Source organism: Pseudomonas sp. JL3 (genome assembly GCF_031570575.1).
Classification (GTDB): Bacteria; Pseudomonadota; Gammaproteobacteria; order Pseudomonadales; family Pseudomonadaceae; genus Aquipseudomonas; species Aquipseudomonas cucumis.
In genome coordinates this window covers 1-56,741 of sequence record NZ_JAKWJK010000016.1, presented here as the reverse complement: position 1 = coordinate 56,741, position 56,741 = coordinate 1, and the positions used below count along the sequence as shown (strand labels likewise).

Sequence of the window (56,741 nt, the reverse complement as noted above, 5' to 3'; positions counted from 1 at the left end):
GAAGATGAAGAACGAGCGTTTTGCCCAGCTGATCTTCGGCGTGCTGATCGTCGAAGACATTCTCGGCATCGGCATCATCGCGTTGCTGTCCAGCATCGCGGTCAGTGGCACTGTCAGTTCCGGTGAAGTGTTTTCCACGGTCGGCAAGCTGTCACTGTTCATGATTGTCGCACTGGTTATAGGCATTCTGCTGGTGCCGCGACTGCTGGCCTACGTGGCGAAATTCGAAAGCAATGAGATGCTGCTGATCACCGTGCTGGGCCTGTGCTTCGGTTTCTGCCTGCTGGTGGTCAAACTTGAATACAGCATGGTCCTCGGCGCGTTCCTGATCGGCGCGATCATGGCCGAATCGCGGCAACTGCTGAAGATCGAGCAGTTGATCGAGCCCGTGCGCGACCTGTTCAGTGCGATTTTCTTCGTCGCCATAGGCCTGATGCTCGACCCGATGATCCTGCTGCAATACGCCTGGCCGATCGCGGTGATCACCGTGGCCGTGGTGTTGGGCAAGATGCTGTCATGCGGCCTCGGTGCTTTTATCGCCGGCAATGACGGACGCACCTCACTGCGCGTGGGGATGGGGCTTTCACAGATTGGCGAATTCTCTTTCATCATCGCGGCGTTGGGCATGACGTTGCAGGTTACCAGCAACTTTCTCTACCCGGTGGCGGTGGCCGTCTCGGTGATCACCACGCTGTTGACGCCGTATCTGATTCGCGCGGCTGATCCGCTGTCGATCAAGCTTGCCGCGGTGATGCCGCAGCGTCTCGCCCGTGTGCTGGGGATGTATGGCGAATGGCTGCGCAGCATTCAGCCTCAGGGCGAGGGCGCGCTGTTGGCGTCGATGATTCGGCGGATTCTGTTGCAGGTAGGGGTGAATCTGGCGTTGGTGATTGCGATCTTTTTCTCGGGCGCGTTCTTTGCCGAGCGCATGTCCGTTTACCTGCAAGACTGGATCAGCGACCCGAGCTGGCAGAAAGCATTGATCTGGGGCGGGGCGTTACTGTTGTCACTGCCGTTCCTGATCGCCGCTTATCGCAAGCTCAAGGCGCTGTCGATGTTGCTGGCAGAGATGGGTGTGAAGCCGGAAATGGCCGGCCGCCACACACAGCGAGTGCGTCGGGTGATCGCCGAAGTGATCCCGATCCTCTCGCTGTTGGTGATTTTCCTGCTGCTGGCAGCCTTGTCGGCCAGTATTCTGCCGACCAACAAGTTGCTGGTGCTGATCGTCATAGTCGCGGCCGCGGTGGCGGCGCTGCTCTGGCGCTGGTTCATTCGCGTGCATACGCGGATGCAGGTGGCCTTGCTGGAAACGCTGGACAATCACAAGGACTCATCCGGGCATTGACCACGCGGTGCATCAGGGTGGATCAGCTTTCCAGCCAGACGTCCCGCGCCCAGTGCCAGACTGATTCCCAGGTTTCTTCGGCGAGTAACTCTTCCTCGGCCAGCCAAAGCACCACTGTGCCGTCTTCTTCGACCAGGTAGTAATTGTCACCGTCCTGGCAGATCGGAATCATGCTGCGATCCACGCCTGCATCCCAGGCGTTGGCGGCAACGTCTGGCAGGTAGGTGTGGGACTGCGGGTCGGTGACGGTCACCGGCTCCAGGCTGCCGTAAACCACGTCGCTGACGGTCAGCAAAAACTCTCTGAAGACGAACGGGATGTCGATGAACAGTTGCTCTTCGATTTCCACAATCTGATCTTCGTCTGGCAATTCCAAGGGGACCGGTACCGGTTCGTTGGCTTCACGCAGTTGTTCGATGATTTCTTCCACGTCCGGGATCCTCTTGCTTGATGGCGCGGTTTAGTTGGGGCGGTTTATACAGTAGCTTGCTATAGATGCAACCGCGAAATAGAAAACCCCGGCCGAGGCCGGGGTTTCATTACAACAGGTGAAACGCGGGAAGTGATCAGCCGTTCTGGCGGATACCGGCCACCAGCCAAGGCTGGTTTTCGCCCTGTGGACGTTCCATGTTCCAGCTTTCGCTGAACACTTCGCCCTGGTCGAAACGCGAGGACTTCGACACGCCGCTGAAGGTCAGGGTGGCGATGGTCTTGTCCGCACGGTCATCAACGCCGTCCAGTTGTACCTGGAGGTTATCGATGTAGGTCGACTGGAAGCCGTCGCCCAGGTCGGCACGTTCGCGCTTGAGGAACTCCAGCAGTTGCGGAGTCACGAACTCGGCGATCTTGTCCATTTCGTTGGCGTCCCAATGCTGCTGCAGGGACTGGAAGTGGTTGCGGGCCGCTTCAATGAAGTTGTTTTCATTGAACCAGGCTGGAGCATTGATCACCGGACGAGCGGCAGCAGGTGCGGCCGAGCCGCCGAAGATCGAACCCATGGCTGCTGGTTTCTGTTCGAACACTTCACGCTGCATCGGCGCGCCGGCTGGAGCCATGTGCTCCTGCTGCTTGCGACGACGGGCGGCGATGAAACGGAAGACCAGGAAGGCGATGACCGCCATGATCAGGATGTCGAAGATCTGCATGCCCTGGAAGCCGTCGCCCATGAACATGGAGGCCAACAGGCCACCAGCCGCGATACCGGCCAGGGGGCCGAGCCAGCGCGAAGCACCGCTGGCCTTGGTAGCGGCGCCAGCAGCACCGGCCGCGCCCGCAGTGGCAGCAGCGCCGCCTGCAGCAGAAGAAGGAGCCATTTGGCTGGTCTGGTGAGTCGGCGCAGCGCCGGAGCTCTTGCCGCCACCAAAGCGCTTGGCGGCATTGGCGTCGAGGCTCATCGTCAGGCCAATGCACAACGCCATGGCGATGCTAAGAAAACGTTTCATAAAGGGAATTCCCATTTGTGGAAGGCACGCGCGCCATGTTGCACAGCTGAAGTGTTACTGGCTAGCGGCAGAGTGTTTCGGGCTTTTGCCTGACAGGTTGTGTTCAGCTTCAGTCAGCGCAATAAGGCCTGTTAACTTTGGTCTGTAGGACGAGTGGATAAGTTCTGTAGGAAGGGTGTGCGGTCGGATAGATCGTTCCCACGCAGAGCGTGGGAACGATCTATCCGTACTAAATGGCTTCCAGCTTCGCGTAACCCAGCATCAGCCACTTGCTGCCTTCGCTGAAGTTCACCTGCACCCGAGCCTGAGCCCCGGCACCTTCGAAGTTGAGGATCACGCCGTCGCCGAACACCGAATGCCGTACGGCCTGGCCCAGGCTGAAGCCGGTGTCCGGGATCTCGCTGCCGCCAAACAGGCTGCTGGAGCTTTGCTGCTGACCCCCACCGAACGGCCGGCTGACGCTGTTGGACAGCCGCACTTCCTGGATCAGGCCTTTCGGCACTTCACGTACGAAACGCGACACCTTGTTGTAGGTCTCGCTGCCGTACAGGCGTCGGGTTTCAGCATAAGTCAGTACCAGATTTTGCATCGCCCGGGTGATTCCGACGTAGGCCAGGCGGCGTTCCTCTTCAAGACGGCCGGGTTCTTCCAGGCTCATCTTGTGCGGAAACAGGCCTTCTTCCATGCCCACCAGGAACACGTAAGGGAATTCCAGGCCCTTGGCACTGTGCAGGGTCATCAACTGAATGCTGTCTTCGTGTTCGTCGGCCTGGGTATCTCCGGCCTCCAGCGAGGCGTGACCGAGGAACGCCGCCAATGGCGACTGTTCTTCATCCTCTTCCGGGTTTTCGAAGTTACGCGCGGCGCTGACCAGTTCCTCAAGGTTTTCTACCCGGGCCTGGCCTTTCTCGCCTTTTTCCGCCTGGTGGTAGGCGATTAACCCCGACTGCTCGATGACGGTCTGAGTCATCAGGTGCAGCGGCATTTCCAGGCACTTGGCGGCGAGATTCTCGATCAGCTCGATAAACGCGCCAAGAGCACCGGCAGCGCGACCGGTCAGGCCTTTGTTGGCCACCAGCTGACGCATGGCTTCCCACATTGACACATGGCTGTGGCGCGCATGATCGCGGATCGCTTCGACGGTTTTTTCGCCAATGCCACGGGCCGGAACGTTGATCACCCGCTCCAGGGCCGCATCGTTGCCACGGCCTTCCAGCAAACGCAGGTACGCCATGGCGTTCTTGATTTCTGCCCGTTCGAAGAAGCGCTGACCGCCATAAATGCGGTATGGAATGCGCTCGCGCAACAAGGCTTCTTCCAAAACGCGCGATTGGGCGTTGGAGCGGTACAAAATCGCGATATCGCTGCGGGCCAAGCCGGTTTTCAGCGCACTTTCGATGGTTTCAACCACGTAGCGTGCTTCGTCATGCTCGTTGAAGGCGGCGTACAGATTGATTGCTTCGCCTTCGCCACCATCGGTCCACAGCTCTTTGCCCATGCGCCCGGTATTGTTGGCGATCAGGGCGTTGGCGGCTTTGAGGATCCCGGCTGTGGAGCGGTAGTTTTGCTCCAGACGAATAATCTGGGCATCCGGGAAGTCGTCGGAATACTGATAAATGTTCTCGATTTTCGCGCCACGCCAGCCATAGATCGACTGATCGTCGTCGCCGACCACCATCAGGCTGTCGCCACCCTTGGCCAGCAGACGCAACCAGGCGTACTGCACGGCGTTGGTGTCCTGGAACTCGTCCACCAGAATGTGCCGGAAGCGCTTCTGATAATGGGCGAGCAGGCCCGGGTGATCGCGCCACAGATCGAGGGCGCGCAGCAGCAGTTCGGAGAAGTCGATGACGCCGGCGCGCAGGCAAGCAGCTTCATAGGCTTCATAAATGCTGCGCATGGTCGCCAGGAACAGATCGCCGCTGGCTTGAATATGTTGCGGACGCAGACCTTCGTCTTTCTGCCCGTTGATGAACCACTGGGCCTGTCGGACCGGCCAGCGTTGCTCGTCCAGGCCCAGCTCGCGGATCACCCGCTTGACCAGTCGTTGCTGGTCGTCGCTGTCGAGAATCTGGAAGGTCTGGCTCAGGCCGGCTTCCTGCCAGTGCGCCCGCAGCAAGCGGTGCGCCAGGCCGTGGAAGGTGCCGACCCACATGCCGGCCGGGTTGATACCCATCAGCTGCTCGATGCGGTGACGCATCTCGGCAGCGGCCTTGTTGGTGAAGGTCACCGACAGAATGGAGTGGGGCGAGGCGTTCTCGACCTGGATCAACCAGGCGATACGGTGCACCAGCACTCGGGTTTTACCGGAGCCAGCACCGGCCAGGACCAACTGACGACCCACGGAGGCAGCTACGGCCTGACGTTGGGCATCGTTGAGGGAGTTCAGCAGAAGGGAGAGATCATCGCGCATCGGGGCATTCTAGGGTGCGCCGTCACACCGGGCAAACCGAGCTTTGCATTAGCCGATGAAAGAAGCACCGATGACGACCGGTCGGTCACCAGCTGCAAGCATTGGCGGAGCTCGTCTGGCGGCTTTTTTACCAAGGCGGGCGGCTCAAACTTTCGTCTATTTTATGACCGTGGACTGTTTGGTCCGGGCATTTGCTTGTGTATGCTCCGTCCACAATTCGGGCTCGCATGCTCACTATAAGAACAAGAACATTGCCTATGACCCTCAGCTCCGACCTGTCGGGCCCCTCTGTGGAGCCCCGGGTTATCCGCAAACAGTACGCCATGGAGATGGCGGTCGAACGCACGCGCCTGCTATACCAGGGCTCGCTGTTGCCTACGCTGTTCATGCTGATCAACGGCCTGGTGTGCGCCGGCTTGCTTTGGAGCCCACAGCGTTACTTCGTGGTCAGCGTCTGGCTGATCTGGTTATTGTCGCTGGTGGCGTTGCGAGTAATTCAGGTCGCGGCCTTCGATTCGGCGATTCCCAACCGTCAGGCTCATCCGGTCTGGCGTCGCATGTTCATGCTTGGCTCTGCCATGACTGGCCTGACCCTCGCCGGTGCCGGCATCGCGTTGGTGCCCGCTGACAATTTCATGCAACAAGCCTGGGTGTTCGGCCTGATCGGCGCCGCGGCCCTCTCGGCCAGCGTCGCTTATGCCGTCAGCCTTCCGGCTTTTCTGTCCTTTACCTTGCCCTGTCTATTGCCGGCCATCGGCTATCTGTTCTGGGGCGGCGATGAGCAAGAACAGGGCTGGGGCTGGTTTGGCCTGATTTTGCTGGGTTCGTTGAGCGTGGTCGCCTGGCAGGTCAATCGGCTGATTAACCAAGGGCTGCTGCGACGCTTTCAAAATCAGGCCCTGATCGAGCATTTGCAGCAGGCGCAAAGTCGCAGCGATCAGCTCAACCACGAACTGGCCAAGGAAATCGACCAGCGTCGCCGCGCTGAAGACGAATTACGTGAAACTCAGGTCGATCTCGAAAACCGGGTCGCACAACGCAGTCTGGAACTGGACGCCGCCAATCAGGCCTTGAGCAAGAGCGAAGCGCGGCTGGCGCTGGCGTTGAAGGCGAGCGAACTCGGGCTGTGGGACTGGAACCTGCAGACAGACGAAGTCCATCACACCCAACTCCAGGAGCTGTTTGGCCTGGAGCCGGAATTCGTGACAGCGATGCTCCGCCACCTCAAGCCCAGGCTGCACCCCGACGACTTGCCATCGCTGAAGCGGGCGCTGGTCGAGCACTTGAAGGGCCGCAGCGAGGATTATCAGATCGAGTATCGGGTACGGCATGGCGATGGCCATTGGGTCTGGATCGAGGACCGTGGTCGAGCGGTGGAGCGCGCCGAGAACGGCCGGGTGATCCGCATGGTCGGCACTCGCCGCGATATCAGCGCCAGCAAGGGCCTGGAAGAACAGCGCCAACTGGCGGCGACAGTGTTCGAGGCGGCCAGCGAAGGCATTGTGATTTTCGACCCGAATTACGCGCTGATTGCCGTCAATCAGGCCTTCAGCCAAGTGACCGGCTACGACATCGACGACATGCTCGGGCGCAACGTGGTCGATTTGCCCTGCAGCCGCGATGCCCGTCGGCATTACGCCGCGATTCATCAGGCGCTGGAGCAGCATGGCACCTGGCAAGGCGAGTTGGTCGAAACGCGCAAGAATGGCGAGTTGTATCCGCAATGGCTGCAATTGAATGCTGTGCGCGATGCGCGGGGAAATGTGAGTCATATTGTCGGCTTCTTCGCCGATCTATCCGCTCGGCGTGAATCCGAAGAGCGCATGCGCTACCTCACCCATTACGACGAACTCACCGGATTAGCCAACCGTTCGTTGTTCCGCGAACGGCTTCGCGAGGCTCATCAGCGGGTGCGTCAGGGCGGTCGGCGCAGCCTGGCGTTGCTGCACATCAATCTGGACCGTTTCAAGCTGCTCAACGACAGCCTCGGCCACGAAATTGCCGATCAACTGTTACAGAAAATGGCCCGGCGGTTGGTCAATGCGCTGCCGGAAGCGGACACCATCGCCCGACTGTCCGGCGATGAATTTGCGGTGCTGTTCGACGCCTACGGCAACCTGTCGAGCCTGGCGCGCGTGGCGACTCGATTGGCGGCCAAGTTGCGTTTGCCCGTCACCGTCGAGGGTCATGAATTGGTGGTGAGCGCGTCCATGGGCATCAGCCTGTTGCCAGACACCGCGCGGGAGATTACCGCGCTGGTCAGCCAGTCGAACATGGCCATGCAGCATGCCAAGCACTTGGGCGGCAACAACTTCCAGTTTTACACCGACAGCCTGCAAGCCAGCACACTCGAGCGTTTGCAGCTCGAGAACCAGTTGCGCAAAGCCATCGAAGAAAAGCAGTTGAAAGTGTTTTATCAACCGAAACTCTGCCTCGCCACCGGCCGGCTGAATGCCGCCGAGGCGTTGGTACGCTGGAATCACCCGACCCTGGGCCAGGTACCGCCGGGGGATTTCATCGGTCTGGCCGAGGAAACCGGGCTGATCGGCGCTATTGGTGAATTCGTTTTGCGTCAGGCCTGCTGGCAAGCCTGCGAGTGGCAGCGCCAAGGGCTGGAGCCGATTCGGGTGTCGGTCAACCTGTCGGTGCATCAATTGCGGCAGGGGAAACTGGTCAGCCTGGTGCGCCAGGTGCTGGAGGAGACTGGTCTGGCGCCGCATTACCTCGAACTGGAACTCACCGAAAGCCAGTTGCTGGATAGCGTTGAGCACATCATCGCGACCTTCCAGCAATTGCGCGATCTCGGGGTGAAGTTGGCGATCGACGATTTCGGCACTGGCTATTCGTCTCTTAGCTACCTCAAGCGCATCCCCGTGGACTACGTGAAAATCGATCAGGCATTTATCCGCGGTCTGGGGGAGAGCAGTGAGGATGCGGCGATCACCCGGGCGATCATTGCCATGGCCCACGGCCTGTCACTGAAAGTGGTGGCTGAAGGCGTCGAGGGACCGGAACAGCTGGAATTTCTGAAAGCCGAGCGCTGCGATGAAGTGCAGGGCTATTGGGTCAGCCGTCCGGTCGAAGCCGCCGACCTGGCCGAGCTTTTACGTCGCGACGCCAACCCTTTTTAGCCGCAGCCTTCGCCGGCTGCTACAAGGACCGAGAGGGCTACATGGAGCGCATGTCGCATGAAACGGGGATATTGAGTTACGCATTGAGCAGGCAAAAAGCCGATTCATGTAGTATAACTACAAGCTTGCTACATCCCCGGCACCTGCCAATAACAAAGAGTCCGCCCCTTTGAATCTGCTGCAACACATCGCCCAGTCACGCCACCTGTTACGCAAGTCGGAGCTCAAGGTCGCCGACCACGTGCTGCTTGATCCTGCGGCGGTGATGCACAGTTCCATGGCCGACCTGGCCCACAGCGTAGGTATCAGCGAGCCGACCATCGTGCGGTTTTGCCGCGCCATCGGTTGCTCCGGGTTTCAGGATTTGAAGCTGAAACTGGCGCAGAGCCTGGCGGCCGGCGCGAGCTTCGGGCAATTCGCGATCCATGAAGACGATTCGGTCGCCGATTACAGCCTGAAAATCTTCGATACCACCCTGCACACCCTGATGGAAGTTCGCGAGAAACTCGATCCGGTGGAATTGCAGAGGGCTGTGTCGCTGATGTCTCAGGCCCAGCGCGTCGAGTTCTATGGCTTCGGTGCTTCGGGCGCTGTAGCGGCGGATGCCCAGCACAAATTTTTCCGTTTGCTGCTGACTGCAGCGGCGTATTCCGATCCGCACATGCAGGCCATGTCGGCGGTTACTTTGAAGCCGAGCGATGTGGCGATCTGCATTTCCCAGTCGGGGCGTTCCAAGGACCTGTTGATCACCGCCAACCTGGTGCGCGAAAGCGGCGCTTCGTTGATCACCCTGTGCCCGAGCCAGACCCCTTTGGCCGAGTTGTCGACCGTCAACCTGGCGATCGATGTGCACGAAGACACCGAAATCTATACGCCATTGACGTCGCGTATCGCGCACCTGGTGGTGATCGATGTGCTGGCGATGGGCGTGGCCATGGCCCGCGGTCCGAGCCTGGTCAACCACCTGAAAAGCGTCAAACGCAGCCTTCGCAGCTTGCGGCTGTCACCCAAGTCCGTGAAAGCGCTGGACGATTAAGATCAAAGGATCGCAGCCTTCGGCAGCTCATACAGGGGAATGCGTTTACCCGGAGCTGCCGAAGGTTGCGATCTTTTGCTTTTCAAATTTCACACCGCTGTAACCCTCCCGCCGCCAAACCGTCATCCTTCGCACCTATCTTGTAACTCCCGTACTCGCCTTGGGAGACTCGAAATGGCTCAGCCCTACGAAGAACGCAACAGCGCCGTCAAAACCCGTCGTCAGCAAGAAGATCAGCGCCGCATGGAATTTCGCCGCGCCATCGAAGATCGCTGCGAACGCCGTCAGCTTCTGGCCGAAATCGGCGAGTTTCCTGACGACCTCGAACTCAACTACTGGCAGGCGGCACCGGTAGCTTCCCGTCGAAACGCTCAACCAACGCGCTGATCTGCGCCCGTTCGCTGCGGATAAACGCAAGGAATGCGTGGGCCACCGGCGACAGCCGTTTAGCCTTGGCCTGCACCAGGCACCAGCTGCGATATAGCGGCAGTTCTTCGACCGGTAACTCGATCAATCCGCCGGTCGCCAACTCAAGGTTCAGGGCGTGGCGCGTCAACAGCGCCAGGCCCAGACCCGCCAATACGCATTCGCGCTGAGCTTCCGCCGAAGCGACCTCTTGGGTCTGGGTGAAGTGCACGCGCTTCTCTTTGAAATACTCCTCGCAGGCCAGTCGCGTGCCGGAACCGGGTTCGCGCAACAGCAGCGTGTAGGGCTCAAGATCCTGCAAACGCAACGGTCCCATATGGCACAGCGGATGATCCGGCGGCGCTACAGCGACAATCGGGTTATTGAGGAACGGCAGGAATTCCAGCCCCATGTCCTGTGGGACCATCGACATGATCACCAGATCATCACGGTTGTCCGACAGGCGCCGGATGACCTGGCCACGGTTGACCACCGTCAGGTGCAGGTTCACTTCGGGATGCTGGCGTTTGAACGCGGCAAACAGGTGCGGTACGAAATACTTGGCGCTGGATTCCACCGCCAGTTTCAGCTGGCCCTGCAATGAGCCCTGCATGTCTGACAGCTGCATATCGAGGTTCTCCAGGCGCCCGAAAATGTCCCGGCTAGCGCGCTGCAGTGCTTCGGCCGCTTCGGTCATGTAGAGTTTTTTGCCTACATAATCGAATAAAGGTTGGCCGATCAGCTCTTCGAGTTGACGAATCTGTAGGCTCACGGCAGGTTGTGTGAGAGACATTTCATCGGCGGCGCGGCTGTAAGACCTTAAGTCGCACACTTCATTGAAGATCTGCAATTGACGCAATGTCATACGCATCAATGACTTACGCATTTTTTAGAGATCCTGAGCGGAGGCTGATGCCTCAACTATAAGTCTTTGCTTATGTGTAACCCAATTATTATTCATTTTTGTTAATCCCTTGCGAAGGCTAGTGTGGAGCTGCGACTGAATTGAAACATTTGGTCACGCGTCGACCTGGTCTGACAGGTCGTGGGTACCACCGGCTCAAGGGAACCTCCAAGTGATAAGAAAGATCCTGATTGCCAACCGTGGTGAGATTGCCGTACGAATCGTGCGTGCCTGCGCCGAGATGGGCATTCGCTCGGTCGCGATCTATTCCGACGCCGATCGCCATGCCTTGCATGTGAAGCGTGCGGACGAGGCCCACAGCATTGGTGCCGAACCACTGGCCGGCTACCTGAACCCGCGCAAGCTGGTGAACCTGGCGGTGGAAACCGGTTGCGATGCGTTGCACCCTGGCTACGGCTTCCTTTCGGAAAATGCCGAGCTGGCAGACATCTGCGCCGAACGCGGTATCAAATTCATTGGTCCATCGGCTGAAGTGATTCGCCGGATGGGCGACAAGACCGAAGCTCGCCGCAGCATGATCAAGGCCGGCGTACCGGTCACCCCGGGCACTGAAGGCAACGTGTCGGGCATCGAAGAGGCCCTGGCCGAAGGCGACCGCATCGGTTACCCGGTAATGCTCAAGGCCACCTCCGGTGGTGGCGGCCGCGGCATTCGTCGTTGCAACAGTCGCGAAGAACTCGAACAAGCCTTTCCACGGGTTATTTCCGAAGCTACCAAGGCGTTCGGTTCGGCGGAAGTGTTCCTGGAAAAATGCATCGTCAATCCGAAACACATCGAAGCGCAGATCCTCGGCGACAGCTTCGGCAACGTGGTGCACCTGTTCGAGCGTGACTGTTCGATCCAGCGTCGCAACCAGAAGCTGATCGAGATCGCTCCGAGCCCGCAACTGACCCCGGAGCAGCGCGCCTACATCGGCGACCTGTCGGTGCGTGCGGCCAAGGCCGTGGGTTACGAGAACGCCGGCACCGTGGAGTTCCTGCTCGCCGAAGGCGAGGTGTACTTCATGGAGATGAACACCCGGGTGCAGGTGGAACACACCATCACCGAAGAAATTACCGGCATCGACATCGTTCGCGAGCAGATTCGCATTGCGTCCGGTTTGCCGCTCTCGGTGAAACAGGAAGATATCCAGCACCGCGGTTTCGCGTTGCAGTTCCGCATCAACGCCGAGGACCCGAAAAACAACTTCCTGCCGAGCTTCGGCAAGATCACCCGTTACTACGCGCCCGGCGGTCCCGGCGTGCGCACCGACACAGCGATCTATACCGGCTACACCATTCCGCCGTTCTACGATTCCATGTGTCTGAAACTGGTGGTTTGGGCGCTGACCTGGGAAGAGGCGATGGACCGTGGCTTGCGAGCTCTGGACGACATGCGTCTGCAAGGGGTCAAGACCACCGCCGCGTACTACCAGGAAATCCTGCGTAACCCGGAATTCCGTAGCGGCCAGTTCAACACCAGCTTCGTTGAAAGCCACCCTGAACTGACCAACTACTCGATCAAGCGCAAACCCGAAGAGCTGGCCCTGGCCATCGCCGCCGCCATCGCCGCCCACGCAGGCCTGTGAGGAATATTCCAATGTCCAAGAAAATCCACGTTACCGACACAATCCTGCGCGACGCCCACCAATCGCTGCTCGCCACCCGCATGCGCACCGAAGACATGCTGCCGATCTGCGACAAGCTCGACAAAGTCGGCTACTGGTCGCTGGAGTGCTGGGGCGGCGCGACGTTCGACGCCTGCGTCCGCTTCCTGAAAGAAGACCCGTGGGAGCGTCTGCGTCAACTGCGCGCGGCCTTGCCTAACACGCGTCTGCAAATGCTCCTGCGTGGCCAGAACCTGCTCGGTTACCGCCATTACAGCGACGACGTGGTCAAAGCCTTCGTCGCCAAGGCCGCGGTTAACGGCATCGACGTGTTCCGCATCTTCGACGCGATGAACGACGTGCGTAACCTGCGAGTTGCCATCGAAGCGGTGAAAGCTGCCGGCAAACACGCTCAAGGCACCATCGCTTACACCACCAGCCCCGTGCACACCATTGACGCGTTCGTGGCGCAAGCCAGGCAAATGGAAGCCATGGGATGTGATTCCGTGGCAATCAAAGACATGGCCGGCCTGTTGACCCCGTACGCCACTGGCGAACTGGTCAAGGCGTTGAAAGCCGAGCAATCGCTGCCCGTGTTCATTCACTCGCACGACACCGCTGGCATGGCCACCATGTGCCAACTCAAGGCTATCGAAAACGGCGCCGATCACATCGACACCGCGATCTCCAGCTTCGCTTCCGGCACAAGCCACCCAGGCACCGAATCGATGGTCGCTGCTCTTAAAGGCAGCGAATACGACACCGGCCTGAACCTGGAACTGCTGCAGGAAATCGGCTTGTACTTCTACGCCGTGCGCAAGAAGTACCACCAGTTCGAGAGTGAGTTCACTGCCGTCGACACCCGCGTGCAAGTCAACCAGGTACCGGGCGGGATGATTTCCAACCTGGCCAACCAGTTGAAAGAGCAGGGCGCCCTGAACCGCATGAGCGAAGTACTGGCGGAGATCCCGCGCGTTCGTGAAGACCTCGGCTTCCCGCCGCTGGTGACCCCGACCTCGCAAATCGTCGGCACCCAGGCGTTCTTCAACGTGCTGGCCGGCGAGCGCTACAAGACCATCACCAACGAAGTGAAGCTCTACCTGCAAGGCGGCTACGGCAAAGCGCCGGGCACCGTGAATGAAAAGCTGCGTCGCCAGGCGATCGGCAGCGAAGAAGTGATCGACGTGCGTCCGGCCGATCTGCTCAAGCCGGAAATGACCAAGTTGCGTGCCGAAATCGGCGCCGTGGCCAAGTCTGAAGAAGACGTGCTGACCTACGCCATGTTCCCGGACATCGGCCGCAAGTTCCTTGAGGAACGCGCAGCCGGCACCCTCACGCCAGAAGTGCTGTTGCCGATACCGGAAGCGGGCGGCGTAGCGTCGGTCGGCGGCGAGGGCGTGCCGACCGAGTTCGTCATCGACGTTCACGGCGAAACCTACCGCGTCGACATCACCGGCGTCGGCGTCAAGGCGGAAGGCAAGCGCCATTTCTACCTGTCCATCGACGGCATGCCGGAAGAAGTGGTGTTCGAACCGCTCAACGAATTCGTTAGCGGCGGCAGCAGCAAGCGCAAGCAAGCCACTGCACCGGGCCACGTCAGCACCACCATGCCGGGCAACATCGTCGATGTGCTGGTCAAGGAAGGCGACACCGTGAAAGCCGGCCAGGCCGTGCTGATCACCGAAGCGATGAAGATGGAAACCGAAGTCCAATCGGCCATCGCCGGCAAAGTCACCGCTATCCACGTGGCCAAAGGCGACCGGGTAAACCCGGGCGAAATTCTGATCGAGATCGAAGGCTGAGTTAACAGCCTCGATATACCGCTTTAAACCTCGGGGGGGCATGTGCTCCCCTTTTTTTTTTTGCCCAATATTCCACCAGGCAAATGTGGGAGCCTGCTCGCGATAGCGGAGTATCAGCCAGCAATGCTACCGGCAGCCAATTGTTCAATGGCGACGGCGGCATTGGCCTTGTTGCTAGCCAGTAGCGCGCCGATGGCGGCGTTGGCGATCACGGTTTTAGGGGGGTCTACACTGCGGGCCAGGGCCTGCGCGCTGGCAGAGGTGGCAACCGTCTCAAGCGGCACATCGTTGCGGGTCAGCGCCACTTGAGTGTCACTGTAGGAAGCCTCTGGCGTCATGAATGCCAGATTGTTGGTGACTTGTCCGAACCCACCTTCAACACTTTTCTTACAGTGACTCAAGACAGGGGGGCTAGCGCACCGGCAAAAACGCATCTGCCGCAGATCAAAGGATCGCAGCACTCGGCAGCTCTTACCGGCTCACATAAGCCTTTCCATAATGCCGCTCCATCCGCGCCTGAATCAGTTCCAGCCCAATCGACATCACCCAATAAATCACCGCCGCCGTCGTGAGCATTTCGATATAGCGATAGCTCGAGCGCCCATACGATTGCGCCAGGAACATCACTTCCCAAACCCCCATCACCGAAATCAGTGACGAGTCCTTGAGCATGGAGATGAACTGGTTGGTGGTGGGCGGGATGATGGTGCGCATGGCCTGGGGCAGGGTGACGCGCCAGAAAATCACGGTTTCGCGCATGCCCAGGGCCAGTGACGCTTCGCGTTGGCCGTGGGGAACGCCGAGGATGCCGGCGCGAAAGATTTCGCTCAGGTAGGCGCCGTAGTTCAGCGACAAAGCGATGATGCCAGCGGCGATGGCGCCCGGCACGATGCCCAATTGCGGCAAGCCGAGGTAGATCAGCAGGATCTGGATCAGCAGCGGTGTGCCGCGAAAGAACGAGGCATAGAAGCTCGCGATACCGAACGCCACCGCGCTTTTCGACAACCGAGCCAGGGCAGTGATGAAGCCCAGCAATGATGACGCCACAATCGAGCACAGGCACAAAAACAGCGTCAGTGCCGCGCCTTGCAGAAAGCCGTTGGGCGCCAGGTGCAGGCCGATCAGGTTCGGCAGTTTGTCGAGGATGATCGAGAACTTCAGGTCGAAGCTCAGGAAGAAACTCGCAAACAACCCGAACATCGCTGCCCAGGTCAGGTACAGCCGCGTGCGGAAACCGAAAATCCGTTGCAACAACGACTCAGCCACCGGTTGCGGCGGCTGAGGTGGTTTGGGGAAAGAAGTCATTTGCTGATGTCGGCGCCGATCCATTTTTGCGACAGCTTGCTCAAGGTGCCGTCCTGTTTCAACTGGGCAAACACATCACGTACTTTGGCGTCCCACTGGGCGTCGCCTTTTTCGATGGCCACCGAGTTCGGCTCCGAGTACAGCGGATCACCGGCGAGCTTGAAGCGCTTGTCTTCGTTCAGGCGTGGTTGCGCGGTCACCAGGTTGGTGAGAATCGCGTCCAGACGCACGCCAGCGCCCAGGCCCAAATCCTGGAAGGCCACGTTGTCGGTGTCGTACGGAGCGATCTGCACATTCTCGAACGGGTACTGCAGTTGGGTGTCTTCGGCGCCTTCGATCACCAGGTTTTTGTTCAGGTAGCTTTCATAGCTGGAGGCGCTGGTGAGGCCGACTTTTTTGCCGCTCAGGTCCTTGGCGCCGTGGATGCTGTCATCCTTGGCGTTGACCACGATCACCGCAGGGGAGGCGTAGTACTCGACCGGGAAGTCGAAGACTTCGGCGCGGGCCTTGCTCGGGGTCATGGAGCAGATGCAGATGTCGTAACGCCCGCTCCAGCGGCCGGCGGCGATCACATCCCAGGACGGCGTTTCAAGGCGCAGCTTGACGCCCAGTTTGTCCGCCACGGCCTTGGCCACGTCGACGTCGAAACCGTCGAGCTGGTTTTGATCGTTGAGGAACGAGAAGGGCGGATAGCTTTCCATCAACACGCCCACCAGTTCTTTCTTTTTCTCGATGCGATCCAGGGTGGCGCCCGCAAAGGCTTGAGTGGAGGCAGCCAGAATCGTCAGGCCAAGGGCCAGCAGTGGTTGAAATTTCACAGTTGATCCCTGAAAAAAAAGAGGTTGTTATTAACCGGGTGGTGCGTATTAAATAGTTATAAGAACGACTCTGATAGTGAGTTATTTTCATAAGCTTATGAGTGAAAAGCATATGGGCGCAGGGACGGTAATTCTGGATGGTGGCATGGGTCGTGAGCTGCAACGCCGAGGGGCGCCGTTCAGGCAGCCCGAGTGGTCGGCGCTGGCCTTGAGCGAAGCGCCGCAAGCGGTAGAGGCGGTGCATGCGGCTTATATCGAAAGCGGTGCCAACGTGATCACCAGCAACAGTTACGCGGTGGTGCCGTTCCATATTGGTGAAGAGCGTTTTGCCGCTGAGGGCCAGGCGCTCGCGGCATTGGCCGGTGAACTGGCCCGGCGTGCAGTCGATGCGGCGGGCAAACCAGTGCGGGTGGCCGGTTCATTGCCGCCGCTGTTCGGCTCCTATCGCCCGGACCTGTTCGATGCAGCGCGGGTGACTGAATTGCTGACGCCTCTGGTCAATGGCCTGGCGCCTCATGTCGACCTGTGGCTGGCCGAAACCCAGAGCTCGATTATCGAGGCACGGGCGATCCATGCCGGACTGCCGAAGGACGGCAAGCCGTTCTGGCTGTCATTTACCTTGAAGGATGAAGACACCGACGAAGTGCCGCGTCTGCGTTCCGGTGAGCCCGTGGCTGAGGCTGCCGCGGTGGCGGCTGAGCTGGGCGTCGAGACCTTGCTGTTCAACTGCAGCCAGCCCGAAGTGATCGGCGCTGCGATTGATGCGGCGCGGGAAACCTTCGAACGTTTGGGTGTGAAGATTCACATTGGCGCCTACGCCAATGCCTTCCCGCCGCAGCCGAAAGAAGCCACGGCCAATGACGGTCTGGACCCGTTGCGCGACGATCTGGACCCCCCGGGATATCTGCAATGGGCGGCCGATTGGCAGAAGCGCGGGGCCAGCCATTTGGGCGGTTGCTGCGGGATTGGGCCGGAGCATATTGCAGTGCTCGCCCAGAAACTGGTTTGAAAGATCGTTCCCACGCGCAGCAAAGGAATGCATCCCGCGACGCTCTGCGTCGCCCTCCGGATCGAACGCAGAGCATCCGTGGCTGCATTCCCACGCAGGAGCGTGGGAACGATCATCTGGTGCGGCACTCCACCAGGGTTTTCACTTGCCCCGATGCCGTCTGGTTCTCATCGGAGAGCCACCGCTCGAACCCCGCGCCAATCGCCGGCCATTCCGAATCCAGAATCGAATACCACGCCGTGTCTCGGTTCTGACCCTTGACCACCATGTGCTGGCGGAAAACCCCTTCAAAACTGAACCCCAACCGCTCCGCTGCATACTTGGAACGGGCATTGCCGTTGTTGCACTTCCATTCCAGACGCCGGTAACCCAAGGCAAAGGATTCCCTGGCCAGCAGGTAAACCGCCTCGGTGCTTTTTGGTGAACGTTGCATCGGTGCGCCGAAGGTCACATGGCCGATCTCGATGCGACCCTGAGAAGGCACAATCGACATCAGGCTGAGGATACCCTGCACGTCGCCGCTGGCGCGGTCGATCACCGTGAAGAAATACGGGTCGCTGTTGGCCGCGTGGTTGTTCAGCCAATCGTTGAAAGCGCTGCGCTCCGGGAAAGGCCCATAAGGCAAATAGTCCCAGAGCTTCGGATCCGAGCCCGGACCTTCGAGGGCTTTCCACAAGCCGTCGGCGTGACGCGCCGGGTCAAGTTTTTCCAGGCGGATGAAACGCCCTTCGATCAGTTGAACCGAGGGCGGCGGAACGCCTTTCCAGTCCGCGAGTGAAGTCGACATGCTGCTCTCCTTGAACCTTATAGGACGTGGCGAAACTGGATGAAACCGGGGCGCTCGGCGATGCGCTCATAGAGCTGGATCGCGGTGGCGTTGGTTTCGTGGGTCAGCCAATGGACCTTGCAGCAGCCATCGGCCTTGGCCGTGGTATAGACGAATTCGATCAGTTGCCGACCGACACCGGTGCCGCGGGTTTCCGGCGTCACCAGCAAGTCTTGCAGGTAGCAGGAGTTTTCGATGCTCCAGTTTGAGCGGTGGTAGATGAAATGCACCATGCCCACCACTTTGCCATCGGCCCAGGCCAGCGCCGCGTGGGTCGGTTCGCTTGGGTCGAGAAAGCGCTGCCAGGTGCTCCGGGTGACTGCATCGGGCAATTCGGTGTTGTAGAAGCGCAAGTAGGCTTGCCACAACGGCAGCCAGGCCGCGTGATCGTCGGCGGTGACCTGGCGAATGTCGATCTGACTCATGTGGGTTCCTTAACGCATCAAGTGGGCGAGGGCCTGGTCGTGCACATCAGGGCTGGCGGACAGCCCCTCGCGCACACCGGCGATGTCTGCAGCATTGCGGTTCTGGCTGAGCTTGCGTTTGCCCTCCAGACGCTGGATCGGCAAGGCAAAACCGACGATGGCCTTGAGCATGCCATCAATGTAGTCGGCTGGAGCGTCGGCGACCTTCCATGGGTTGGCGCGGCCTGACTCATGACGGTCAGTCAGGCCGCTGACCAGAGTGCGCAGGCGGTCAGCGTCGCTGAAAACTTCGGCGGTGCCGTAGGCGTGGACAGCGATGTAGTTCCAGGTCGGTACGACTTTGCCATGCTCGGCTTTGCTTGGATAAAACCCTGGGCTGATGTACGCATCGGCACCGGCAAAAATCACCAACGCCTCGGCGCCGTTCTGCAATTCCCGCCATTGCGGATTGGCCCGGGCGAAGTGGCCGTAGAGGGTGCCGTTCGGGCCGTGATCAACATTCAGCAGCAAAGGTAGATGACTGGCTTGCAGGCCCTGTTCACCGTGGGTGACCAAGACAGCAAGACGAGTGCCGAGTATCTGCTGATGCAGTTCATTCATATCATCGATGGCAAAGGCGCTGGGCGTGTACATGGAAATTTTCCTTGGCGAATGTCTGCATCCTAGGCAGGCTATTGGTCTGTTGTAAGAGCCATTAATGACCAATTTCACAGGTCCATTACCATGTCGAATACGCCGCTTCCCTCGTCATTCAACCCGGCGGGTATCGAACTCGACCGCCGCCAGGGCCTGAGTCGTCAGCTTTATCAGGCGTTACGGGTGCGAGTGCTCGACGGACGACTGGCCAGCGGCACACGACTGCCGGCCAGTCGCGATCTGGCGGCGGCGTTATCGATTTCCCGTAACAGCGTAGTCCGTGCCTACGATCAGCTTTACGCTGAGGGCTTCATCGAGGGGCGTGTTGGCGACGGGACTTATGTCGCGCAATTGCCTCAAGCCGCAGTGTCGGTGAAAAAATTATCCACAAAAGTATCCACAGGGTTTTCAACAGGGTTACCCACAGCCTTATCCACAAACTGGCTGGATTTACCTGTGGTTTCATCCAGTAAAGTTATCCACAGCGGTGCTTTGGTCCGGGTTGAAAAGAACCATTTGACCTTGCCTCCCAGTGGCCCACCTCGGGCATTTCGTGTCGGCGTTCCAGCCTTTGATCTATTTCCTTTCGAGGTCTGGGCCAAGCTGAACGCGGCTTTCTGGCGTAAGCCGGATTTAGAGCAACTGTGTTACGGCGACCCTGCGGGCGATGCACGATTGCGTGGGCTGATTGCTGCGTACTTGCGCAGTTCGAGGGGCATGCAGTGCACCGCTGAGCAAATAGTGATCACCAGTGGCGCACAACAGGGGATTAGCCTTTGTGCACAGTTGCTGGTGGAGCCTGGCGACGGGGTGGGCATTGAAAATCCGGGGTATCGAGCGGCGGGTCATGCGTTCGCTGTCGCCGGCGCGCGATTGCACGGGATAGCGGTGGATAGCGAGGGGATTGATTGCACCGAATTGGCGGGGCTCAGTGATTGTCGATTAGCTTACGTCACGCCGTCGCATCAGTACCCGACCGGAGTGGTCATGAGTCTGGCGCGGCGCCTTGAATTGTTGGCCTGGGCCGAACGCACCCAAGGCTGGATCGTCGAAGACGACTACGATGGCGAATACCGTTACAGCGGCGCACCGCTGGCGCCGTTGGCTGCACTCGATCGGCAGGGGCGGGTGCTGTATGTCGGCACCTTCGGCAAGGTCGCATTCCCGGCATTAAGACTGGGTTATCTGGTGTTGCCGCCCGGATTGGTTGAGGCGTTCTCCCAGCGTCGTGCGGTGGACGTACGGCACTCGGAGGTCAGCACTCAAGCGGTCATGGCTGAGTTCATGGCGGCCGGGCACTTCCAGCGACACATCCGGCGTATGCGCCGTGCTGCGTTGAGTCGGCGTAACGTTTTGCTTGATGGCTGGCCCAGAGGTATCCCGGGCGTCGGTAAGCTGCCCAGTGTGGCGGCCGGTTTGCACCTGACGGTACGTGTCGACAGCGTGGCCCGTGAGCGCGAATTGATCGAACAAGCCACCAGCGTCGGGGTGGAGGTCAATGGACTGAGCAGTTATTGGCTGCCAGACACGACGCTCCCCGAGGACCAGCGAGCGGGGCTGGTCCTGGGGTTCGCTGCAGTGCCGGAGACGGCTATCGAGTCGGCACTGGCGAGGCTCAAAGAGATCTGGAGCCCGGTGTGAGCTGCGCCGCCCGGATCAGGTCCCTGATTTGATCTTGGTCCAGGCGCGGGTCCGTGCCCGTTCGGCATCACGAGGCAACGGTTGCAGGGTGTAGAGCGTACTCATCGCCGCTTCGGTGGGATACAGGTTCGGGTTGTTGCGGATCGCCGGGTCGACCATTTCCGTGGCGTCCTTGTTCGGGTTCGGGTAGCCGACAAAGTCGCTGACCGGTGCGATCACCTGGGGTTGCAGCAAGTAGTTGATGAAGGTGTAGGCGTCTTCCGGGTTTTTCGCGCCTTTGGGAATCGCGAGCATGTCGAACCAGATCGGCGCACCTTCTTTGGGCAGGCGCATGTCGACGATCACGCCATTCTTGGCTTCCTTGGCACGGTTGGCGGCCTGGGAGAAACTGCCGGAATAACCGACCGCCACGCAAATGTCACCGTTGGCGATGTCGGCCATGTACTTGGAGGAATGGAAGTAGGTGATATACGGACGAATCTTCATCAGCAGCGCTTCAGCCTTGGCGTAGTCCGCCGGCTTCTTGCTGTTGGGGTCCAGGCCCAAGTGTTGCAGGGCCAGCGGCAGGATCTCCGACGGTGAGTCGAGCAGGGCCACGCCGCACTGCTTGAGCTTGCTGATGTTCTCTTCCTTGAAGATCAGGTCCCAGCTGTCCAGCGGTGCGTTGTCGCCCAAAGCCGCCTTGACCTTGTCCGGGTTGAAGCCGATCAGGATGGTGCCGTACATGTACGGCACGGCGAATTTGTTGCCCGGGTCATTGGCTTCGATCAGCTTCATCAGTTTCGGATCGAGGTGGTTCCAGTTCGGCAGTTTGCTGCGGTCCAGCGGCTGGAACACCCCGGCTTCGATCTGCTTGGCGAGAAACACGTTGGACGGCACCACCACGTCGTAGCCGGAGTTGCCGGTCAGCAACTTGGCCTCCAGCGCTTCGTTGGTATCGAAGATGTCGTAGACCAGTTTGGTCTGGGTGTTCTGGGCCTTGAAATCTTCCAGCGCTTTGGGGGTGATGTAGTCGAACCAGTTGTACACCCGCAAAGTACGTTCTTCAGCGTGAACGGCACCACTGAACACTGTGGCACATAGCATTGGAGCGATAAGACGCTTGAGTCGGTTCATCTGTTCTAATTCCTCATTGGGCGCTTTCAAAACCTTCGAGAACGTTCACGGCATTGATGCCGATTTCTTCTACCGCGTAACCGCCTTCCATCACGAACAGCGTCGGCTTGCCGAGGTCCGCGATGCGCGCGCCCATCGCCAGGTAATCCGGGCTATCGAGTTTGAATTGGGAGATCGGGTCGTCCTTGAACGTATCGACCCCCAGGGACACGACGACGATGTCGGCGCCGTATTTTTCGATCTCTTTGCAGGCCTGCTCCAGCGCCGCGCTCCATCTGTCCCAGCCTGAACCAGCGGGCAAAGGGTAGTTGAAGTTGAACCCTTCGCCTGCGCCTTCACCGTGTTCGTCTTCGTAGCCGAGGAAGAACGGAAACTCGGCTTCTGGATGGCCATGGATCGAGGTGAACAGCACGTCGCTGCGTTCGTAGAAAATCGATTGGGTGCCATTGCCGTGGTGGTAATCGACGTCGAGGATCGCGACCTTTTTGTGGCCTTGATCGAGGAATGCCTGAGCGGCGATGGCAGCGTTGTTGAGGTAGCAATAACCGCCCATCAAATCGCTGGCGGCATGGTGTCCCGGTGGACGGCACAAGGCGAAAGCACTGCGAGCCCCGCGCTGGATCACCGCTTGGGCCGTGAGGGCAACTTGCGCCGCGCTATACGCCGCTTGCCAGGTGCCGGCGGTAATCGGTGCGCCACCATCGAAGCTGTAATAGCCGAGTTGGCCGTGCAGGCTGGTGGGCATGATCCGGCGCAAGGTGCGGGCCGGCCAGGTGTAGGGCAGCAAGTCGCCGTCGGTATTGAATTCGGTCCAGCGCGCCCAGGCCCCTTTGAAGAAGTCGAGGTAATCGCGGCTGTGGATGCGCTCGATCGGCCCGAGACCGAAATCCTGCGGCGCCTCGACCGGGCCCAGACGGCGGTACTGTACGCGCGCCAGCACATGGTCGGCCCGTGAGGGCATTTCGAAGCAGGGCATCAATTGCCCGTCCATCAGTTCACAACGGCCGTGATGCAAGTGGTGATCGTCCGAGTAGATCGTCAGCATTCTTGTTCTCCGCAGGCTGATTCGGTTGCACACAGTCTTGCGGCGGGCGGCGATTGGGAGAACGGCAGGAAAGGCCAAAAGGGGATCAATATGGCCAAAATATTTGACCGAAATTCGCCCCTTATTGGCGCGACGGCGCCCTCGAATGACGCATCTGACCTAAGCGAGGCTTGCCCGCGAAGGCGTCCTCAAGTGCGCCAAAAGCTTCGCGGGCAAGCCTCGCTCCTACCGGGGTGGGTTGTCAGGGCCTGAACTGGCTGGGCGCCACACCACTCCAGCGCACAAACGCATGTCGGAAGCTCGCGGTCTCGCTGAATCCCAGCGCCTCGGCAATCCGATAGATCGGCAGTTGATCTTCGCAGAGCATCCGCTTGGCCTGCTCGAAGCGCAATTCATCGAGCAATTCCTGGTAGCTACAACCTAGCTCTTTAAGGTGTCGCCGCAGGGTGCGCGCCGAGCAGTTAAGCTGTTCTGCCAGCCCATCCAGGCCCGGAGCCGCGTTGAGTTGCGCAGCAAGTAGTTGGCGGATACGCCCGAGCCAGGCCTGACGCCCGGTGAACTCGGTGTTTTGCTTGCGACAGCGCTCGGCCATGGCCTGGTGGGTGATGGCGTCGGCCAGCGGCAGGGGTTGTTCGAGCCAGCGCTTGTCGAAGGCAAATCCGTTGGATGCCGCATCAAACTGCAACGGACAGTCGAAACGCTCGGTGTAGCGCGCCTGATAGTCCGGGGCCGGGTAATCGAAGCGAGCGCCAAGCAGAGGCAGGGGGTGGCCGAGCAGGTCTTCGCAGGTGACTTTCATCGAGACCAGGCAAAACTCGACATTGAATGGTGCCAGCGCGGGGTTTTCCCGATAGTCGCCTGCTGTGAGCCAGATGCACTCGCCATCTTCTTCCAGGCTCAACTTGAACAGTGTTCCCAATAGCGCCGGATAGTGCAGCGCCAACCGCAAGGCGTCACCTAAAGTGGCGCTGGTGAGTAAGGCGTACCCGAGCAGGCCGTAGGACGAAACGTGCATCCGCCGGCCCAATTCCAGGCCGATATCGCGGCGTAACGCGACGGCGTTGGCGCAAACCAGCATCTCCTGGTTGGTGGTGATGCGCGTGTCCGCCCGGCTCAGATCCGCCGCGCTGATGCCGCTGCCGGCCAGCAACGCTTCGCTCGACAAGCCTTCGGCCTTGAAGGTATTGAGCACTAGGGAGACGGCGTTGAGGGTGGTGAGGTGGGAGTGGAGCATGGGTGGTTCCGGGTTTTGGATGCAGGAATTCAGCAAGTTGTGTGCCGTTCCTCAATGATGTTTGCATAACGTATGGATTTAGACGGCCTTTATTGTCTGTGAATCTATGTTGAGTAAAACGATGGCTGTCGATAGAGGGTGGTTGATCTGTTGTTTAAGTTTAACAAAATCTCACTTCTATTTAGTACTTCGTAAGTGGTGGTTGTTATTGGTTTGATTCTGTGGGGCTGTAGTCTTCGGCTCATTAGCCTATATAAAAACATAATAGTCGTCTACTGTCATAAGCAATAGTTCTTTGATGGAAAAACGACCGCTTGTCATGTTTTTATTCGTTGGTTGCTATTTTATTTGTTTTTTTGACGAGATGCTTTTCGAGGACTAGCTTGTCAATGTCCTCTGGGGGAGTGCCTGAATTACCCGGTTAGTAAAGGGCATATACCAAACTATAGACGGCGCAGAGGTTATTAGTTTTTTCCAATGCATGTCGTTATATAAGGAGATTGTCATGAGTCAAGTTAAGAAGTATTCGGCAGAGTTTTTCAAAAGTCTGCAAAAGGTCAATGGAGCGCTGAGTATTAAAGTTAATGACGTGGCGGAAAATTTTCCACTCAGTCATGCTGCGATTAGGGAGCGAGATATTTCGTTGTATTTTGATATGTCGGAAGGAAGTGGGTTTAATTCGTTTATCGGCCTGGTAATTAACAAGGACGCATTGAGCAAAAAAATTGAACTACCTAGCAACAGTGTTTACTTGCTGTTTCAGGATCCGACAGCAGAGCCTCCACAAGAATGGCTGGCGTCTAGTGGCTGGGTGCGTGTGGAGTGGGAGGAAAGTAGCGGCCGTATTCAGGGCCTGATGAATTTCAGGGGTGATAACGATGATTACGCAGTATTGGAGGACGGTAAATTCGACGTCACCATTAGTCCGTAGGTGAGTCGCAGTAAACCTTCCCGCACAGTCTGGCGGGAAGGTTTACTTCTCTCAGTCAGTAATGTCTGAGGAGCTCCAGGCCAGTTCGCCGCACAGGTCGAGTTCAACCAGCCGCCGAACTTCAGCTGTCTCAAGCCCTGCACCCAGCAGCCCATGCAACTTGCCGAACGCCGCCTCGCGAGTCATGCCGCCACCAGATAACACACCGGCGTCACGCAAGCGGCTACCCGCCTCGTACACGTCGAGCTGCACACCACCTTCATGACATTGCGTGACCGCGACCACCACCACACCTTTGTCCCGCGCCCGTTCCAGGCTGGCGAGAAACCCGGGATTGTCGCTTGGCCCGGTGCCGCTGCCATAACATTCCAGCACCAGACCCTGAATACCGCTGTTGAGCAGGCCATCCAGTTGATCGGCACCGATGCCTGGGAACAGTGGCAACACCGCGACCTTCGCCAGCTGTTTAGGCTGGTTGTAGTTCAGCTGCGCCGGCACGGAAGTCGCTTTCACGCCGCCACCCTGACGCTCCAGCCGCTTGAACGGATGACGGCCAAAACTGCGAACCTTGGCGCAACGGGTCGGGTCGAGCAGTTCGCCGTGGAAGTACAGATGAACGCCCGGCGCCAGGCCCTGGCCAAGAGCAACCAATGCACCGCTGAGGTTTTCCCAGGCATCGCTGTCGGCCACGCCGGCGGGCAACATGGAACCGGTGAACACAACGCGGGCATGCAGGCCGAGCAACTGAAAGCTCATGGCCGCGGCGCTGTAAGCCAGGGTGTCGGTGCCATGCAGGATCAACACGCTGTCGCAGCCCTGGACATCAACGGCGTCGACCACCGCTTCACGCAGTTGCTGCCAGTAGGCGGGCGTCATGTTGGCGCTGTCGATCAGCGGCGACATCTCACGAAAGCGCCACTGCGGCACCACCAGCTCGGGCTGGCTGTGCAGATACTCGCGCATCCGCGCTTCGAAACCGGACGCCGGGGCCAGGCCATGGGCACTGGCTTGCATGCCGATGGTGCCACCGGTGTAGAGCACCATGACGTGCTGGGCAGCAGGAAAGGTCGAGGAATTCATGGAGGTTCTCCGAAAACGATGTGGGAGCGAGCCTGCTCGCGATGGCAGCGATGTGGTCTCAGGCTCGAACCAAAACGGCAGCATCAAAAAAAGCTGCCACAACATACGACCGAGCATGACGTCGGTCGCAAGCTGTGTCACGCCGGACGCAGGGGATGCGCCCGGTTTTTTTACCAATCAGCGTTGCGCTGCGGTCACGCCTTCCGGCTGAGCCTGTGCCTTTGGAGCAGCGGCTGGCGGATTGGCTGGCCAGGCTTTCAGGTCCAGGTCCAGATCCGGGAACTTGCTCGAATCGAACACTGGAGTCTTGATGCCGGCAGCGCGCTGGTCATCGTAGTCACGCAGGATGCGCATGCCGACCTTGAACAGCAGGAACAGCGCGATCAGGTTCACGAAGGCCAACAGGGTCATGGTGATGTCGGCGAAGGCGAACACCGTGCCAAGGTTCTCGATAGCGCCCCAGAAGATCAACACCAGTACCAGAGTGCGGTAGCCGATCAGCGCCTTGCGGTTTTCGCCGATCATGAAGCGCAGGTTGCTCTCGCCCAGGTAGTAGTTGTAGAGGATCGAGGTGAACACGAACAACGACAGAGCCACCGAAATGAATATCCGGCCCCAGTCACCGACCACGGCGGCCAGGGAGTTCTGGGTCAAGGCAATGCCGTCACCTTCAAAGCCCGGGGTGTAGAAGCCCGACAGCAGGATCAGCAATGCGGTGCAGGTGCAGATCACGAAGGTGTCGAGGAATACGCTGAACGCCTGAATTACACCTTGCGAGACCGGGTGCTCGACCGAGGCCACCGCGGCTACGTTTGGCGCACTGCCCAGGCCTGCTTCGTTGGCGAATACGCCGCGCTTCACGCCCATGACGATGGCGCTGCCGATCAGGCCGCCGAACGCCTGATCCAGACCGAAGGCGCTTTTGACGATGGTCATCAACATGTCTGGAACGTGGTCGAACTGCAGCACGATCACGTAGAGGGTCACGCCGATGTAGGCCAGGGTTTTGACCGGTACCAGCAGGTCAGCGACCTTGGCGATCCGCTTGATGCCGCCGATGAACACCAGACCCAGCAATACCGCCAGGGCCAGCCCGGTGTATGTGGTGTCGAAGCCGAACGCGTTGTTCAGCGAGTGGGTCACGGCATGGGCTTGCAGGCCGTTGAAGGCGAAGCCGAAGGTGATCAGCAGCAGGAACGCCATGATCATCCCCAACCAGCGTTTCTGCAGGCCGTGCTGAATGTAGAACGACGGGCCGCCACGGAACTGGCCTTCGGAGTCGCAGCGCTTGTAGAGCTGGCCGAGGGAGCATTCGAAGAAGCTGCTGGACATGCCGACCAGCGCGGTCACCCACATCCAGAACACCGCACCGGGGCCACCAAGGGTCACGGCGATGCCGACACCCGCGATGTTGCCCGCACCGACGCGGCCAGCGAGGCTGAGCATCAGGGCCTGGAAGGAACTGAGCTGGCCAGCGCTGCTTTTGAGGCTGTCACGGAACACCGCGAACATGTGAAAGAAATGGCGGAACTGAACGAAACGCGAGCGGATCGTGAAGTAGCTACCGAGCCCGACAATGAGCACGATCAGTACTTTCCCTGAGAGGAAGTCGTTGATGACTTCGAGCATGGATTATTCCTCGCTATTTTTTGTGTGTGCAGATAATGGATGGACCGACACATCGCGTTACACCGGCTTGCGCGTGGTACAACAAGTGGATCGAGGTTCGTTCCGGTTCCATATCGCGGGTTTTATTAGTTCGGGTTTCGCATGGGTTTGGGCCTCGTTAACGACGACCGCTCACGCGAAGAGGGCCGGCACTATACCTAGGAGAGTGCCGGCCGTCTGCACGATTGTGGTGCAAGCGACGAAACGAAGTGCTGCAAAATCAAAAATCGCAGCCTTCGGCAGCTTCAATAGGGGCATCAAACCCTGTAGAAGCTGCCGAAGGCTGCGATCTTGGCGGCACTGAAAACATTCAACATGTTGTGAAAATCCGCAAAGGGTTAAAAAAAAGGGCTTGAGGGAATAAATCCCCAAGCCCTCAAAAGGTGAGAGGTGTCTAGTCCCTCGACCTGGTGAGCGTGGCTCTCATTGGAGCCGGCGTTTGGTTAGGCCTTCAGAGGCACCAGACGCGGAGCAATCATGTTTTCCGGGCGCAGGATGTCGGCAAGCATTTCTTCGTCGAGCAAGCCTTCTTCGCGCACCAGTTCCAGCACGCCGCGGCCGCTTTCAAGCGCGATACGGGCAATGCGGGTGGCGTTTTCGTAGCCGATGTACGGGTTCAGCGCGGTGACCAGGCCGATCGAGTGTTCGACCAGTTCACGGCAACGCTCCTCGTTGGCCGTAATACCGACGATGCAGTGCTCGCGCAGCATGTCCATGGCGCGCTGCAGCAGGCGGATCGAGTCGAAGATCTTGAAGGCGATCAGCGGCTCCATCACGTTCAGTTGCAGCTGGCCGCCTTCGGCCGCGATGGTCAGTGCCAGGTCGTTGCCGATGATCTGGAACGCAACCTGGTTAACGGCTTCCGGGATAACCGGGTTGACCTTGCCTGGCATGATCGAGCTGCCTGGCTGACGCGCTGGCAAGTTGATTTCGTTGATGCCAGTGCGTGGGCCACTGGACAGCAGACGCAGGTCGTTGCAGATCTTCGACAGCTTGACCGCGGTGCGCTTGAGCATGCCGGAGAACAGCACGAAGGCGCCCATGTCGGAGGTGGCTTCGATCAGGTCGGCGGCCGGCACCAGCGGTTGACCGCTGATCAGAGCCAGACGCTGAACGGCCAGGGCCTGGTAACGCGGGTCGGCGTTGATACCGGTACCGATCGCGGTGCCGCCCAGGTTCACTTCGGTCAGTAGCTCAGGTGCCAAGGTCTTCAGGCGGGCCAGGTCTTCGCTCAGGGTGGTGGCGAAGGCGCGGAATTCCTGACCCAGGGTCATCGGCACGGCATCTTGCAGTTGGGTACGACCCATCTTCAGAACGTGGCTGAATTCTTCACCTTTGGCGGCGAACGACTGAATCAGGCTGTCGAGGCTGGCCAGTAGCGCATCGTGACCCAGCAGCAGACCCAGACGGATCGCAGTCGGGTAGGCGTCGTTGGTCGACTGCGCCATGTTCACGTCGTTGTTCGGGTGCAGGTACTGGTATTCGCCCTTGCTGTGGCCCATGGCCTCCAGCGCGATGTTGGCGATGACTTCGTTGGCATTCATGTTGGTCGAAGTGCCAGCGCCGCCTTGAATCATGTCCACCACGAACTCTTCGTGGAAATCGCCGCGGATCAATCGGGCACAGGCTTCGCTGATAGCCGCGTGCTTGGCTTCGCTCAGATGACCCAACTCGCGGTTGGCGTCAGCGGCGGCCTGTTTGACCATTGCCAGGCCGACAACCAGCTTCGGGTAATGCGAAATCGGAACGCCGGAGAGACGGAAGTTGTTCACCGCTCGCAGGGTCTGGATGCCGTAATACGCTTGAGCAGGTACTTCGAGTACGCCAAGCAGGTCTTTTTCTGTGCGGAAAGATGCAGCGGAGGACATGATAGAAATCATCTCGATAGGGACCCGGTCTGTGCCGGAACACCGCAAATGCTAGGCGTGTGAAGAATTTTGGGCCAATGCTGTTAAACACTAGCCTATGCACATTCGGCATAATGCCCGTGTGACGCCGCGTGTGCGGCGAGCGTGTGACCTAAATTGGTGCGTGTCCGGGAGGGCGTGATGAATCTGGAAAGCAAATGGCTCGAGGACTTTAGTGCTCTGGCCGCCACCCGCAGCTTCTCCCAGGCGGCTGAACGACGCTTCGTGACTCAGCCTGCATTCAGCCGGCGGATCCGCAGCCTGGAAGCCGCATTGGGGCTGACCCTGGTCAATCGCTCTCGCACTCCGGTCGAGTTGACGGCGGCGGGGCAGCTGTTTCTCGTCACCGCGCGAACCGTGGTGGAACAGCTGGGTGAAGTGCTGCGCCACCTTCATCACTTGGAAGGCGGGCAGGGCGAAGTGATGCAGGTCGCCGCCGCGCACTCCCTGGCGCTGGGTTTCTTCCCGCGCTGGATCGCACAATTGCGCAACGAAGGGCTGAACATCGCCACGCGACTGGTCGCCACCAACGTCGGCGATGCGGTGCATGCGTTGCGTGAAGGTGGCTGCGATCTGATGCTGGCGTTCTATGACCCGGACTCCGCGATGCAGATGGACCCGGAGATTTTCCCCTCACTGCATCTGGGCGACACCGAGATGCTCCCGGTCTGCGCCGCCGATGCCGATGGCAAACCGTTGTTCGATCTGGAGGGGGAGACCAGCGTGCCGCTGTTGGCCTACAGTGCCGGAGCTTTTCTCGGGCGCTCGGTCAACATGCTGCTGCGCCAGCGTGCCCTGAGGTTCACCACCATTTACGAAACCGCCATGGCCGACAGCCTGAAAAGCATGGCGTTGGAAGGTTTGGGCATTGCCTGGGTACCGCACTTGAGCGTGCGCGCCGAACTGGCTCGCGGTGAGTTGGTGGTCTGCGGTGGCCCGCAATGGCATGTGCCACTGGAAATTCGTCTGTACCGCTGCGCGCTGGTGCGCAAGGCGAACGTGCGGTTGCTCTGGCGCAAGCTCGAAGGCGGCGCGGCCCAAAGTACACCTGGATCCTGAGACCACTGAAGATTCAATGTGGGGGCGGGCTTGCGTTGAATGTTCGCTGACCTCAGGGTCAATAAAACCGGCACCTTGCGCCGTATGACAGATGGTCGTATCGGGGGCTGTTTATCTGCGTCATTGCGGTATACTGCGCGGCCTTCGGCCGGTACGCCCGGCCATTTTTCGTACAATCAAGCCACGCATCTCTGCGTGGCTTGTTGTTTTATGACGCGCCTGCGGGCGCCCAGAGAGAAGAGGCACGACGATGAGTGCACTGGTTGGCGTGATCATGGGCTCCAAGTCCGATTGGTCCACCCTTAGCCACACCGCCGATATGCTGGAAAAGCTCGGCATCCCTTACGAGGTGAAAGTGGTTTCTGCCCACCGCACCCCGGACCTGCTGTTCCAGTACGCCGAAGAGGCTGAGGCTCGTGGCATCGAGGTGATCATCGCCGGTGCCGGTGGCGCGGCCCACTTGCCAGGCATGTGTGCGGCCAAGACCCACCTGCCGGTTCTGGGCGTACCAGTGCAGTCGTCGATGCTCTCGGGCGTTGATTCGCTGCTCTCTATTGTGCAGATGCCTGCAGGCATTCCGGTTGCCACCCTGGCCATCGGCAAGGCCGGCGCAATCAACGCAGCGCTGCTCTCGGCGAGCATCCTGGGCGCCAAGCATCCGCAATTCCATACCGTGCTGAAAAAATTCCGCGCTGAGCAGACAGACAGCGTCCTGGACAATCCAGACCCACGCATCGCCTGAGGTTGTTGACGATGAAGATCGGTGTAATCGGTGGCGGCCAGTTAGGTCGCATGTTGGCATTGGCGGGCACTCCGCTGGGCATGAATTTCGCTTTCCTGGACCCGGCGCCGGATGCTTGTGCAGCCGCGTTGGGCGAACACCTGCGGGCCGATTACGGCGATCAGGATCACCTGCGTCAGTTGGCCGATGAGGTCGATCTGGTGACGTTCGAGTTCGAAAACGTCCCGGCCGAAACCGTGGCGTTCCTGTCGCAATTCGTCCCGGTGTACCCGAGCGCCGAAGCCCTGCGCATCGCTCGCGATCGCTGGTTCGAAAAGAGCATGTTCAAGGACCTGGGGATTCCGACTCCCGCGTTCGCCGACATCCAGTCGCAAGCCGACCTGGAGGCCGCCGTGGCTTCCATTGGTCTGCCGGCCGTGCTGAAAACCCGCACCCTGGGTTACGACGGCAAGGGCCAGAAAGTCTTGCGCAAGCCTGAAGACGTAGCCGGCACCTTCGCGGAGCTGGGCAGCGTCGCCTGCCTGTTGGAAGGTTTCGTGCCGTTCACTGGCGAAGTCTCGCTGATTGCCGTGCGTGCTCGCGATGGCGAAACCAAGTTCTATCCGCTGGTTCACAACACCCACGACAGCGGCATTCTCAAGCTGTCCGTGGCCAGCACCGATCACCCGCTGCAAGCGTTGGCTGAAGATTACTCCAGCCGGGTACTCAAGCAGCTGGAGTACGTCGGTGTGATGGCGTTCGAGTTCTTTGAAGTCGACGGCGGCCTCAAGGCCAACGAAATCGCCCCGCGCGTACACAACTCAGGGCACTGGACCACCGAAGGCGCCGAGTGCAGCCAGTTCGAAAACCACCTGCGGGCCGTCGCCGGTCTGCCGCTGGGTTCGACGGCCAAGGTCGGCGAGAGCGCAATGCTCAACTTCATCGGTGTTGTACCACCGGTAGAGAAAGTGATCGCGATCGACGATTGCCATTTGCATCACTACGGCAAAGCCTTCAAGGCCGGCCGCAAGGTTGGTCACGCCAATCTGCGCTGTGCAGACCGTGATACGTTGGCCGCGCAGATCCTCAAGGTCGAAGCGCTGATTGCCGAATAGTTTCATGTGGCAGCGGCGGAACCTTCAGGGGCCGCCGTTCTCTGATGGCAGGATGCCAAAGTCTGGCTAGGCTTCAGCCAATTCAATCAGAGGGAAATGTCATGGGAATTATCGGAACCATCTTTATCGGCTTGATCGTCGGCCTGCTGGCTCGGTTTTTGAAACCGGGCGATGACAGCATGGGTTGGATCATGACCATCCTGCTCGGTATCGGCGGTTCGCTGGCGGCCACTTACGGCGGCCAGGCCCTGGGCATTTACCGCGCTGGAGAAGGCGCAGGTTTCCTCGGTGCGCTGGTGGGCGCGGTGGTATTGCTGGTGATCTACGGCCTGATCAAAAAAAGGACCTGATTGAAGTGACAAAGCCCTCTCTGCGTCATCCTCGGAGAGGGCTAGAATGCTCGGCGTTGCACCGTCCTTTCCTTTGCCGAGCACTTTCATGCGCCGTTTTCTATTGACTCTTCTCTTCCTGGGCAGTGGTTTGGCCCATGCCGGCGAACTGCCGGAAACCGATTGGCTCGAACTGATGCCCAAGTCGGACCAGAAGGCCCTCGAGGCCATGCCCGAGATCGACCACAACTCTCCGGAAGCCAATGGCACCTTTACCCAAAAGGGTGGCATGAAACAGAGCAAAGGCTTGCCGGCGGTGATGTACTCGACCAAAACCGTGCCGTCGATGAACGACAAGCACATCCGCATTGGCGGTTATCCGGTACCGCTGGAATCCGACGCCAAGGGCCACAGCACGCTGTTCTTCCTTGTGCCGTATCCAGGCGCTTGCATTCACGTGCCGCCACCGCCGCCTAACCAGTTGGTGCTGGTGCGTTATCCAAAAGGCTTGAAGCTGAATGACATCTACACGCCGCTGTGGGTGACCGGCACGTTGAAGATCGAAAAGGTCAACAACGACCTGGCGGATGCGGCGTATGCGCTGGATGCGGCGCAGGTGCGGGTGGTCAAAGAGTCGGATTTGTAGGCAGTCAAATGTGGGGGCGAGATTGCTCGCTCCCACATTGATTTATGGTGTTGCTTACAAAGGGGCGCTGGCGATGCTGACACCCAGGGTGTGGTTCGCCCCCGGCGCCAGCGTCACCACATCATTCATCACATTGGCTGTTTCAATGCACAGCATGCGCTGCCAGCCATCGTCGGCCATGTCGCTGAACGCGGCGGCGCGGTCGATCCAGGGGTTCCAGATCACCGCAGAGCGCGAACCGCTGCTGGTCAGTTCGATGCGTCGTTCCCAGTGCGGGTCAACGATGCTCAGCTTCGGCGGGGTATTGAGATAAATGCGGTCGGTCTCGCCGGTAAAATGCAGATCACCGGCCTGGGTGACGGTTTTCCAGTCGTCCAGGGTTTCGATATAGCTCAAGCCATCCAGCCCCTCAACGTGTACGTTGCGCACATCGCTGACCGCGAAATAGCTGTGCAATGCCTGGCTGATCGTGACGTGTTCGGCGCCCTTGTTTTCGCTCGTCAGGCTGATATGCAACTGCTCTTCCAGACGAATGCTCAGTTTCAAATCCACCTGATGCGGCCATCCCGGCAGACCGCCTTCGGGGTAGGGCAGGACGAATTCCACCTTCAGGCTATCGCCTTCGGTTTCGATACCGAGCAACTCCCAGTCCATAGCTCGCACCAGCCCGTGGGCTGTTGGCGGTTCATTGCCGACGCGCATGGCCTGGACGCTCTGCGGGTTGCGCGACAGGTTGCCGAACCACGGCCAGCACACCGGCACGCCGGCGCGGATACTCTTGCCGGTCTTGAACACCGCCTCGTCGTTGAGCCAGATCAGCGGTGGCTCGCCAGCCAGTTGATAACTGAGGATGTGCGCGCCTTGCTGGGCCACCAGCAATTCGGCCTGACCGTGGCGGATACGCCAGCAATTCAGTTCATCCAGTTTCACGGCTTCAACGTTGGGCGTGCTCATGGGGCAACTCTCAATCAGGAACAATGACTGCAATGGACCGCAAAACGGTCGCCGGGTTTAACGCCCTCTTTTTTTGAACTCCGGTTTAACGGGCTCTAGGCGGAACCGAGCGAGTGCGGCCGCTGCCGTCGATGGCGACGAACACGAAGACGGCTTCGGTCACTTTACGCCATTCGCTGGACAGTGGATCGTCGCTCCAGACTTCGACCATCATCTGAATCGAGCTGCGGCCGATTTCCAGAGCCTGGGTATAAAAGGACAGCTGAGCGCCCACCGCGACCGGTACCAGGAACGCCATGCGATCGATTGCAACGGTGGCCACGCGACCACCGGCAACCTTGCTGGCCATGGCGGTGCCAGCCAAATCCATCTGCGCCACCAGCCAGCCGCCGAAAATATCGCCAAAGCCGTTGGTTTCACGCGGAAGCGCGGTGATTTGCAGGGCCAGGTCGCCTTGCGGGATTGGATCTTCTTGTTCGAGCTCTATCATGCCGGGGGTGCCTCTGACCCGTAACTCTTCGTAGGTGTAGCGGGTGAATAGCCGTCTTGGAAAAACGATTCAGCCCCGAACATACTACGTTCGTCACGTTTTTCGTAAGGCGCCTAAAGGGAAACTCTGCGAAATCGGCTGACAGGCGCCAACGACGGTTTCGCACAGCAACCCCTTACAAGCCGTTGCAATGTTGCGAGTATATCGATCGGTAGACTCCGAGACGACCGCCGGGTTCTCATTTTGACCGTCAAATACGCGCCTCCATGTGCTTTTTTGAACAATTTGCTATCGTGCCGAACCTGCCCAAGCCTCTGCCAGCGTTGTTGAGGTTGCAGATCCGACTATAAGAGAAGCCCTTGCCATGACCACAGCGCCCTCGAGCATCGCGCAGCCTACCCAATCCGCACGTCCGCTGACCCGCAACGACTATAAGACGTTATCGCTGTCTGCCCTGGGCGGCGCGCTGGAGTTTTACGACTTCATCATCTTTGTGTTCTTCGCCACGGTGGTCGGCAAACTGTTCTTCCCCGCCGACATGCCCGAGTGGCTGCGACTGATGCAAACGTTCGGCATCTTCGCCGCTGGCTATCTGGCGCGGCCGCTGGGCGGCATCGTCATGGCGCACTTCGGTGATCTGCTGGGGCGCAAGAAGATGTTCACTTTGAGCATTTTCATGATGGCCGTGCCAACCCTGATCATGGGCTTGCTGCCGACTTATGCGCAGATTGGTATGTGGGCGCCGATCCTGTTGCTGCTGATGCGGGTGATCCAGGGCGCGGCGATTGGCGGTGAAGTGCCGGGGGCCTGGGTATTCGTTTCCGAACACGTGCCACAGCGGCACATCGGTTATGCCTGCGGCACGCTGACCTGCGGTCTGACCGCCGGTATTCTTTTGGGCTCATTGGTCGCCACCGCGATCAACAGCATTTACACACCGGTTGAAGTGTCGGATTACGCCTGGCGAATCCCGTTCCTGCTGGGCGGCGTATTTGGCCTGTTCTCGGTCTACCTGCGCCGCTGGCTCCACGAAACCCCGGTGTTCGCCGAGCTGCAATTACGCAAGGCCCTGGCCGAGGAAGTGCCGCTGCGCGCCGTGTTACGTGACCATCGCGGTGCGATTCTGATTTCCATGCTGCTGACCTGGCTGCTGTCCGCCGGCATCATCGTGGTTATTCTCATGACGCCGACCGTGCTGCAGACTGTTTACCACTTCTCGCCGACCACCGCGTTGCAGGCCAACAGCCTGGCGATCGTGTTCCTGAGCCTGGGCTGCGTGGCCTCCGGTGTATTGGCTGACCGCTTCGGCGCCGGCCGAGTGTTCGTGTTCGGTAGCGCCGCGCTGCTGATCAGTTCGTGGACGTTCTATCACAGCCTGTTCAACCATCCCGACTGGCTGTTCCCGATGTATGCCCTGACCGGTCTGCTGGTCGGGACCATCGGTGCGGTGCCGTATGTGATGGTCAAAGCCTTCCCGGCGGTGGTGCGGTTCAGCGGGTTGTCGTTTTCCTACAACCTGGCTTACGCGATTTTCGGTGGCCTGACACCGATGGTCGTCACCCTGCTGCTCAAGGAAAGCCCGATGGGGCCGGCCTATTACGTGGCGATTATTTGTGGGGTCGGGATTGTCGTGGGTGGGTATCTCTGGAAGAAGGGTCGCTAACCTTGTAACCGATCGTTCCCACGCTCTGCGTGGGAATGCCGCCATGGACGCTCTGCGTCCGCTTTTGAATGGGGCGCAGAGCGTCCCGAGATGCATTTCCACGCAGAGCGTGGGAACGATCTAAACACTGAATGCTGGCCTTTCATCCAATTGTCATATTTCAGCCATAGAGTGTTCACACGGCCTGCTGATACTTGGCCCCGACTTAACACACCTATCTGCTAGGAGTAAGGCATGAAACTGAAGCGTTTGATGGCGGCAATGACTTTTGTCGCTGCTGGCGTTGCGACTGCCAACGCGGTTGCCGCTGTTGACCCTGCTATCCCGAGCTACACCAAGACCACTGGTGTGTCGGGCAACCTGTCCAGCGTCGGCTCCGATACCCTGGCCAACCTCATGACCCTGTGGGCTGAGAACTACAAAAAAGAATACCCGAACGTAAACATCCAGATTCAGGCCGCCGGTTCTTCTACCGCGCCACCGGCATTAACTGAAGGCACCGCTAACCTGGGCCCGATGAGCCGCAAGATGAAGGACAACGAGCTGCAAGCCTTCGAAACCAAGTACGGCTACAAGCCAACCGCTATCCCGGTTGCCGTGGACGCCTTGGCAGTGTTCGTACACAAGGACAACCCGATCCAGCACCTGACCATGGAACAGGTCGACGCGATCTTCTCCTCGACGCGTCTGTGCGGGGCCAAAACCGACGTGAAAACCTGGGGCGACCTGGGCGTGACCGGCGACCTGGCCAACAAGCCGGTGCAACTGTTCGGTCGTAACTCGGTATCCGGCACTTATGGCTACTTCAAAGAAGAGGCCCTGTGCAAAGGCGACTACAAGCCAAACGTCAACGAACAACCAGGCTCGGCTTCGGTCGTACAGTCGATCAGCTCCTCGCTGAACGGCGTCGGTTACTCGGGCATCGGCTACAAGACCGCCAGCGTGAAAACCGTGGCCCTGGCCAAGAAAGGCAGCACTGACTTCATCGAAGACACCGAAGAAAACACCCTGAACGGCAAGTATCCGCTGTCGCGTTTCCTCTACGTTTACGTCAACAAGGCCCCGAACAAGCCTCTGGCCCCGCTGGAAGCCGAGTTCGTGAAACTGATTCTGTCCAAACAGGGTCAGGAAGTGGTTGTGAAAGACGGTTACATCCCACTGCCAGCCAAGGTTGCTGCAAAAGCACTGGCTGACCTGGGTCTGCAAGAAGGCGGTAGCGTCGTAAAAAAGTAAAACCCTAGGCCCGGGCTAAACCCGGACCTGTAGGAGCGAAGCTTGCTCGCGAAGGGATCGCCTCGGTTCTCTCTTGAAACCGAGGCAATGCTCGCTCCTGCAAAGGCTCAGGGTTGCCACGTTGGCAACCCGGCCCTCCCAAATTTTCGATCCACTGCCAGTTTCCACCGGCGGCGGATTTGTTGCGTCACTGCATTGTCATCTTTCTGTCATACAGGATCGCTAGGGTGTGCGAATGAATGATCTGGCCAACTCCACCATGACTACAAATCCCCCCAAGCGAATTGACTTCAATACGCCTGAGCTGCAACGCAAGCGCCGTATTCGTGCGCTGAAAGATCGCCTGACCCGCTGGTACGTCCTTGTCGGCGGCCTCGCCGTTCTCGGCGCGATCACTCTGATCTTTTTCTTCCTCGGTTACGTCGTCGCGCCGCTGTTCCAGGGTGCCGACCTGACCGCTAAAGACGCCATCACGCCCGCCTGGATGCAAGACGCCGGCAAGCCGCTGATGATCTCCCTCGAAGAACAGAACCAGGTCGCCATGCGGGTTTCCGACAAGGGCCAGGCACTGTTCTTTGATATCGACACGGGTGCCGAGCTGCGTCGTGTCGACCTGCCGATTCCGGCCGGCACCAGCGTGACCTCCATCGCTGAAGACCAGCCCGGCCATCCATTGGTGGCGGTGGGCTTATCCAACGGCCAGGCACTGGTGTTCCGTCACACGTATAAAGTCAGTTACCCGGAAGGCAAGAAAACCATCTCGCCGGCCATCGAATACCCGTACGGCGAAACGCCAATCATGCTGAACGAGGCGGGCGGCGCGCTGGAGCACGTCAGCCTCAACGCTGCCGATTCGACCCTGCTGCTGGCCGGCTCCACGGCCGCGCAGCTGCATGTCCTGTCGCTGACCAGCGAAGAAAACATGATGACCGGCGAAGTCACCAGCGAGCAGAAGCGCATTGAGCTGCCGCAAATGACCGAGCCGGTGAAGAACATCTTCATCGACCCGCGTCAGCAGTGGTTGTACGTGGTCAATGGTCGCGCTCAGGCCGACGTTTTCAGTCTGCGCGACAAGAGCCTCAACGGGCGCTACAAGTTGCTTGAAGACGGCAATGCCGAAGTAACCGCTATTACACAATTGTTGGGCGGCATCTCGCTGATCGTCGGTGACTCCAAGGGCGGTCTCGCCCAATGGTTCATGGCTCGCGACCCGGATGGCGAACAGCGTCTGAAGCAGATTCGCACGTTCCAGATGGGCACCGCGCCTATCGTTGAAATCACCGCCGAAGAACGTCGTAAAGGCTTCGTTGCCCTTGATGCGTCCGGCAAACTCGGCGTGTTCCACAGCACCGCTCACCGCACTTTGCTGGTAGACCAAGTGGTCGACGGCCAAGGCCTGTTCGGCCTGTCGCCACGGGCTAACCGCGTGATCGTGGAGCAAGGCGGCAAGCTGCAACCGCTGCTGCTCGACAACCCGCACCCGGAAGTCTCGTGGAGCGCGTTGTGGAGCAAGGTCTGGTACGAGAACTACGACGAGCCTAAATACGTCTGGCAATCGACCGCCGCCAACACCGACTTCGAACCCAAGCTGAGCCTCTCGCCGCTGACCTTCGGTACCCTGAAAGCTGCGTTCTACGCGATGTTGCTGGCCGCGCCACTGGCCGTCGCCGCGGCGATCTACACCGCGTACTTCATGGCTCCGGGCATGCGTCGCAAGGTCAAACCGGTGATCGAGCTGATGGAAGCGATGCCGACGGTGATCCTCGGCTTCTTCGCCGGCCTGTTCCTGGCGCCGTATGTGGAAGGGCATTTGCCGGGGATTTTCAGTCTGCTGCTGTTGATGCCGATTGGCATCCTGGTCGCCGGTTTCACCTTCAGTCGCCTGCCTGAATCGCTGCGCCTGCGGGTGCCGGATGGCTGGGAAAGTGCGATCCTGATTCCGGTGATTCTGTTTGTGGGCTGGTTGTCGCTGTACATGAGCCCGTACATGGAAACCTGGTTCTTCGGCGGTGACATGCGCATGTGGATCTCCCACGACCTGGGCATCACCTACGACCAGCGCAACGCTCTGGTGGTCGGTCTGGCCATGGGCTTCGCGGTGATTCCGAACATCTACTCCATTGCCGAAGACGCCGTGTTCAGTGTGCCTCGCGGCCTGACCCTGGGCTCCCTGGCTCTTGGTGCCACGCCGTGGCAGACCATGACGCGCGTGGTGATCCTCACCGCCAGCCCGGGCATTTTCTCGGCACTGATGATCGGCATGGGCCGTGCGGTCGGTGAAACCATGATCGTGCTGATGGCCACCGGTAACACCCCGGTCATGGAAATGAACCTGTTCGAAGGCCTGCGCACCCTGGCGGCCAACGTCGCAGTGGAAATGCCTGAGTCGGAAGTCGGCGGCAGCCACTACCGCGTGCTGTTCCTCTCGGCGCTGGTGCTGCTGTTGTTCACCTTCATCATGAACACCCTCGCGGAACTGATTCGTCAGCGTCTGCGCAAGAAATACTCGTCGCTTTAAGAAAGGTAGAAGTCTGTGAAACAGAACTCCCTGAATGGATGGTTCAAGAGCGGCGCCCCCGGCGTCTGGATCAGCGGTGGCGCGGTGTCCATAGCGGTCATCATGACCATTGGCCTGCTGGCGGTGATTGCCGTGCGCGGTCTGGGTCACTTCTGGCCGGCGGACCTGATCCACGCCAGTTACGACGTGCCGGGCCAAGCCAATCACCTCGTCATCGGCGAAGTGGTGCAGAAGGAAGAAGTGCCACGCGAGCGCCTGAAAAGCGCTGGCCTGCCGGTGCCCGACCAGGGCCCGGAGTTCATGACCCGCGAGCTGATCAAGGTCGGCAACCGTGATCTGAACGGCACCGATTTCACGTGGATTGTCGGCGAGTGGCTAACTGACCAAACGACTCCACCCGAGCTGATGGCTATCGAGCGTCGCGAGTGGGGCAACTTCTACGGCTACCTGGTCAACGTCAAACAGGACGGCAAGGTCATCGCTGAAGGCGAGGCCGCATGGCCTGAGTTGCAGACGCGCGTGGATCGCGTCAACCAGCTCGCCGCACAGCTCAAGACGCTGGAAAAGGTCGACATCGGCGCGATCAACGCCGGTCTCGAACGTGTGCGTCTGCACGGTCGCAAACTGGAACTGGCCGGCCGTCTCGACGCTGCCGCGCAAGCGGACCTGGAGTCCGAGCGCGCCGAGCTGAATGCCCGTTATCAGGAAATCGAAGCGCGCCTGAATGATCTGCACGCGCAGTTCAACCGCGACAGCCTGACCGCTCGCGACGCGAACGGCAAAGAAGTCGAAATCGGCATCGGCAAAGTGGTTCACGCCTACCAGCCGAACGCGATGGGTACCTTCACCAAGATCGGCTTCTACTTCAGCAAGGTCTGGGAATTCCTCAGTGACGACCCGCGTGAAGCCAACACCGAAGGCGGGATTTTCCCGGCGATTTTCGGCACTGTGATGATGACGCTGATCATGGCGATGATCGTGACGCCGTTCGGTGTGCTGGCAGCGGTTTACCTGCGTGAATATGCACGTCAGGGGCCGATGACCCGGCTGATCCGCATCGCGGTGAACAACCTGGCGGGTGTTCCGGCGATCGTTTACGGCGTGTTTGGTCTGGGCTTCTTCGTCTACGTGCTCGGCGGTTCAGTCGACCGGTTGTTCTTCCCTGAAGCACTGCCAGCACCGACCTTTGGTACGCCGGGCCTGCTCTGGGCCTCGCTGACCCTGGCGCTGCTGGCGGTGCCGGTGGTGATCGTCGCCACCGAAGAAGGCCTGGCACGGATTCCTCGCACCGTGCGTGAAGGCTCGTTGGCCCTCGGCGCGACCAAGGCGGAAACCTTGTGGAAGATCGTGCTGCCGATGGCCAGCCCGGCGATGATGACCGGCATGATCCTCGCCGTGGCCCGTGCCGCCGGTGAAGTGGCGCCGCTGATGTTGGTGGGTGTGGTGAAACTGGCGCCGTCGCTGCCGCTGGATGGCAACTACCCGTACCTGCACCTGGACCAGAAGATCATGCACTTGGGCTTCCATATTTATGACGTAGGTTTCCAGAGCCCGAACGTCGAAGCCGCGCGACCGCTGGTGTATGCCACGGCGCTGCTGCTGGTGCTGGTGATCGCCACGCTCAACCTGTCGGCCGTTTATATCCGTAACCATCTGCGCGAAAAATACAAAGCACTGGATAGCTAAGTTAATGGGTCGCCGCTGTCCCTTGTGGGAGCTGGCGTCAGACAGAGATTTTGAGTAAGCCGCTGGCCCGAATACCAAGCCAGCGGTTCAACGAACCGAATTTGTTAGCACAGGGGAGCCTCCCATGCAGCACGAAGCACACACTCACGGCATCAACATGTCGGCCCTGGGCCGCGACAAACAGAGCCTGAGCCTTGAGCAGGAAACCGTGGCCATCGAAGTACCGGGCCTGAGCCTGTTCTACGGCGACAAACAAGCACTGTTCGACGTCAGCATGAACATCCCGAAACAGCGCGTGACCGCCTTCATCGGCCCGTCCGGCTGCGGCAAGTCCACGCTACTGCGCACCTTCAACCGCATGAACGACCTGGTGGACGGCTGCCGGGTCGAAGGCGCGATCAATCTCTATGGCAACAACATCTACCGCAAGGGCGAGGACGTGGCCGAGCTGCGTCGCCGGGTCGGCATGGTGTTCCAGAAGCCTAACCCGTTTCCGAAAACCATCTACGAAAACGTGGTTTACGGTCTGCGCATCCAGGGTATCAACAAGAAACGCATCCTTGACGAAGCCGTCGAGTGGGCGTTGAAAGGCGCGGCGCTGTGGGATGAGGTCAAAGACCGTCTGCACGAGTCGGCACTCGGCCTGTCCGGTGGTCAGCAGCAACGTCTGGTGATTGCCCGCACCATCGCCGTGGAGCCGGAAGTACTGCTGCTCGACGAACCCTGCTCGGCACTCGACCCGATCTCGACGCTGAAAGTCGAAGAGCTGATCTACGAACTGAAATCCAAGTTCACCATTGTTATCGTGACCCACAACATGCAACAGGCCGCGCGGGTTTCCGACTACACGGCATTTATGTACATGGGCAAACTGGTGGAATTCGGCGACACCGACACGCTGTTCACCAATCCGGCGAAGAAGCAGACCGAAGACTACATCACCGGTCGCTACGGCTAGGAAGCCGTTGTTGCTCACTGAACTGACGCTGCGGTCCACCGCACTTACCGGACGCTCCAAGGACGCCAACATGATTAGTAAAGAAGGCCTTACCCATCACATCTCCGCGCAGTTCAACGCTGAGCTGGAGGAAGTTCGCAGCCACCTCCTGGCCATGGGCGGGCTGGTCGAAAAGCAGGTCAACGACGCGGTCACCGCGCTGATCGAAGCGGACTCCGGCCTGGCCCAGCAAGTGCGCGAAATTGACGACCAGATCAACCAGATGGAACGCAACATCGACGAAGAATGCCTGCGCATTCTGGCCCGTCGTCAGCCGGCAGCGTCGGACTTGCGTTTGATCATCAGCATCTCCAAATCAGTGATCGACCTGGAGCGCATCGGCGACGAAGCCACCAAGATCGCCCGTCGTGCCATCCAGTTGTGCGAAGAAGGCGAAGCGCCACGCGGTTATGTCGAGGTTCGCCACATTGGCGACCAGGTGCGCAACATGGTTCGCGATGCCCTGGATGCGTTTGCCCGCTTCGACGCCGACCTGGCGTTGTCGGTGGCGCAATACGACAAGATCATCGACCGCGAATACAAGACCGCATTGCGTGAACTCGCCACCTACATGATGGAAGACCCGCGCTCTATCTCGCGGGTCTTGAGCATTATCTGGGTGCTGCGTTCCCTGGAGCGGATCGGCGATCATGCGCGCAACATCTCGGAACTGGTGATTTACCTGGTGCGTGGCACCGACGTGCGTCACCTGGGCCTCAAGCGCATGAAGGAAGAAGTTGAAGGCACAAGTGCCGAAACCGCTAATGTTCCGGGCAAAGCTGACGATAAGTAAGATTGCCCAAGAAAAGCGCCCGGCCCTTTGGCCGGGCGTTTTTGTTTGTGCGGCTTTCGAATTGAAGAGCCGAATGAAAAAGCAGCACCCGCGAACGAAAAGTCCCGGCGTGACTGAAGAGTTTTGGCAAAGTGCCATCAGCCAGCGTTATGCTTGCCGGGATTTTTAAAGGGGTGTTGGATGAGCAAGATCAGTGTGTTGGTCGTGGACGATGCGTCGTTCATTCGTGACTTGGTGAAGAAGTGCCTGCGCAACTACTTCCCGGGGATCCGGACCGAAGATGCAGTCAACGGCAAAAAGGCCCAGGCCATGCTGGCCAAAGAAGCGTTCGATCTGGTCCTGTGCGACTGGGAAATGCCGGAAATGTCCGGCCTGGAACTGCTGACCTGGTGCCGCGAGCAGGACAACCTCAAGACCATGCCGTTCGTGATGGTGACCAGCCGTGGCGACAAAGAGAACGTCGTCCAGGCGATTCAGGCCGGGGTTTCCGGCTACGTCAGCAAGCCGTTCACCAACGAGCAACTGCTGACCAAGGTCAAACAGGCGCTGAACAAGGTTGGCAAGCTCGACACCTTGATGAACAGCGCGCCGACCAAAATGAACTCGGCGTTCGGCAACGATTCCCTCAGCGCATTGACCGGTGGCAAGGCTGCCTTGGCTACCCCATCGGCAGCCGTCGTCAACCCGTTCGCCAAACCTGTTGCCGCCGCACCAGTTCCGGCTGCCGCGCCGTCTCGTGGCCTGCTCAACAGCCCGCCGGTCAAGGCGCCTGCGGCCTCTGCTGCTGCATCGGCTGGCGGTCGTGGCCAAGGCCAACTGCGCCTGCCGAGCGGCACCCAGCAATGCGTGATCAAGGCCTTGAGCATCAAGGAAGCGCTGCTCGTGGTGAAACGCACCGACACCTTGCCGCAAGTCCTGGACAGCGCCGTGCTCGACCTGGAGCAGGGTGACAACTCTGAAATCGCCCGTCTCAACGGCTACCTGCACGCCATCGTCGCCTTCGAGCCGAAACCCGACAGCGAATGGCTGCAACTGACTTTCCGCTTTGTCGACCAGGATGCGCAGAAGCTCGACTACATCTCCCGCCTGATCGCCCGTGGCACCGCGCAGAAGCATTTCGTACCCGGCGCGTAAGCCCGGCGTCGCCTGAAAGTTGATCCTTCCCACGCTCTGCGTGGGAATGCCTCCCCGGACGCTCCGCGTCCGCTTCGGATGGGGCGCAGAGCGTCCCTTGCTGCATTCCCATGCAGAGTGTGGGAATGATCATTTGAAACATCTGCCGACTACGCTGGTCCATTTCAGCTGCTAGGCTCCTTCCCAGGCCTTACTCGACAGAATCTTGCCCATGCTCGCGCGCCTGCTTTTTTTCTGTGGTCTGCTCATGGCCTCCACCTCAGCTGTGGCCATGACGATTTACCGGTCCACCGACGCCAGTGGCGTGGTCTCTTACAGCGATCGCCCCACCAAAGGCGCGAAGGTGTTCGTTTTTCGGGACCGGATGGTCGAGCGTCTCGAGCGGCAGGTGTACCTCGATATCAAGAAGCAGAAGGGCATGGACAGTGTGTTCGTGCGCAACGATCTGTATGCGCCAGTCGAGATCGAGCTGAGTTTTTCCGGGCTGAGTAACGTCAGCGGTGCACCGAGCCGACCGATCCGCCGGGTGATGCCGGCGCGCAGTAACCTTCGTCTGGCACTGCTCAAGGCGACGAAGGCCGGAAGGCCGCTTGCGTATACCCCAAGGTTCGAATATTCCCTGGGCGACCCTGCAGGGGCCGCCATGGCCTATCGATATCCGTTGCCCTGGCGTGGCGGGCCGTTTCGCCTGAGTCAGGGCGCCAATGGCCAATACAGCCACTATGGGCCGAAGAACCGTTATGCGATGGACATCGCCATGCCCGAAGGCACGCCGATCATCGCGGCGCGCGGCGGGATGGTCGTTAAAACCGAGAATAGACAGACCGGGCGCGGCAACGATCCGTCGGGCAATTTCGTGCGGGTATTGCACGATGACGGGACCATGGGCGTATACCTGCACCTCAAGAAAGGCTCGGTCAGCGTGAGGGAAGGTCAGCGAGTGGTGGTGGGCAGTGCGCTGGCGCTGTCGGGCAATACCGGCAACAGCAGCGGCCCGCACCTGCACTTCGTGGTGCAGCGCAATACCGGCTTGGGGCTGGTATCGATTCCGTACCAGTTCAATCAACCGGTGGGGGCGTTGCCCAACTTTGCGTTGGGCAAGCAGTGATGGGTTGTCTGGTCTGACGCATTCGCGAGCAAGCCCGCTCCCACAGGTCCTGCGCAAATCCTTGTGGGAGCAGGCTTGCCCGCGAAGGGATCAACACGGATCCGGATCAGCCTATCAATCCAGCATCAACACCTTGGCCAAAATGATCTTCGGCCCTTTCATCTTCTTGATGATGATCCGCAGACCTTCGACTTCCAGCACTTCTTCCTCTTCCGGCACCCGCTTCAGGGTTTCGTAGACCAGCCCGGCGAGGGTTTCCGCTTCGATGTGGTCCAGATCGATGCCCAATAGGCGTTCGACCTTGAACAGCGGTGTATCACCCCGCACCAGCAGTTTGCCCGGCTGATACGCGAGGATCCCGCGTTCGGCCTTGCGGTGTTCGTCCTGAATGTCGCCCACCAGCACTTCCAGCACGTCTTCCATGGTCAGGTAGCCGATGATGTTGCCGTCGGCTTCCTCAACCAGGGCGAAGTGCGAGCCGCCCTTGCGGAACTGTTCCAGCAGTTGCGACAGCGGCATGTGGCGAGACACACGCTCCAGCGGCCGGGTCAGCTCGGCGAGGTTGAACGACTCGGGAATGTGATCCAGGGCCGCCAGTTCCAGCAGCAGATCCTTGATGTGCAGCAGGCCGACGAACTCCTGGCGCTCACTGTCGTACACCGGGTAACGGCTGAACTTGTGGCGACGGAACATCGCCAGAATTTCCTTGAGCGGGGCGTTGAACTCCAGCGTCACCAGGTCTTCCCGGGAGTTGGCCCAGTCGACCACTTCCAGCTCACCCATTTCCACCGCCGAAGCCAGTACGCGCATGCCTTGGTCGCTCGGGTCCTGGCCGCGGCTGGAGTGCAGGATCAGTTTCAGTTCTTCACGGCTGTAATGGTGCTCGTGGTGCGGGCCGGGTTCACCTTGGCCGGCGATGCGCAGGATCTGGTTGGCGCTGGCGTTGAGCAGGTAGATGGCCGGGTACATGGCCCAGTAGAACAGGTACAGCGGCACCGCTGTCCAGAGCGACAGCAGCTCGGGTTTGCGGATGGCCCAGGATTTCGGGGCCAGTTCGCCGACCACGATGTGCAGGTACGAAATGATGAAGAACGCGGTGAAGAACGATACGCCCTTGACCACTTCGGCGGACTCTACGCCAACGGCGCTCAGCACCGGCTCGAGGAGGTGCGCGAACGCCGGTTCGCCGACCCAGCCAAGGCCCAGGGAGGCGAGGGTGATACCCAATTGGCAGGCCGAGAGGTAAGCATCGAGCTGACTGTGCACGGTACGCAGGATGTGCCCGCGCCAGCCGTGCTGCTCTGCGATGGCTTCGACCCGGGTCGAGCGCAATTTGACCATGGCAAATTCCGCCGCAACGAAAAAGCCGTTGAGCAAAACCAGGATCAGAGCAAAAAGAATCATGCCGAAGTCGGCGAATATTGTTGCGAGGGTCAAGCCAGGGGAAGGGTCCATGATGGAGTTTTGCGGGTTCCGTATATTCGAATGGTAAGAAAAAAGTGCGCCTGAAGGGCAGGCACAAGTCAGCCAATGTAGCGGCTGACCGGGCAATTGCCTAGTGGCGAGTGCTGACTGGTATCAGTCGGCGGCGCTGATGACAGGGGTTTTGGTGACCTGGGCTGGGGCGAAATGGCAAGTAAACGTGCTGCCGTGGCCCGGCACACTACTGATTTCCATACGTGCCCGGTGGCGCAACAACACATGTTTGACGATGGCCAGCCCCAGTCCGGTGCCGCCGGTGTTGGAGTTGCGGCTGGAGTCGACGCGGTAGAAGCGTTCAGTGAGGCGTGGCAAGTGTTTGCTGTCGATACCGATCCCCGAATCCTGCACGCTCAGGTGTGCGCCTTGATCGTCGCCCCACCAGCGAATGCGGATATTGCCCTCGGCCGGGGTGTATTTCACTGCGTTGAACACCAGGTTGGAAAATGCGCTACGCAATTCGGCTTCGCTACCCTTGAGTAGAATCGTCGGGTCGGCTTCCAGGGTGATGTGCTGATTGCGTTGACCGGACAGCTGCTGAGCGTCGCCCTTAATCGATTGCAGCAGGCTGTCGATGGCCACCGGTTGGTTGTCCGACGGGTAATCAGTGGCTTCCAGTTTGGCCAGCAGCAGCAAATCGTTAAGCAAGGTCTGCATGCGCCCGCCTTGCTGCTGCATCTGTTGCAGTGCACGGGTCCAACGCGGGTTCACGTCCTCGACGTTATCGAGCAGCGTTTCCAGATAGCCGCAGATCACCGTCAGCGGTGTGCGCAGCTCGTGGGACACGTTGGCGATGAAGTCTTTGCGCATCTGTTCCAGTTGATGGATGCGTGTCACGTCGCGCACCAGCATCAAGTGTTCGTTGTTGCCGTAGCGAGTGATGTAGAGCTGAATACGCAGGCGATCATTGATCGGCGAGGGGATTTCCAGCGGCTCGGCGTAGCTGTCCTGCTCGAAGTATTCCTTGAAGCGCGGGTGGCGCACCAGGTTGGTCACGGGCTGGCCACTGTCCTGAGGGGTCTTGAGGCCCAGCAAGGTTTCGGCGGCGCGGTTCCACCATTCCAGGTTGCCGTCGCTGTCGAGCATGATCACCGCATCTTTCAGCGCAGCGGTGGATTCCTGGACCCGGTCGATCACCGCTTGCAGGCGCCCGCGCACCCGTTGGTCGCGGCGTTGCAGGTGGTAGATGCTGTCGAACACTTCACCCCACAAGCCATAGCCGTCGGGCGGTGCTTCATCGGGTTGGTGCTGGCGCAGCCATTCATGCAAACGCAGCAACTGCTTGAGGGTCCAGGCCAGATAAAGGCCCAGGCCCACGGCGAGGCTCCAGCCGTAGTAGCCGGAAATCAGACCGATCACCAAGCAAGCGGTGACCAGCAACAGCATGTGGCGAATCAGGGTGCCATGCCAGTTTTGGTTCACGGAAAAATGCGTCCTTGTCAGCGAGTCTGGCGGTCGGCTCAGGCCTTGGTGGAAAACCGGTAGCCGGTGCCGCGCACGGTTTGTACCAGATTTTCATAGGCATCGCCGAGGGCTTTGCGCAGGCGACGGATGTGCACATCGACCGTGCGCTCTTCGACATAGACATTGCCGCCCCAGACCTGATCCAGCAACTGGCCGCGAGTGTAGGCACGTTCCTGGTGGGTCATGAAAAATTGCAGCAAGCGGTACTCGGTCGGGCCCATCTCGGCGGGTTTGCCGTCGATGGTCACGCGGTGGCTGATCGGGTCCAGCAGCAGGCCACCGACTTCGATCGGCGCTTCGCCATCGGTCGGGCCGGCGCGGCGCAGCACGGCTTTCAGGCGCGCCACCAGCTCACGTGGGGAAAACGGTTTGGTGATGTAATCGTCGGCGCCGACTTCCAGCCCCTGGATCTTGTTGTCCTCTTCGCCCTTGGCGGTGAGCATGATGATCGGGATATCCCCGGTCAGTTCATCGCGCTTGAGCCGGCGGGCCAGCTCGATGCCGGAGGTGCCGGGCAGCATCCAGTCGAGCAGGATGAGGTCCGGTTTGCGGTCGACGATAATGGCATGGGCCTGCTGGGAGTTCTCGGCCTCCAGACAGTCATAGCCGGCCATTTCCAACGCAACGGCGATCATTTCGCGAATGGGCGCTTCGTCGTCGACGATCAGAATGCTCCTGCCAACCATGCGTTAATCCTCTTGTCATTTAACTGTCTTGCGCCGCATTAGATAACGGAATTATTGCAGTCGTGTGACAGTATTTTAGCCGTCCTGCGATTGTCGCGATCCTGAACTAAGCTCTAAGTCCGAATCCTGACAACCACAAGAGGAAGGTTTCCATGAATCACATTGCTCAATCCTGGAAGGCCCTGCTGGTCACGGCTGCGCTAACGCTGTCGCCCTTGGCCTTTGCCGCCGAACCGGCCACGATGAAAGACGGCATGATGGTCGACCACAAGGGTATGACCGTTTACACGTTCGACAAGGACAAGGATGGCAAGTCGATGTGCACGGGTGAGTGTGCGACGATGTGGCCACCGATGATGGCCCCGGCAGGCGCCAAGGCCGAAGGCAAATTTACGCCAATCAAACGGGATGACGGCACGATGCAATGGGCTTATGACGGTAAGCCGCTGTATATGTTTATGAAAGATGAAAAGCCTGGCGAAATGAAGGGTGACGGCATGAAGGATGTCTGGCGAGTCGTCCGTGAGTCGCAAAAGTAAACGGCTCAAGGTTGTAGCCGCTGCCGAAGCCTGGGTTCGGTAGCGGCTACGCGAAGATGTGGGTTGCTCAGCGATTGGCGTAATCCAGCACAATCCCGACAAAAATCGCCAACCCTGCCCAATGGTTATGCAAAAACGCCTGGAAGCAGCGCATCCGGTCCTTGCCGCGGGTGTACCAGAACTCCCACGCAAAACAACCCGCCGCCGCCAGCAACCCGAGGTGGAACCAGCCGCCGAGCTGGAATTTCGAACCCGCCAGCAGCAGGCATCCCAATGCCAATCCTTGCAGGGTCAGAATGATCACCCTGTCGGCATCGCCAAACAGAATCGCCGTGGATTTAACGCCGATCTTCAGGTCGTCGTCGCGATCGGTCATGGCGTAATAGGTGTCGTAGCCCACGGTCCACAACAGGTTGGCGATCCACAACAACCAGGCCGTCGCCGGCAGCTCACCGGTTTCGGCGGTGAATGCCATGGGCATGCCCCAGGAGAACGCCGCGCCCAGTACCACTTGTGGGTAATAGGTGTAGCGCTTCATGAACGGGTAACTGAAGGCCAGGGCCAAACCACCCAGCGATAACCAGACCGTCTTCGCATTGGTGCACAACACCAGCAAAAAGCTCACGCCCATCAGCACCGCGAAGAACACCAGGGCTTCTTTCGAGCTGATCTTGCCGCTCACCAATGGCCGCTGTTCGGTACGTTTCACGTGGCCATCGACCTTGCGGTCGGCCCAATCGTTGATCACACAACCACCGGCGCGGGTCAGTACCACGCCGAGCACGAAAATCACGATATTGGCCAACGAAGGCGAACCTTCACCGGCAATCCAGAGTGCCCACAACGTTGGCCACAGCAGCAAATAAATGCCGATCGGCTTGTCCATGCGGGTCAGCTGAATGAAATCCCAGGCCCGAGGATTCACGCGGTTCAGGGACTTGAGCAGGCTCTGGTACATCAGCAATTCTCCGGATGGGCGCGGGTGGCGTTCCACAAGGTCGGCAGGAAAGTCTCGGCCACCAGCACGCTCAAGGCACCGCGGTCGAAGCGCGAGCGCCGGCCCCACAGTTCAGGCGCCTGAGCGTCCACCGGCAACCATGCTTGAGGATAGTGACAAACTTCGATGGCCCGGCGCTGAAACGCTTGATCGCAAAACAGCAATTCGCCCAGCGAGCGGCTGCCCAATTCATCCATCTGTAATCCGTCGCCCTGCAACGCACTACGCGCCGCTACGCTGCGGGCAAACACCCAGGCTTCACCTTGGCCGCGCAGATACACCTCGCGCACCCAGCCCTCGCTACCTTCGGCCAGCTCCAGCGCGGCACATTCGTCCGCGCGTAGCGATTGCCAGCCTTCGAACAGCGGCGTGACGCTGAAACTGTCATTCGACAGGCGGGTCAGGCGCCGAGTCAGCGACCCTTCATCGAACAGCCAATCGAGCGTAGACGTGTCGGGGAGGGGCGTCAGTTGGCTTCGAGGAAGCCAGATCGGTGTCGTGGAGGGGGATTTTGAGTGCGGCACAGTGAGTCATTATTGGCAGCAAATGAGGCGGCGAGCTTACCATGTCAGGCGGCGAGTTTGATTGATCCGGCCTGCCGTTGCGCCGAACAGGCTTGCATCTGCCCGGCACGATCAGTACAAAACGCCCCTGAGCCGGACGGCAACACTTTACCGATCGACCGTTCGCGCCGGCAAAAGCCTGAATCCTGAGGAAATACTTGAATGAAAAAGTGGCAATGTGTGGTCTGCGGCCTGATTTATAACGAAGCTGATGGCTGGCCGGACGATGGCATTGCGCCGGGCACACTGTGGCAGGACGTGCCGGAAGACTGGCTGTGCCCGGACTGCGGTGTGGGCAAAATGGATTTCGAAATGATTGAAATCAACTAAGACAAGCAAGGAGCAAGGAATGAACGCACCTGTCGTGATCGTCGGCACTGGGCTGGCTGGCTACAACCTGGCCCGGGAGTTTCGCAAACTCGATGGCGAAACCCCGCTACTGTTGATTACCGCAGATGACGGACGCTCCTACTCCAAGCCGATGCTCTCCACCGGCTTCGGCAAGAACAAGGACGCCGATGGCCTGAGCATGGCCGAACCGGGCGCCATGGCCGAGCAGTTGAAAGCCGAAGTGCGCACCCACACGCGCATCAGCGGTATCGATCCGGGCCACAAGCGCCTGTGGATCGGCGAAGAAGCGGTGATCTACCGTGACCTGATCCTGGCCTGGGGCGCGGAAACCGTGCGCGTGCCGATCGAAGGCGACGCGGCCGATGCCGTTTTCCCGATCAATGACCTTGAAGACTACGCACGCTTTCGCGCCGCCGCGGCCGGCAAGCATCGGGTGTTGCTGCTGGGCGCCGGTTTGATCGGCTGCGAATTCGCCAACGACCTGATTCTCGGGGGCTACGAAGTGCAACTGGTTGCACCCTGCGAACAAGTCATGCCGACCTTGCTGCACCCGGCGGCTGCCGCTGCGGTCCAGGCCGGGCTGGAAAGCCTGGGCGCGCGCTTCCACCTCGGGCCGGTGCTCAATCGCTTGCAGCGAGTGCCTGATGGCCTGGAAGCGCATCTGTCCGACGGCCAGGTCATCCCTTGCGATGTAGTGATTTCGGCCATTGGTCTGCGTCCGCGCATCGATCTGGCGGCCGCTGCCGGGTTGCAGGTCAACCGTGGCGTGGTGGTTGACCGTCACCTGAAAACCTCTCACGTCAACATCTACGCCCTGGGCGACTGCGCCGAGGTCGATGGGCTGAATCTGTTGTACGTCATGCCCCTCATGAGCTGTGCGAGAGCACTGGCCCAAACCCTCGCCGGAAACCCGACGGTGGTGAGCTATGGCCCGATGCCGATCACCGTGAAAACCCCGGTCTGCCCATTGGTGGTTTCACCGCCACCACGGGGCGCGGAGGGCGTCTGGACGGTCGAAGGGCAGGGCGCGGACATCAAAGTGCTATGCCGCGACAGCGCCGGCAAATTGCTGGGTTACGCCCTGACCGGCGCGGCGGTGATGGAAAAACTCGCCCTGAACAAAGAGCTTCCGGCCCTGTTGGCGTAAATGCCGGTCGTTCTGTCGGAATCACCCCGTTTTTGCCCCTACAAAGGTCGCGGGGAGACTGGCGCCGCTCTAAAGCGCGTGCCATTCTCACTCCCGTCTGCCGCAGAGTAGAGCACCTGCGGCGCCTTGGGCGCTGTTCCAACGAGAACGGCACGGACATAACAACAAAAAACCGTCAAAGGGGCTTCACTAATGCGTAAACCAGAACTCGCTGCTGCAATTGCAGAAAAAGCAGACCTCACCAAAGAACAGGCCAACCGCGTTCTCAACGCCGTTCTCGAAGAAATCACCGGCGCTCTGCATCGCAAGGATAGCGTCACGCTGGTGGGCTTCGGCACCTTCCTGCAACGCCATCGCGGTGCCCGCACCGGCAAAAACCCGCAGACCGGTGAGCCGGTAAAAATCAAAGCCAGCAACACTGTTGCGTTCAAGCCAGGCAAGTCGTTGAAAGACAGCGTTAATCCGTAACACGCACCGACTTCCCGCATAGCGGGTGAGCAGGATAAAAAAAATGGGCACGCCAACGAGGTTGGGTGCCCATTTTTTTGTGGGTGGCGGATTAGCTGACGCGGCTTTGTTTTCTGGCGAGAATCGCTGCTATTTCCGGCTCATTCAGGTGCTCCAGCGCGCGCTCTACCAACAAATGCACCCCATCAGACATGCGGCTGAGCGCCAGGGCTACGGAGCGGCGTGAACCGTCCACATCGTCGGCGAGGTCGGCGGCGATGGCGAGGGATCATGATGGGCGCGAGCTGGAAAAATGGGCACACCGACTGGATCAGGCCCCCATTTTTGTTGGCCGCAGAGATGAATTTCTAACGAAGTCCCTCTACCCGTATCTGGTCTTTTTCTCCGCCCCAAGGAACGTCCAACAGGTACTTGGCTGGTGCTTTGCCGCTCCACTTTTCTACTGCATTATCTCTGGATCCGGAGTCGGAATGACCACACTCGCCCAACTGGCTGTACGTTTGCGTTGTGTCAGAGCACGCAATGCTGCTGCGTCGGGTTCGCCTTTTTTCGTGAATTTGACAGGTGCCAAAACATAGAGCATCACCTTTTCATTGTCGGGGATCGTCTCTTTTTCAGCTTTCGTATCCAAGGCTTTATCCACGACCACGAAAGCATCCACTTCGTCTGGCCAGGCCAGGTTGGCATACATGGCATCGGAACGACGAATCAAGAAGCCTTCCGACAAGGGGCCATCATCGAACGTGTGGCGAGCGAGCAGAGACAGCAACTCAACCGGAAAAACCCAAGGACTGTGGGGGGTAAAACCTTGCTGCGTAAGAGGCCAGTCGCCAGGCAAACATACGAATAATTCGGTATGAGGACTTTTGGCAAAAAGTCCGATGGTGAAGAGTAACTTGAACTTGTTTTTGCCATCAATACAGCTGATACGCAACTCCAGACCCTCTTCATTAGTGAAGGGACTCAGTTGTGCGGGTAAAACCCAGCCAGCGGTGTTGTGCACGAAAGTGACTATAGAACCACCAAATTCCTCGGGTCGGCTTTCAACAATGTCCATGATACTGACCGCCCCCGATTTTCTTAAGGTGGACGCAATCTCTGTAAATCCCCAGGTATTGGCGATGTCCAATGGCGCGGTATTCAGCCTGGTGTGCAGTCGATTGATGTTGGCATGGTGTTCTATAAGAAGATTGACGACGTCCTGATGCCCAAAGGTAATCGCGTTAATCAGGGGGGTGGTTATGCTGTTAGGCCACCCATCCACCAAAGCACCGGCCTCCAGAAACCATTGGCATGTTTGTAGATGTCCATTGCCAGCGGCTGCGGCAAGTGGCGTGCTATTTCCGGAACTGACGGCAGGCTGGTCCAGCGCAATACCTAAAGACACCAATAAGCGGCAAATTTCGGTTTGACCCCGTTCGGCAGCCATATGCAGCAGGGTCTCTTGCCCATCAAGGCCGTACATGGGCAGGTGCAATAGAACGGAATTTTTCTCTAGGTGCTTTTTTAGTGAGGCTGCATTTCCCGACGCGATGTCTGCATGAATGGCTAATAAAGTTTTGATGTTCTTTTCATAGATTTCTTCTGGGTTCACCAGAAGACTAACCATAAAAGTGTTTTCAATCATCACTAATCCCAAGGAACGATCCTATTTGAAATCATGCCGTTAGCCGCTGCCAGCACGGCGCCGAGGATGCTATAACTTGTCAATGCTGATCAGCAAGATTGCGTGATGGTATGAAACGTTCTCTTGTTTTCATCAAAAAATAAATAAGCCTGAGAGTTGTCATGGCTTAAATCACTAATATCGAGTTGCCCCAAAAAAATCATTGGTTTTCCATCCTGTATAGGCCATTCGGGGTTTTGGAGCCATTTGGGTGGTGTCTTCAGAGAGCGAAAATCACTTTTTATTTTTTCCTTTAACCATAGCTGCAGCTCTTTGGCGCTAAGTGATTTTTTGTCTTCAATGAGGCTGGATAGATAATCTGATGGTAGGGATAACCATTTTGGCTGAACTTTAAGCGTTAGGTTAAATAGATCTTCATATTTTTTTTCGACCTTGTGGGGTATATTTTTCTTATTTAGAAAGTCAGATAGAAGAGTTTGGGTGTTATATATGGATTCAAGGTTTTCATAGTTTTGACTAATGGTGTATGTGTATAAGTCTGGCTCTGCCACGTAAGCTGGTAAATTTTTCTCGCTTCTTAGTAGCTCTTCAATTGATGGGTCAGCATAAATTTTCCCTTCGAATTCTTTTGGCGAAATGGATGCTTCGACAAATTGCTTCACAATTTCTATAGCAGTCATTACTTAGTTCCTAGATGTCTGAAATTATCAAGTTCGGCATGTTGTTCTCGTGTGACTTCCCGTAAGTTTCGGGGGTTGTTCACGCTGACTCCGCCATTGCGTTGAGGGTTGTGATGGTGCAACTCCATCGAGTTTCCGTTTGCGTCCAAGGGGGCCGAGCCGCGTTTCATTCGGCTCATATTGGCTGGACTGAACTCACCTGAAGTTTTCGAGGCTTCGTGTCGATTCTTCCAATACCTTGACCTCACTACGTCCCATGCAGGAGCTTTGCCGTTAGGCAGAGGTTTATCAATAGCGTCGCCTCTTTTCCAGCGTTTGAACTGGACACAACTCCAACCCCATGGGTCCACCCATCCAACGGGGTTATATCCATATTGATAGAGGTTTAATCCTCCCTTCAACCCAATCGGATCCGGCGTCGTAAACCGCCCCACATCCGGATCATAAAACCTGAACGTATTGAAATGCAGCCCCGTCTCCCGGTCCAGGTACTGCCCCTGAAACCGCAGGTTCTGCTCTTCAATGTAATACGGCTCGCGCACCTCCTCTAGCGTGTTGCCCCACACCCG

The 56,741-nt window shown here is 59.0% G+C and carries 53 protein-coding genes and 1 pseudogene (1 of these 54 running past the window's edge); 27 read left to right on the top strand and 27 right to left on the bottom strand.

Annotation, left to right across the window (positions count from 1 at the left end):
• Positions 1-1,345, top strand: the 3' portion of a protein-coding gene (locus MMG91_RS22965) for a cation:proton antiporter (protein ID WP_305503948.1). The gene continues 419 nt to the left of window position 1, outside the view; only the last 1,345 of its 1,764 coding nucleotides appear in the window; its start codon lies off the left edge, out of view; its stop codon occupies positions 1,343-1,345.
• Between the two features lie 22 nt (positions 1,346-1,367).
• On the opposite strand, the gene MMG91_RS22960 is transcribed toward MMG91_RS22965, so the two are convergent.
• From MMG91_RS22960 to uvrD, 3 genes are all read right to left on the bottom strand, one after another.
• Positions 1,368-1,775: an SMI1/KNR4 family protein gene (locus MMG91_RS22960; protein WP_008073570.1), complete on the bottom strand. Its 408-nt coding sequence runs from the start codon at positions 1,773-1,775 to the stop codon at positions 1,368-1,370.
• A 136-nt stretch (positions 1,776-1,911) separates the two neighbouring features.
• Complete coding sequence (locus MMG91_RS22955) at positions 1,912-2,787, bottom strand: Tim44 domain-containing protein (protein WP_305447548.1); 876 nt, start codon at positions 2,785-2,787, stop codon at positions 1,912-1,914.
• A gap of 229 nt (positions 2,788-3,016) precedes the next feature.
• Positions 3,017-5,200 carry a DNA helicase II gene (gene uvrD / locus MMG91_RS22950; RefSeq protein ID WP_310660813.1) on the bottom strand — a complete coding sequence of 728 codons (2,184 nt, stop codon included), beginning with the start codon at positions 5,198-5,200 and terminating at the stop codon, positions 3,017-3,019.
• A gap of 257 nt (positions 5,201-5,457) precedes the next feature.
• On the opposite strand from uvrD, the gene MMG91_RS22945 reads away from it, so the two are divergent.
• The 3 genes from MMG91_RS22945 (at position 5,458) to MMG91_RS22935 (ending at position 9,754) form a co-directional block, all read left to right on the top strand.
• On the top strand, positions 5,458-8,331 hold the full coding sequence (locus MMG91_RS22945; protein ID WP_310660812.1) for an EAL domain-containing protein: 2,874 nt from the start codon (positions 5,458-5,460) through the stop codon (positions 8,329-8,331).
• Positions 8,332-8,500: 169 nt separating this feature from the next.
• The gene (gene hexR / locus MMG91_RS22940; RefSeq protein WP_007896526.1) at positions 8,501-9,367 is read left to right on the top strand and encodes a transcriptional regulator HexR; all 867 of its coding nucleotides are present in this window, start codon (positions 8,501-8,503) and stop codon (positions 9,365-9,367) included.
• Positions 9,368-9,541: 174 nt separating this feature from the next.
• A complete protein-coding gene (locus MMG91_RS22935) occupies positions 9,542-9,754 on the top strand; it encodes a PA3496 family putative envelope integrity protein (RefSeq protein WP_305447545.1) in 213 nt (70 codons plus the stop codon).
• Here MMG91_RS22935 and MMG91_RS22930 read toward each other — a convergent pair.
• Positions 9,696-10,643, bottom strand: coding sequence for a LysR family transcriptional regulator (locus MMG91_RS22930; RefSeq protein WP_305449883.1), 948 nt, complete (start codon positions 10,641-10,643; stop codon positions 9,696-9,698). The two genes, MMG91_RS22935 and MMG91_RS22930, sit on opposite strands and share 59 nt — an antisense overlap.
• 205 nt (positions 10,644-10,848) lie before the next feature.
• On the opposite strand from MMG91_RS22930, the gene MMG91_RS22925 reads away from it, so the two are divergent.
• Together MMG91_RS22925 and oadA are read left to right on the top strand one after the other, a co-directional pair.
• The gene (locus MMG91_RS22925) at positions 10,849-12,264 is read left to right on the top strand and encodes an acetyl-CoA carboxylase biotin carboxylase subunit (RefSeq protein WP_305447544.1); all 1,416 of its coding nucleotides are present in this window, start codon (positions 10,849-10,851) and stop codon (positions 12,262-12,264) included.
• Positions 12,265-12,275: 11 nt separating this feature from the next.
• Positions 12,276-14,084, top strand: a complete 1,809-nt coding sequence (gene oadA / locus MMG91_RS22920; protein WP_310660811.1) for a sodium-extruding oxaloacetate decarboxylase subunit alpha — start codon at positions 12,276-12,278, stop codon at positions 14,082-14,084.
• Between the two features lie 113 nt (positions 14,085-14,197).
• On the opposite strand, the gene MMG91_RS22915 is transcribed toward oadA, so the two are convergent.
• The 3 genes from MMG91_RS22915 to MMG91_RS22905 form a co-directional block, all read right to left on the bottom strand.
• Positions 14,198-14,422 (bottom strand): hypothetical protein, encoded by a 225-nt coding sequence (locus MMG91_RS22915; protein WP_310660810.1) that lies wholly within the window; start codon positions 14,420-14,422, stop codon positions 14,198-14,200.
• A gap of 133 nt (positions 14,423-14,555) precedes the next feature.
• Positions 14,556-15,389 (bottom strand): amino acid ABC transporter permease, encoded by an 834-nt coding sequence (locus MMG91_RS22910; protein ID WP_310660809.1) that lies wholly within the window; start codon positions 15,387-15,389, stop codon positions 14,556-14,558.
• The gene (locus tag MMG91_RS22905; RefSeq protein WP_310660808.1) at positions 15,386-16,207 is read right to left on the bottom strand and encodes an ABC transporter substrate-binding protein; all 822 of its coding nucleotides are present in this window, start codon (positions 16,205-16,207) and stop codon (positions 15,386-15,388) included. Before MMG91_RS22905 ends, MMG91_RS22910 begins: the two co-directional genes overlap by 4 nt.
• Before the next feature lie 112 nt (positions 16,208-16,319).
• Between MMG91_RS22905 and MMG91_RS22900 the strand changes: the two genes are divergently transcribed.
• Positions 16,320-17,216, top strand: coding sequence for a homocysteine S-methyltransferase family protein (locus MMG91_RS22900; RefSeq protein ID WP_310660871.1), 897 nt, complete (start codon positions 16,320-16,322; stop codon positions 17,214-17,216).
• A gap of 112 nt (positions 17,217-17,328) precedes the next feature.
• On the opposite strand, the gene MMG91_RS22895 is transcribed toward MMG91_RS22900, so the two are convergent.
• From MMG91_RS22895 to MMG91_RS22885, 3 genes are read right to left on the bottom strand one after another with little or no spacing between them, the layout of a single operon-like run.
• Positions 17,329-18,003 (bottom strand): GNAT family protein, encoded by a 675-nt coding sequence (locus MMG91_RS22895; protein ID WP_310660807.1) that lies wholly within the window; start codon positions 18,001-18,003, stop codon positions 17,329-17,331.
• 17 nt (positions 18,004-18,020) lie between these two features.
• Complete coding sequence (locus MMG91_RS22890) at positions 18,021-18,467, bottom strand: GNAT family N-acetyltransferase (RefSeq protein ID WP_310660806.1); 447 nt, start codon at positions 18,465-18,467, stop codon at positions 18,021-18,023.
• A 9-nt stretch (positions 18,468-18,476) separates the two neighbouring features.
• Positions 18,477-19,100: an FMN-binding negative transcriptional regulator gene (locus MMG91_RS22885; RefSeq protein WP_310660805.1), complete on the bottom strand. Its 624-nt coding sequence runs from the start codon at positions 19,098-19,100 to the stop codon at positions 18,477-18,479.
• A gap of 90 nt (positions 19,101-19,190) precedes the next feature.
• Here MMG91_RS22885 and MMG91_RS22880 point away from each other — a divergent pair, with 90 nt between their 5' ends.
• On the top strand, positions 19,191-20,744 hold the full coding sequence (locus MMG91_RS22880) for a PLP-dependent aminotransferase family protein (RefSeq protein ID WP_310660804.1): 1,554 nt from the start codon (positions 19,191-19,193) through the stop codon (positions 20,742-20,744).
• Positions 20,745-20,759: 15 nt separating this feature from the next.
• Here the strand turns inward: MMG91_RS22880 and MMG91_RS22875 are convergent, their stop codons facing one another.
• The 3 genes from MMG91_RS22875 to MMG91_RS22865 form a co-directional block, all read right to left on the bottom strand.
• Positions 20,760-21,860 carry a polyamine ABC transporter substrate-binding protein gene (locus MMG91_RS22875; RefSeq protein ID WP_305503930.1) on the bottom strand — a complete coding sequence of 367 codons (1,101 nt, stop codon included), beginning with the start codon at positions 21,858-21,860 and terminating at the stop codon, positions 20,760-20,762.
• Positions 21,861-21,873: 13 nt separating this feature from the next.
• Complete coding sequence (locus MMG91_RS22870) at positions 21,874-22,905, bottom strand: histone deacetylase family protein (protein ID WP_305447535.1); 1,032 nt, start codon at positions 22,903-22,905, stop codon at positions 21,874-21,876.
• 241 nt (positions 22,906-23,146) lie between these two features.
• A complete protein-coding gene (locus MMG91_RS22865; protein WP_310660803.1) occupies positions 23,147-24,139 on the bottom strand; it encodes an AraC family transcriptional regulator in 993 nt (330 codons plus the stop codon).
• Positions 24,140-24,644: 505 nt separating this feature from the next.
• On the opposite strand from MMG91_RS22865, the gene MMG91_RS22860 reads away from it, so the two are divergent.
• Positions 24,645-25,070, top strand: coding sequence for a hypothetical protein (locus MMG91_RS22860; RefSeq protein WP_310660802.1), 426 nt, complete (start codon positions 24,645-24,647; stop codon positions 25,068-25,070).
• 51 nt (positions 25,071-25,121) lie between these two features.
• Here MMG91_RS22860 and MMG91_RS22855 read toward each other — a convergent pair whose 3' ends face one another.
• Both MMG91_RS22855 and MMG91_RS22850 read right to left on the bottom strand, forming a co-directional pair.
• A complete protein-coding gene (locus MMG91_RS22855; protein ID WP_310660801.1) occupies positions 25,122-26,150 on the bottom strand; it encodes an asparaginase in 1,029 nt (342 codons plus the stop codon).
• A 177-nt stretch (positions 26,151-26,327) separates the two neighbouring features.
• Positions 26,328-27,779, bottom strand: coding sequence for an alanine/glycine:cation symporter family protein (locus tag MMG91_RS22850; RefSeq protein ID WP_310660800.1), 1,452 nt, complete (start codon positions 27,777-27,779; stop codon positions 26,328-26,330).
• Between the two features lie 248 nt (positions 27,780-28,027).
• Between MMG91_RS22850 and MMG91_RS22845 the strand changes: the two genes are divergently transcribed.
• The gene (locus MMG91_RS22845) at positions 28,028-28,174 is read left to right on the top strand and encodes a hypothetical protein (protein ID WP_310660799.1); all 147 of its coding nucleotides are present in this window, start codon (positions 28,028-28,030) and stop codon (positions 28,172-28,174) included.
• A gap of 87 nt (positions 28,175-28,261) precedes the next feature.
• Here the strand turns inward: MMG91_RS22845 and aspA are convergent, their stop codons facing one another.
• Complete coding sequence (gene aspA / locus MMG91_RS22840) at positions 28,262-29,686, bottom strand: aspartate ammonia-lyase (RefSeq protein ID WP_052966087.1); 1,425 nt, start codon at positions 29,684-29,686, stop codon at positions 28,262-28,264.
• Positions 29,687-29,866: 180 nt separating this feature from the next.
• Between aspA and MMG91_RS22835 the strand changes: the two genes are divergently transcribed.
• The 5 genes from MMG91_RS22835 (at position 29,867) to MMG91_RS22815 (ending at position 33,595) form a co-directional block, all read left to right on the top strand.
• Positions 29,867-30,784: a LysR substrate-binding domain-containing protein gene (locus MMG91_RS22835; RefSeq protein WP_310660798.1), complete on the top strand. Its 918-nt coding sequence runs from the start codon at positions 29,867-29,869 to the stop codon at positions 30,782-30,784.
• A gap of 250 nt (positions 30,785-31,034) precedes the next feature.
• Positions 31,035-31,526 (top strand): 5-(carboxyamino)imidazole ribonucleotide mutase, encoded by a 492-nt coding sequence (gene purE, locus MMG91_RS22830; protein WP_003196369.1) that lies wholly within the window; start codon positions 31,035-31,037, stop codon positions 31,524-31,526.
• Positions 31,527-31,537: 11 nt separating this feature from the next.
• Positions 31,538-32,620 carry a 5-(carboxyamino)imidazole ribonucleotide synthase gene (locus MMG91_RS22825; RefSeq protein ID WP_310660797.1) on the top strand — a complete coding sequence of 361 codons (1,083 nt, stop codon included), beginning with the start codon at positions 31,538-31,540 and terminating at the stop codon, positions 32,618-32,620.
• A gap of 101 nt (positions 32,621-32,721) precedes the next feature.
• Positions 32,722-32,970 carry a GlsB/YeaQ/YmgE family stress response membrane protein gene (locus MMG91_RS22820; protein WP_305447529.1) on the top strand — a complete coding sequence of 83 codons (249 nt, stop codon included), beginning with the start codon at positions 32,722-32,724 and terminating at the stop codon, positions 32,968-32,970.
• Between the two features lie 88 nt (positions 32,971-33,058).
• Positions 33,059-33,595 (top strand): DUF3299 domain-containing protein, encoded by a 537-nt coding sequence (locus MMG91_RS22815; RefSeq protein ID WP_305447528.1) that lies wholly within the window; start codon positions 33,059-33,061, stop codon positions 33,593-33,595.
• 54 nt (positions 33,596-33,649) lie between these two features.
• Here MMG91_RS22815 and MMG91_RS22810 read toward each other — a convergent pair whose 3' ends face one another.
• Positions 33,650-34,549, bottom strand: coding sequence for a D-hexose-6-phosphate mutarotase (locus MMG91_RS22810; protein WP_310660796.1), 900 nt, complete (start codon positions 34,547-34,549; stop codon positions 33,650-33,652).
• 85 nt (positions 34,550-34,634) lie between these two features.
• Positions 34,635-35,039, bottom strand: coding sequence for an acyl-CoA thioesterase (locus tag MMG91_RS22805; RefSeq protein ID WP_007896491.1), 405 nt, complete (start codon positions 35,037-35,039; stop codon positions 34,635-34,637).
• 364 nt (positions 35,040-35,403) lie between these two features.
• Here MMG91_RS22805 and MMG91_RS22800 point away from each other — a divergent pair, with 364 nt between their 5' ends.
• The 8 genes from MMG91_RS22800 (at position 35,404) to MMG91_RS22765 (ending at position 46,171) form a co-directional block, all read left to right on the top strand.
• Complete coding sequence (locus tag MMG91_RS22800; RefSeq protein ID WP_310660795.1) at positions 35,404-36,702, top strand: MFS transporter; 1,299 nt, start codon at positions 35,404-35,406, stop codon at positions 36,700-36,702.
• A gap of 234 nt (positions 36,703-36,936) precedes the next feature.
• Positions 36,937-37,935 (top strand): phosphate ABC transporter substrate-binding protein PstS family protein, encoded by a 999-nt coding sequence (locus tag MMG91_RS22795; RefSeq protein WP_310660794.1) that lies wholly within the window; start codon positions 36,937-36,939, stop codon positions 37,933-37,935.
• A gap of 484 nt (positions 37,936-38,419) precedes the next feature.
• Entirely contained in the window at positions 38,420-40,453 is a 2,034-nt protein-coding gene (locus MMG91_RS22790) for an ABC transporter permease subunit (protein ID WP_310660870.1), read from the top strand.
• Positions 40,454-40,468: 15 nt separating this feature from the next.
• The gene (pstA, locus tag MMG91_RS22785) at positions 40,469-42,139 is read left to right on the top strand and encodes a phosphate ABC transporter permease PstA (RefSeq protein WP_310660793.1); all 1,671 of its coding nucleotides are present in this window, start codon (positions 40,469-40,471) and stop codon (positions 42,137-42,139) included.
• Between the two features lie 124 nt (positions 42,140-42,263).
• On the top strand, positions 42,264-43,097 hold the full coding sequence (gene pstB, locus MMG91_RS22780) for a phosphate ABC transporter ATP-binding protein PstB (RefSeq protein ID WP_007896484.1): 834 nt from the start codon (positions 42,264-42,266) through the stop codon (positions 43,095-43,097).
• A gap of 70 nt (positions 43,098-43,167) precedes the next feature.
• Positions 43,168-43,929, top strand: coding sequence for a phosphate signaling complex protein PhoU (gene phoU, locus MMG91_RS22775; RefSeq protein WP_007896483.1), 762 nt, complete (start codon positions 43,168-43,170; stop codon positions 43,927-43,929).
• Positions 43,930-44,109: 180 nt separating this feature from the next.
• On the top strand, positions 44,110-45,063 hold the full coding sequence (locus MMG91_RS22770) for a response regulator (protein WP_310660792.1): 954 nt from the start codon (positions 44,110-44,112) through the stop codon (positions 45,061-45,063).
• 211 nt (positions 45,064-45,274) lie between these two features.
• Entirely contained in the window at positions 45,275-46,171 is an 897-nt protein-coding gene (locus MMG91_RS22765) for a peptidoglycan DD-metalloendopeptidase family protein (protein WP_305447521.1), read from the top strand.
• 114 nt (positions 46,172-46,285) lie between these two features.
• On the opposite strand, the gene MMG91_RS22760 is transcribed toward MMG91_RS22765, so the two are convergent.
• From MMG91_RS22760 to phoB, 3 genes are all read right to left on the bottom strand, one after another.
• The gene (locus MMG91_RS22760; RefSeq protein ID WP_310660791.1) at positions 46,286-47,626 is read right to left on the bottom strand and encodes a hemolysin family protein; all 1,341 of its coding nucleotides are present in this window, start codon (positions 47,624-47,626) and stop codon (positions 46,286-46,288) included.
• 123 nt (positions 47,627-47,749) lie between these two features.
• The gene (phoR, locus tag MMG91_RS22755) at positions 47,750-49,072 is read right to left on the bottom strand and encodes a phosphate regulon sensor histidine kinase PhoR (protein WP_310660790.1); all 1,323 of its coding nucleotides are present in this window, start codon (positions 49,070-49,072) and stop codon (positions 47,750-47,752) included.
• 38 nt (positions 49,073-49,110) lie between these two features.
• Entirely contained in the window at positions 49,111-49,800 is a 690-nt protein-coding gene (gene phoB, locus MMG91_RS22750) for a phosphate regulon transcriptional regulator PhoB (protein ID WP_007896474.1), read from the bottom strand.
• Positions 49,801-49,952: 152 nt separating this feature from the next.
• Here phoB and MMG91_RS22745 point away from each other — a divergent pair, with 152 nt between their 5' ends.
• Positions 49,953-50,339 carry a hypothetical protein gene (locus tag MMG91_RS22745; RefSeq protein WP_305447519.1) on the top strand — a complete coding sequence of 129 codons (387 nt, stop codon included), beginning with the start codon at positions 49,953-49,955 and terminating at the stop codon, positions 50,337-50,339.
• A gap of 67 nt (positions 50,340-50,406) precedes the next feature.
• Here the strand turns inward: MMG91_RS22745 and ubiA are convergent, their stop codons facing one another.
• Together ubiA and MMG91_RS22735 are read right to left on the bottom strand one after the other, a co-directional pair.
• Positions 50,407-51,297, bottom strand: coding sequence for a 4-hydroxybenzoate octaprenyltransferase (gene ubiA / locus MMG91_RS22740; protein ID WP_305447518.1), 891 nt, complete (start codon positions 51,295-51,297; stop codon positions 50,407-50,409).
• Entirely contained in the window at positions 51,297-51,860 is a 564-nt protein-coding gene (locus MMG91_RS22735) for a chorismate lyase (RefSeq protein WP_310660789.1), read from the bottom strand. The genes ubiA and MMG91_RS22735 overlap by 1 nt, the downstream gene beginning before the upstream one ends.
• A 201-nt stretch (positions 51,861-52,061) precedes the next feature.
• Here MMG91_RS22735 and MMG91_RS22730 point away from each other — a divergent pair, with 201 nt between their 5' ends.
• From MMG91_RS22730 to MMG91_RS22720, 3 genes are all read left to right on the top strand, one after another.
• Positions 52,062-52,229 carry a rubredoxin gene (locus MMG91_RS22730; RefSeq protein ID WP_007954349.1) on the top strand — a complete coding sequence of 56 codons (168 nt, stop codon included), beginning with the start codon at positions 52,062-52,064 and terminating at the stop codon, positions 52,227-52,229.
• A gap of 19 nt (positions 52,230-52,248) precedes the next feature.
• Positions 52,249-53,397 carry an FAD-dependent oxidoreductase gene (locus tag MMG91_RS22725; RefSeq protein WP_310660788.1) on the top strand — a complete coding sequence of 383 codons (1,149 nt, stop codon included), beginning with the start codon at positions 52,249-52,251 and terminating at the stop codon, positions 53,395-53,397.
• Between the two features lie 192 nt (positions 53,398-53,589).
• Positions 53,590-53,865 (top strand): HU family DNA-binding protein, encoded by a 276-nt coding sequence (locus MMG91_RS22720; RefSeq protein ID WP_003213368.1) that lies wholly within the window; start codon positions 53,590-53,592, stop codon positions 53,863-53,865.
• 91 nt (positions 53,866-53,956) lie between these two features.
• Here the strand turns inward: MMG91_RS22720 and MMG91_RS29025 are convergent.
• The 4 genes and pseudogenes from MMG91_RS29025 to MMG91_RS22705 all read right to left on the bottom strand — a co-directional run.
• Positions 53,957-54,127, bottom strand: a pseudogene (locus MMG91_RS29025) (DUF6124 family protein); the annotation flags it as partial.
• 177 nt (positions 54,128-54,304) lie between these two features.
• On the bottom strand, positions 54,305-55,492 hold the full coding sequence (locus MMG91_RS22715; protein WP_310660787.1) for an ankyrin repeat domain-containing protein: 1,188 nt from the start codon (positions 55,490-55,492) through the stop codon (positions 54,305-54,307).
• A gap of 89 nt (positions 55,493-55,581) precedes the next feature.
• On the bottom strand, positions 55,582-56,172 hold the full coding sequence (locus tag MMG91_RS22710) for a hypothetical protein (protein ID WP_305447513.1): 591 nt from the start codon (positions 56,170-56,172) through the stop codon (positions 55,582-55,584).
• On the bottom strand, positions 56,172-56,741 hold a 570-nt coding region (locus tag MMG91_RS22705; protein WP_310660786.1), incomplete at its 5' end, for an RHS repeat-associated core domain-containing protein. The genes MMG91_RS22705 and MMG91_RS22710, both read right to left, overlap by 1 nt.

Bases quoted from the DNA above. Each gene is read 5' to 3' on its own strand.
- oadA (WP_310660811.1), top strand. From the start codon at position 12,276: ATGTCCAAGAAAATCCACGTTACCGACACAATCCTGCGCGACGCCCAC.
- MMG91_RS22795 (WP_310660794.1), top strand. From the start codon at position 36,937: ATGAAACTGAAGCGTTTGATGGCGGCAATGACTTTTGTCGCTGCTGGC.
- MMG91_RS22870 (WP_305447535.1), bottom strand. From the start codon at position 22,905: ATGCTGACGATCTACTCGGACGATCACCACTTGCATCACGGCCGTTGT.
- MMG91_RS22825 (WP_310660797.1), top strand. From the start codon at position 31,538: ATGAAGATCGGTGTAATCGGTGGCGGCCAGTTAGGTCGCATGTTGGCA.
- MMG91_RS22720 (WP_003213368.1), top strand. From the start codon at position 53,590: ATGCGTAAACCAGAACTCGCTGCTGCAATTGCAGAAAAAGCAGACCTC.
- MMG91_RS22890 (WP_310660806.1), bottom strand. From the start codon at position 18,467: ATGAGTCAGATCGACATTCGCCAGGTCACCGCCGACGATCACGCGGCC.
- uvrD (WP_310660813.1), bottom strand. From the start codon at position 5,200: ATGCGCGATGATCTCTCCCTTCTGCTGAACTCCCTCAACGATGCCCAA.
- MMG91_RS22955 (WP_305447548.1), bottom strand. From the start codon at position 2,787: ATGAAACGTTTTCTTAGCATCGCCATGGCGTTGTGCATTGGCCTGACG.
- MMG91_RS22945 (WP_310660812.1), top strand. From the start codon at position 5,458: ATGACCCTCAGCTCCGACCTGTCGGGCCCCTCTGTGGAGCCCCGGGTT.
- MMG91_RS22835 (WP_310660798.1), top strand. From the start codon at position 29,867: ATGAATCTGGAAAGCAAATGGCTCGAGGACTTTAGTGCTCTGGCCGCC.
- pstB (WP_007896484.1), top strand. From the start codon at position 42,264: ATGCAGCACGAAGCACACACTCACGGCATCAACATGTCGGCCCTGGGC.
- MMG91_RS22915 (WP_310660810.1), bottom strand. From the start codon at position 14,422: ATGACGCCAGAGGCTTCCTACAGTGACACTCAAGTGGCGCTGACCCGC.
- MMG91_RS22930 (WP_305449883.1), bottom strand. From the start codon at position 10,643: ATGCGTATGACATTGCGTCAATTGCAGATCTTCAATGAAGTGTGCGAC.
- MMG91_RS22715 (WP_310660787.1), bottom strand. From the start codon at position 55,492: ATGATTGAAAACACTTTTATGGTTAGTCTTCTGGTGAACCCAGAAGAA.
- ubiA (WP_305447518.1), bottom strand. From the start codon at position 51,297: ATGTACCAGAGCCTGCTCAAGTCCCTGAACCGCGTGAATCCTCGGGCC.
- MMG91_RS22810 (WP_310660796.1), bottom strand. From the start codon at position 34,549: ATGAGCACGCCCAACGTTGAAGCCGTGAAACTGGATGAACTGAATTGC.
- MMG91_RS22815 (WP_305447528.1), top strand. From the start codon at position 33,059: ATGCGCCGTTTTCTATTGACTCTTCTCTTCCTGGGCAGTGGTTTGGCC.
- MMG91_RS22895 (WP_310660807.1), bottom strand. From the start codon at position 18,003: ATGTCGACTTCACTCGCGGACTGGAAAGGCGTTCCGCCGCCCTCGGTT.
- phoU (WP_007896483.1), top strand. From the start codon at position 43,168: ATGATTAGTAAAGAAGGCCTTACCCATCACATCTCCGCGCAGTTCAAC.
- MMG91_RS22860 (WP_310660802.1), top strand. From the start codon at position 24,645: ATGAGTCAAGTTAAGAAGTATTCGGCAGAGTTTTTCAAAAGTCTGCAA.
- MMG91_RS22850 (WP_310660800.1), bottom strand. From the start codon at position 27,779: ATGCTCGAAGTCATCAACGACTTCCTCTCAGGGAAAGTACTGATCGTG.
- phoB (WP_007896474.1), bottom strand. From the start codon at position 49,800: ATGGTTGGCAGGAGCATTCTGATCGTCGACGACGAAGCGCCCATTCGC.
- MMG91_RS22710 (WP_305447513.1), bottom strand. From the start codon at position 56,172: ATGACTGCTATAGAAATTGTGAAGCAATTTGTCGAAGCATCCATTTCG.
- MMG91_RS22745 (WP_305447519.1), top strand. From the start codon at position 49,953: ATGAATCACATTGCTCAATCCTGGAAGGCCCTGCTGGTCACGGCTGCG.
- purE (WP_003196369.1), top strand. From the start codon at position 31,035: ATGAGTGCACTGGTTGGCGTGATCATGGGCTCCAAGTCCGATTGGTCC.
- MMG91_RS22765 (WP_305447521.1), top strand. From the start codon at position 45,275: ATGCTCGCGCGCCTGCTTTTTTTCTGTGGTCTGCTCATGGCCTCCACC.
- MMG91_RS22875 (WP_305503930.1), bottom strand. From the start codon at position 21,860: ATGAACCGACTCAAGCGTCTTATCGCTCCAATGCTATGTGCCACAGTG.
- MMG91_RS22900 (WP_310660871.1), top strand. From the start codon at position 16,320: ATGGGCGCAGGGACGGTAATTCTGGATGGTGGCATGGGTCGTGAGCTG.
- MMG91_RS22805 (WP_007896491.1), bottom strand. From the start codon at position 35,039: ATGATAGAGCTCGAACAAGAAGATCCAATCCCGCAAGGCGACCTGGCC.
- MMG91_RS22800 (WP_310660795.1), top strand. From the start codon at position 35,404: ATGACCACAGCGCCCTCGAGCATCGCGCAGCCTACCCAATCCGCACGT.
- MMG91_RS22880 (WP_310660804.1), top strand. From the start codon at position 19,191: ATGTCGAATACGCCGCTTCCCTCGTCATTCAACCCGGCGGGTATCGAA.
- MMG91_RS22760 (WP_310660791.1), bottom strand. From the start codon at position 47,626: ATGGACCCTTCCCCTGGCTTGACCCTCGCAACAATATTCGCCGACTTC.
- MMG91_RS22855 (WP_310660801.1), bottom strand. From the start codon at position 26,150: ATGAATTCCTCGACCTTTCCTGCTGCCCAGCACGTCATGGTGCTCTAC.
- MMG91_RS22730 (WP_007954349.1), top strand. From the start codon at position 52,062: ATGAAAAAGTGGCAATGTGTGGTCTGCGGCCTGATTTATAACGAAGCT.
- MMG91_RS22770 (WP_310660792.1), top strand. From the start codon at position 44,110: ATGAGCAAGATCAGTGTGTTGGTCGTGGACGATGCGTCGTTCATTCGT.
- MMG91_RS22865 (WP_310660803.1), bottom strand. From the start codon at position 24,139: ATGCTCCACTCCCACCTCACCACCCTCAACGCCGTCTCCCTAGTGCTC.
- MMG91_RS22935 (WP_305447545.1), top strand. From the start codon at position 9,542: ATGGCTCAGCCCTACGAAGAACGCAACAGCGCCGTCAAAACCCGTCGT.
- MMG91_RS22725 (WP_310660788.1), top strand. From the start codon at position 52,249: ATGAACGCACCTGTCGTGATCGTCGGCACTGGGCTGGCTGGCTACAAC.
- MMG91_RS22910 (WP_310660809.1), bottom strand. From the start codon at position 15,389: ATGACTTCTTTCCCCAAACCACCTCAGCCGCCGCAACCGGTGGCTGAG.
- MMG91_RS22820 (WP_305447529.1), top strand. From the start codon at position 32,722: ATGGGAATTATCGGAACCATCTTTATCGGCTTGATCGTCGGCCTGCTG.
- MMG91_RS22885 (WP_310660805.1), bottom strand. From the start codon at position 19,100: ATGTACACGCCCAGCGCCTTTGCCATCGATGATATGAATGAACTGCAT.
- MMG91_RS22790 (WP_310660870.1), top strand. From the start codon at position 38,420: ATGCAAGACGCCGGCAAGCCGCTGATGATCTCCCTCGAAGAACAGAAC.
- aspA (WP_052966087.1), bottom strand. From the start codon at position 29,686: ATGTCCTCCGCTGCATCTTTCCGCACAGAAAAAGACCTGCTTGGCGTA.